The organism is Enterobacter cloacae complex sp. P29RS (assembly GCF_014893445.1).
Taxonomy (GTDB): Bacteria; Pseudomonadota; Gammaproteobacteria; order Enterobacterales; family Enterobacteriaceae; genus Enterobacter; species Enterobacter intestinihominis.
The window spans coordinates 1-57,671 of the sequence record NZ_JADBPZ010000031.1 but is presented as its reverse complement, the minus strand read 5'-3'; the positions used below and the strand labels follow the sequence as shown (position 1 = coordinate 57,671).

Here is a 57,671-nt window from a genome sequence, read left to right as displayed (position 1 = left end):
TGATGCTCTGACGCGTCATGAATGGCTGATCGCGCCGCTCTTACTCCAGGGTAGTCACTCCCCGGATGCGCGCATCTTGCAGGCGGTTGCCGTAGATATTGACGCCCTGACGCGTACCTGCCCGCAGCTGCTTCAGCAATCTGACATTGTCGAATGGGATGATGCCCAGGGCACGCTGAAGGCGTTCCGTCGTAGCCAGATTGGCAAACTGACGCTCGGGACAAAACCGCTGGCGAAGCCGTCGGAGGAAGAGTTACACCAGGCGATGCTGAACGGCATTCGGGAAAAAGGGCTGAGCGTATTGAACTGGACGCCTGAGGCTGAACAATATCGTATACGTCTGCACTGCGCCGCGAAGTGGCTGCCGGAACAGGGGTGGCCAGCGGTGGATGATGAGACGCTGCTCGCGACGCTTGAACAGTGGTTGTTGCCGCAGATGAGCGGCGTACACTCCCTGCGCGCCCTTAAGGCGCTTGATGTTAAGGCAGCGTTACAGAATTTACTGGACTGGTCGTTACGTCAACGTCTGGATAGTGAACTGCCTGGGCATTACACTGTGCCAACCGGGAGTCGGATTGCCATTCGTTATCATGAGGATAATCCGCCAGCGCTGGCGGTTCGGATGCAGGAGATGTTTGGTGAGGCCACCACGCCGTCCATCGCTGAAGGGCGCGTGCCGTTAGTGCTTGAGCTGCTTTCGCCTGCGCATCGTCCCTTGCAGATCACCCGCGATCTGGGTGCGTTCTGGGCGGGGAGCTATCGTGAAGTGCAGAAAGAGATGAAGGGGCGATATCCCAAACACGTCTGGCCGGACGATCCGGCGAATACCGCGCCGACACGGCGCACGAAGAAATATTCGTAATGGGGGAGTGCGGCCTGAAAGGTAAAGTGCGGCCTGATGCCCTCACCCCGGCCCTCTCCCACAGGGAGAGGGAGAAAACACTAAAGACTTTCCTGTCAGGAAAGTCTTGCTGTTTATTTTGAGAGATTTCTTCTTTCACTGACCTGTGCAAGATAAGAAAATCTGGCCTTTGCGCCTGAATGTTGCGGAGAAAAAGCATGGCGGGGAATGACCGCGAGCCAATAGGACGTAAGGGAAAGCCGACGCGTCCGGCGAAAGAAAAGGTAAGCCGTCGTCGCCTCAGAGATGAGGAGTATGACGATGACTATGAAGACGATTATGAGGATGAAGAACCGATGCCGCGTAAAGGGAAAGGCAAAGGGCGTAAGCCTCGTGGTAAGCGCGGCTGGTTCTGGCTGCTGCTGAAGCTGTTTATTGTTTTTGTTGTCCTGATCGCGATTTACGGCGTTTATCTGGATCAGAAGATCCGCAGCCGTATCGACGGGAAAGTCTGGCAATTGCCTGCGGCAGTGTACGGCCGCATGGTGAACCTTGAGCCGGACATGTCCATCAGCAAGAATGAGATGGTGAAGCTGCTGCAAGCCACGCAGTATCGTCAGGTCACGAAAATGACCCGTCCGGGTGAATTTACCGTCCAGGCGAAAAGCATTGAGATGATCCGCCGTCCGTTCGACTTCCCGGACAGTAAAGAGGGGCAGGTGCGCGCGCGTCTGACCTTTGACGGCGATCGCCTGGAAACCATTGAGAACATGGATAACGATCGCCAGTTCGGTTTCTTCCGTCTCGATCCACGTCTCATCACCATGCTGTCGTCCGCAAACGGCGAACAGCGCCTGTTCGTGGCGCGTAACGGCTTCCCGGATCTGCTGGTGGATACCCTGCTGGCAACCGAAGACCGCCACTTCTACGAGCACGACGGGATTAGCCTCTACTCCATTGGTCGTGCGGTACTGGCTAACCTGACTGCGGGGCGTACGGTGCAGGGGGCGAGTACCCTGACCCAGCAGCTGGTGAAAAACCTGTTCCTCTCCAGCGAGCGCTCTTACTGGCGTAAAGCCAACGAAGCGTACATGGCCGTGCTGATGGATGCGCGCTACAGCAAGGATCGTATTCTTGAGCTGTACATGAACGAGGTGTACCTCGGTCAGAGCGGCGATAACGAGATCCGCGGCTTCCCGCTGGCGAGCCTGTACTACTTTGGCCGTCCGGTAGAAGAGCTGAGCCTTGACCAGCAGGCGCTGCTGGTGGGCATGGTAAAAGGCGCGTCGATCTACAACCCGTGGCGTAACCCGAAACTGGCGCTGGAGCGTCGTAACCTGGTGCTGCGTCTGCTGCAACAACAGCAGGTGATTGACCAGGAGCTGTACGACATGCTGAGCGCGCGTCCGCTGGGCGTTCAGCCGCGCGGTGGGGTGATCTCTCCGCAGCCTGCCTTTATGCAGATGGTACGTCAGGAGCTGCAGTCTAAGCTCGGAGATAAAGTGAAAGATCTCTCCGGGGTGAAGATCTTCACCACCTTCGACTCCGTGGCGCAGGATGCGGCAGAAAAAGCGGCGGTTGAAGGTATTCCGGTTCTGAAGAAGCAGCGTAAGCTGAGCGATCTGGAAACCGCGATGGTGGTAGTTGATCGCAACACCGGCGAAGTTCGCGCCATGGTGGGCGGCGCCGAGCCGCAGTATGCGGGCTATAACCGCGCGATGCAGGCGCGTCGTTCGATTGGTTCTCTGGCAAAACCGGCAACCTACCTGACCGCGCTGAGCCAGCCGAATCTCTATCGACTGAACACCTGGATTGCCGATGCGCCAATCTCCCTGCGCCAGCCTAACGGCCAGGTGTGGTCTCCGCAGAACGATGATAAGCAGTTCAGCGGCCAGGTGATGCTGGTGGATGCGTTAACCCGCTCGATGAACGTGCCGACTGTTAACCTCGGCATGGCGCTGGGCCTCCCCGCCATCACCGACACCTGGCAGAAGCTGGGCGTACCGAAAGATCAGCTGCACCCTGTGCCAGCGATGATCCTGGGGGCGCTTAACCTGACGCCAATCGAAGTGGCCCAGGCGTTCCAGACCATCGCCAGCGGCGGTAACCGAGCGCCGCTTTCCGCCCTGCGTTCGGTGATTGCCGAAGATGGCTCCGTGCTGTATCAGAGCTTCCCGCAGGCGGAGCGCGCTGTTCCGGCGCAGGCGGCCTATATGACGCTGTGGACCATGCAGCAGGTGGTCCAGCGCGGTACCGGGCGTCAGCTGGGGGCGAAGTATCCTGGTCTGCATCTGGCAGGTAAAACCGGGACTACCAACAACAACGTCGATACCTGGTTCGCCGGTATTGATGGCCGTGAAGTGGTGATCACCTGGGTGGGCCGCGATAACAACCAGCCGACCAAACTGTATGGTGCGAGCGGCGCGATGTCGATTTACCAGCGCTATCTGGCCAATCAGTCTCCGGTGCCGCTGAACCTCGTTGCCCCGGAAGATATCGTCGATATGGGCGTGGACAGCTCGGGTAACTTCATCTGTGGCGGCGGCGTGCGTTCGCTGCCGGTCTGGACGACCAACCCGGATGCGCTGTGCCAGCAAAGCCAGCCAGAAGAACCGACAGGTAACCCGTTCGATCAGTCTTCTCAGCCTCAGCAGCCGCAGCAGCAACAGCCGCAGCAGCAGGAAGAGAAGAAAGACAGCGACGGCGTCGCCGGTTGGATCAAGGATATGTTCGGCGGCAACTAGCCCTTATGACACCCCCTTCCCTGGAAGGGGGTATTTTTTCACCTCAGCAACTCATTTCCTTAACCCTGTTTTCAATCCTTATTAACGACCCGTTTTCCGTTGATTATTTCTTAAACCCTCAATTCTTGTAGGGCCGCATATCGCTTGCTATGCCGTCAGCGTTTCGCATATTATTCTGCGGTCATAATAATAATTCTCGTTTACGTTATCATTCACCTTTTTCATCAGAGATCCATCATGGCGCTTTCCAATACTGCTCAGCCAATTAACACGTCGCTGCGTAAAATCGCAGCCGTCGTAGCCACAGCGGTTGCCGGCATGTCTGCTTATGCACAGGCCGCTGAAACCCCCAAGAAAGAAGAAACCATCACCGTGACTGCCGCACCGGCTGCACAGGAAAGTGCCTGGGGTCCTGCTGCGACTATCGCCGCTCGCCATTCTGCGACTGGAACCAAAACAGACACGCCAATTCAAAAGGTTCCACAGTCTATTTCTGTGGTAACTTCCGAAGAGATGGCGTTGCATCAGCCACGTTCCGTTAAAGAAGCTCTGAGCTATACCCCGGGCGTTGCGGTAGGCACCCGTGGTGCTTCTAATACTTACGACTACCTGGTTATTCGCGGTTTCGCGGCCGATGGTCAGAGCCAGAACAACTACCTCGACGGTATGAAGATGCAGGGCAACTTCTATAACGACGCGGTGATTGATCCTTATATGCTGGAGCGCGCTGAAATCATGCGCGGTCCGGTTTCCGTTCTGTACGGAAAAAGCAGCCCTGGTGGCCTGCTGAACATGGTGAGTAAGCGTCCAACAACAGAGCCGCTGAAAGAGATCCAGTTTAAAGCTGGTACTGACAGCCTGTTCCAGACCGGCTTTGACTTCAGCGATGCCATCGACGATGACGGCGTTTACTCCTACCGCCTGACGGGGGTTGCGCGTTCTAACAACGCACAGCAGGAAAATAAAGGCGAGCAGCGTTATGCCATCGCGCCATCTTTCTCCTGGCGTCCGGATGATAAAACGACTTTCACTTTCCTTTCCTACTTCCAGAACGAGCCTGAAACAGGCTATTACGGCTGGCTGCCAAAAGAGGGAACGGTCGATCCGCTGCCAAACGGTGATCGTCTGTCGACGGACTTCAACGAAGGTGCGAAGAACAATACCTATTCCCGTAACCAGAAAATGGTTGGGTATAGCTTCGACCACAAATTTAACGACACCTTTACCGTGCGTCAGAACCTGCGTTTTGCCGAGAATAAAACCTCGCAAAACAGCGTTTACGGCTACGGTGTATGTACCGATCCGGCAAATAGCGGCAGCAAACAGTGTGCTGCGTTAGCTCCTGCCGATAAAGGTCATTATCTGGCACGTAAATATGTTGTTGATAATGAAAAACTGCAAAACTTCACCGTTGATACTCAGTTGCAGAGCAAATTTGCGACCGGGCAGGTAGACCATATCCTGCTGACTGGTGTTGACTTTATGCGTATGCGCAATGATATCAACTCCTGGTTTGGCTATGACGACTCGGTACCGTTGCTGGATCTCTACAATCCGGTAAGCAGCGATTTCGATTTTGGCTCAAAAGATCCTGCAACCTCCGGTGCATATCAGATCCTCAACCGTCAGAAACAGACCGGTTTGTATGTTCAGGATCAGGCGCAGTGGGATAAAGTACTGGTTACTCTAGGCGGCCGTTACGACTGGGCCGATCAGGAGTCCTACAACCGTGTATTGAATACCACCTCCAAACGTGATGATACCCAGTTTACCTGGCGTGGCGGCGTTAACTATCTGTTCGATAACGGCGTAACCCCTTACTTCAGCTACAGCGAATCCTTTGAACCGGCTTCACAGACCGATGCTCAGGGTAAACTGTTCTCACCGTCTAAAGGCAAGCAGTACGAAGCGGGCGTGAAATACGTGCCGAACGATCGTCCGATCGTGATCACCGGTGCAGTGTATCAGCTGACCAAAACCAACAACCTGATGGCTGACCCGGCGGGCTCATTCTTCTCCGTTGAAGGCGGTGAGATCCGCGCCCGTGGCGTAGAGCTGGAAGCGAAAGCGGCGCTCTCTGCAAGCGTTAACGTTGTAGGTTCTTATACCTATACCGATGCTGAATACACCACCGACACTAACTACAAAGGCAACACACCGGCGCAGGTGCCAAAACATATGGCATCCGTGTGGGGTGATTACACGATGTTTGATGGCCCGCTGTCTGGCCTGACGCTGGGTACTGGTGTGCGTTACACCAGCTCCAGCAAAGGTGACCCGGCGAATAGCTTCACTGTTGGAAGCTATACGCTGGTTGATGCACTGGTCAGATACGATCTGGCGCGTGTAGGCATGGCCGGCTCAAACGTCGCGCTTCACGTGAACAACCTGTTCGATCGTGAGTACGTTGCAAGCTGCTTCAACACCTACGGTTGCTTCTGGGGTGCTGAACGCCAGGTTGTTGCCACGGCGACCTTCCGCTTCTAACCTCTTTATGGGCACGGTTCGCCGTGCCCTTTTTATTTAAGTTGGCTGACATGCAGGATACTAAAACGCAATCCGACTCCACCTTCACGCTCAACAATCTCTCCTTTCGCGTACCCGGGCGCACCTTGCTGCATCCGCTCTCTTTGACGTTTCCCGCAGGTAAAGTGACCGGTTTAATCGGGCACAATGGTTCCGGTAAATCGACGCTGCTGAAGATGCTGGGCCGTCATCAGCCGCCGTCCGAGGGCGACATTCTGCTGGATGACCAGCCGCTGGCGAGCTGGAGCAGTAAGGCCTTTGCCCGCAAGGTGGCCTATCTGCCGCAGCAGTTGCCGCAGGCGGAGGGGATGACGGTGCGCGAGCTGGTGGCGATTGGACGTTATCCGTGGCACGGTGCGCTCGGGCGTTTTGGCGTTGCTGACAGAGAGAAAGTGGAAGAGGCGATCGCGCTGGTTGGGTTAAAACCGCTGGCGCACCGTCTGGTGGATAGCCTGTCCGGTGGCGAGCGTCAGCGCGCATGGATCGCGATGCTGGTAGCGCAGGACAGCCGCTGCCTGCTGCTCGACGAACCCACTTCAGCGCTGGATATTGCTCATCAGGTTGACGTCCTGGCGCTGGTGCATCGCTTAAGCCAGCAGCGCGGCCTGACGGTGATTGCCGTTCTGCATGATATCAACATGGCGGCACGCTACTGCGACTATCTGGTAGCGCTGCGCGGCGGTGAAATGATCGCTCAGGGTACGCCTGCCGAACTGATGCGCAGCGAAACGCTGGAACATATCTACGGTATTCCTATGGGCATTCTGCCTCACCCGGCCGGGGCTGCACCCGTGAGCTTTGTCTACTGATGCTGGATCCAACATTAATTAGCCGCCGTCGCCTGCTGACGGCCATGGCACTCTCACCGCTGCTGTTAAAGATGGGCCCGGCCCGCGCTGCCGCAGTCGATCCGCACCGCATCGTGGCGCTGGAGTGGTTGCCCGTCGAACTGATGATGGCGCTGGGCGTGACGCCTTACGGCGTGGCCGATATTCCCAACTACACCCTGTGGGTGAATGAGCCAAAACTGCCGGACTCCGTCATCGACATCGGTCTGCGTACGGAGCCGAACCTTGAGCTTCTCACCCAGATGAAACCGTCTTATTTATTCTGGTCTGCGGGGTATGGCCCGTCGGAAGAGATCATGGCGAAGATTGCGCCCGGACGGGGCTTTTCCTTTAGCGACGGTAAAAAGCCGCTGACCATGGCAAAAAATTCCATCCACGAGATGGCGCAGTTCCTCAACCGTGAGGCTGAGGCGAAAAAACATCTCAATGAATTTGATGCGCTGATTGATTCCCTTAAGCCGCGCTTTGCCCACCGTGGCGATCGGCCTTTGCTGATGGTGACCCTGCTGGATGCCCGCCATATGCTGGTCTTTGGAAATAACTGTCTGTTCCAGGAAGTACTCGACAGCTTTGGCATTCGCAATGCCTGGGAAGGCGAGATGACGTTCTGGGGCAGTACCGCCGTGGGGATTGACCGTCTGGCGGCGTTTCGTGATGTGGACGTGCTGTGCTTTGACCACGGCAATGAGCGCGAAATGCAAACCCTGATGGCGACTCCGCTCTGGCAGGCAATGCCGTTTGTCCGCGAGCAGCGCTTCCTGCGCGCGCCAGCGGTATGGTTCTACGGCGCGACGCTGTCGGCCATGCATTTTGCCCGCGTGCTGGACAATGCACTGGGAGGCAAAGCATGAGCACGCGTATGGCCCGTTTCCCGATGTTACTGTTAGCGCTCATTTTTCTGGCTGCCCTGGCATTAACCGGCTTTAACCTGACCACGGCGTTACCGCGCGATCAGTGGGCAGCCGCGTTTGCCGCACCGGATATCGACAATATTCAGCAAATGCTGTTCCACTACAGCCTGCTGCCGCGTCTGGCTATCTCCCTGCTGGTCGGGGCGGGACTGGGACTGGTGGGCGTACTGTTTCAGCAGGTGCTACGTAACCCGCTGGCGGAGCCAACCACGCTGGGCGTGGCGACGGGGGCTCAGCTGGGGATCACCATCACCACGCTCTGGACCCTGCCGGGAGTGTTAACCTCGCAGTTTGCCGCGCTGGCAGGCGCATGTGTGGTCGGTGCGCTGGTCTTTGGCGTAGCCTGGGGAAAACGTCTCTCGCCGGTCACGCTGATCCTCGCGGGGCTGGTCGTCAGCCTCTACTGTGGGGCGATCAACCAGCTGCTGGTGCTGTTTCACCACGATCAGCTGCAAAGCATGTTTATGTGGAGTACCGGCACGCTCACCCAGACCGACTGGAGTATCGTCCAGCGCCTGTGGCCGCAGCTGTTTGGCGGCGTGGTGCTGACGCTGCTGCTGCTGCGTCCGCTCACGTTGATGGGCCTCGATGACGGCGTGGCGCGCAATCTCGGGCTGGCGCTGTCGCTGGCCCGTCTGGCGGCCCTGACCCTGGCGATTGTGCTGAGCGCGTTACTGGTTAACGCCGTCGGCATCATCGGTTTTATCGGCCTGTTTGCGCCATTGCTGGCAAAAATGCTCGGCGCGCGCCGTCTGCTGGCGCGTCTGATGCTGGCGCCGCTGATTGGTGCGCTGATACTCTGGCTTTCCGATCAGCTCATTCTCTGGCTGGCGCGCGTCTGGATGGAAGTTTCCACGGGCTCGGTGACGGCCCTGATCGGCGCGCCGCTGCTGCTGTGGCTGCTGCCGCGCCTGCGCAGCATTAGCGCTCCGGCGATGGATGCCGGCGATAAAGTGCATGCCGAGCGTCAGTCGGTGGTGTGGTTCAGCCTTGCCGGGCTGGCAGTGCTGGTTATCGCCTCGTTTGCCGCACTCTCGCTGGGACGCGACGCCACGGGCTGGCACTGGGCAACGGGGGATTTGCTGCATGAACTCATGCAGTGGCGCTGGCCGCGGATTTTCTCCGCGCTGATTGCGGGCGTCATGCTGGCGGTGGCGGGCTGTATTATCCAGCGTCTCACCGGCAACCCGATGGCAAGCCCGGAAGTTTTAGGGATCAGCTCCGGGGCCGCGTTTGGCGTAGTGTTGATGTTGTTCCTCGTACCGGGAAATGCGTTCGGCTGGCTGATGCCTGCCGGGAGTATCGGTGCGGCAGTCACGCTGATGATTATCCTGATCGCCTCCGGGCGAGGTGGTTTCTCACCTCACCGCATGCTGCTGGCCGGGATGGCGCTCAGCACCGCGTTTACTATGCTGCTGATGATGTTGCAGGCGAGCGGCGATCCGCGCATGGCGCAGATCCTGACATGGATTTCCGGTTCAACATACAACGCCACCGGCAGTCAGGTGGTGCATACCGGGATTGTGATGATCGTGCTGCTGGCGATTGTGCCGCTGTGCCGCCGCTGGATGACCATTCTGCCGCTGGGTGGGGATACCGCCCGCGCGGTCGGGGTGGCGCTGACGCCAACGCGCATTGCGCTGTTGCTGCTGGCCGCGTGCCTGACGGCGACGGCCACCATGACTATCGGCCCGCTCAGTTTTGTCGGATTAATGGCGCCGCATATCGCCCGTATGATGGGTTTCCGCAGGACTTTGCCGCATATCGTGATCTCTGCGCTGACGGGCGGGGCGATCCTGGTCTTTGCTGACTGGTGCGGAAGGATGGTGCTGTTCCCGTATCAGATCCCGGCGGGCCTCCTGTCGACCTTTATCGGCGCGCCTTACTTTATTTATCTGTTGAGAAAGCAGAGTCGGTAATAAAAGTAAACGGCAATCCTTAGATTGCCGTTTTAGTGTTTGCTCCCTCTCCCTGTGGGCTGAGGGTTGGGGTGAGGGCATCAAGCCGCACATTTTACAGCTTCGCAAATACCTTACGCGCTGCGTCGATGGTGTTATTGATATCTTCTTCGCTGTGCGCCACGGACATAAAGCCCGCTTCAAACGCTGACGGGGCAAGATACACGCCTTCTCCCAGCATCAGGTGGAAGAAGCGTTTGAAGCGTTCCACGTCGCATTTCACCACGTCCTGATAGCAGGTCACGGTTTTCGCATCGGTGAAGAAAATCCCGAACATCCCGCCCACGTGGTTCACCACCAGTGGAATACCCGCATCTTCTGCGGCTTCCAGCAAACCGTTTGCCAGTTGCGTCGTCCGGTCCGTCAAGGTTTCGTGGATACCCGGCTGCGCCACTTCGGTCAGACAGGCAAAGCCCGCCGCCATCGCAATCGGGTTACCGGAGAGCGTACCCGCCTGGTAAACCGGACCGGTTGGCGCCAGCGCGTCCATGACGTCCTTACGTCCACCGAACGCGCCGACAGGCATGCCGCCGCCAATGATTTTGCCGAGGCAGGTCAGATCCGGCTCCACGCCATAATAAGACTGGGCACCCGCCAGCGCCACGCGGAAGCCGGTCATCACTTCGTCGATGATCAGCAGCGCGCCGAACTCATCGCACAGGGCGCGCAGGCCCGGCAGGAAGTCAGGCTGCGGTGGGATACAGTTCATGTTGCCCGCAACTGGCTCAACGATGATGCAGGCGATCTCCTGCGGATACTGCTCGAACGCGGCGCGAACGGTGTTCAGATCGTTATAGGTGCAGGTCAACGTGTGTTTCGCGAAATCAGCCGGCACCCCCGGAGAGTTTGGCTGGCCGAGGGTCAGCGCGCCGGAACCGGCTTTCACCAGCAGACAGTCTGCATGGCCGTGATAACAACCTTCGAACTTGATGATCTTGTCACGGCCGGTAAAACCGCGCGCCAGACGGATAGCGCTCATGGTCGCTTCGGTACCGGAGTTCACCATACGCACCATGTCCATCGTTGGCACCAGCTCGGTGACCAGTTCTGCCATTTTGACTTCCATCTCGGTTGGCGCGCCGAAGCTCAGGCCGCGCTGAGCGGCTTCAATCACCGCATTGCGGATCGCCGGGTGGTTGTGGCCCAGTACCATCGGGCCCCAGGAGCCGACGTAATCGACATAGGCTTTACCATCCACATCATACAGATATGCGCCATCCGCCCGTTCGATAAACAGCGGGGTGCCACCCACGCCGGTAAAGGCGCGCACGGGTGAGTTCACGCCGCCTGGGATTAGCTCGCGGGCTGCGCTGTAGAGGTTTTCAGACTTGCTCATGGCGTCGTTCCTGGTTCGTAGAAATGAGTTAAGGCAACTATTCTAAGTGATTCGGAAGAGGTTATAAAATTTTTGCCCCATAGAAGGCTTAACAATTGTTAAGTATTTTTCAGGGGACGAGGGGATTGTCTCTGGTAGAATCCCTGCGGCCTTTTGTATGACGAAACAGAACAGGTAATGAACGAGAACACGCCTTCTTTTGAACAACAACAGTTTACGCGCGCGAAGCACCGGGTCAGTATCCGGCGGCTGCTCAACCGTGACAAAACCCCGTTAGCCATTCTGGTGGCAGCCGCCGTTGTGGGCACGCTGGCCGGGCTGGTAGGCGTCGCGTTTGAGAAAGCCGTCAATGCGGTGCTCAACTGGCGTATAGGTACCGTCGCCAGCTTCGCGGATCGTGAATGGCTGGTCTGGGTGTGGGCCTTTGGCCTTTCGGCCCTGTTTGCCATGGTGGGCTATTTTCTGGTGCGTAAATTCGCACCTGAAGCAGGCGGCTCGGGGATCCCTGAAATTGAGGGGGCGCTGGAAGAGCTACGCCCGGTTCGCTGGTGGCGCGTGCTTCCTGTGAAATTTATCGGCGGGATGGGAACGCTCGGAGCGGGCATGGTGCTCGGTCGGGAAGGACCAACGGTACAGCTGGGCGGTAACGTCGGGCGCATGGTCGGCGATCTGTTCCGTATGCGCAGCGCCGAAGCGCGCCATACGCTGCTGGCGACGGGGGCGGCGGCCGGGCTGTCTGCCGCGTTTAACGCGCCGCTGGCGGGTATCCTGTTTATCATTGAAGAGATGCGCGCCCAGTTCCGCTACAACCTGATCTCCATTAAAGCGGTGTTTACCGGCGTGATTATGTCGAGCATTGTCTTTCGCGTCTTTAACGGCGAAGGGGCGGTGATTGAAGTTGGCAAGCTAACCAATGCGCCGGTCAATACTTTGTGGCTGTATCTGATTCTTGGGATGATTTTTGGCGTCGTTGGCCCGCTTTTTAACGCCCTGATTTTACGGGCTCAGGATATGTTTCAGCGCATCCATGGCGGAAATACCACGAAATGGGTGCTGGTGGGGGGCCTGCTTGGTGGCGTGTGCGGGATCCTCGGTTTTATCGAACCGAATGCGGCGGGCGGCGGTTTCGGTCTGATTCCCATTGCCGCGGCGGGGAATTTCAGCGTAGGCCTGCTGCTGTTTATGTTTATTTCACGCGTCATCACCACGGTATTGTGCTTCTCCTCTGGTGCCCCGGGCGGCATTTTCGCCCCGATGCTGGCGCTGGGGACGCTGCTGGGTACGGCGTTCGGGATGGCGGCGGCGGCAGGCTTCCCGGCCTACCATCTGGATGCGGGGGCGTTTGCGGTTGCGGGAATGGGGGCGCTGCTGGCGGCCTCCCTGCGTGCGCCGCTGACCGGGATCGTGCTGGTGCTGGAAATGACCGACAATTACCAGCTCATTTTGCCAATGATCATTACCTGCCTCGGCGCGACACTATTAGCCCAATTCCTGGGTGGAAAACCGCTATACTCCACCATTCTTGCCCGTACCCTGGCGAAACAGGAAGCTGAACAGGCCCTGAAGCAGAATACTTGAATGAATTACCAGGGTATTAGATAATGACAAAAAGAATTGGGTGATTTTTACCCAATAGCAGTCGCAGTATTCATGGGAGCATAAGATGAGTGATGACGTAGCGTTGCCGCTGGAATTTACCGAAGCAGCAGCGAAAAAAGTGAAAACCCTGATTGCCGACGAGGACAATCCGGATCTGAAACTGCGTGTTTATATTACCGGCGGCGGCTGTAGTGGCTTCCAGTATGGTTTTACCTTTGACGACCAGGTTAACGATGGTGATATGACTATCGAGAAACAGGGCGTCGCGCTGGTGGTTGATCCGATGAGCCTGCAATATCTGGTGGGCGGTTCAGTGGACTACACTGAAGGTCTGGAAGGTTCGCGCTTTGTGGTGACTAACCCGAATGCGACCAGCACCTGCGGGTGTGGTTCTTCATTCAGTATTTAACCTGAATGCAAATTGTAGGCCCGGTAAGCGAAGCGCCACCGGGCTTATAAACGATACCTATCTTGAATTTTCATCCAGTGCAAACGTCGGCAGCTTCAGGTGCCAGCGTATCGCCGCTAAACGGATCACCAGCGTTACCACCATCCCCAGCATCGCCGCGTTTTCCAGCGGGACAGCAAAGGTATAATACGCCGTGGCGTGAACAATCCCCCCGATGATACAGGCCGTCGCGTAGATTTCCGTTCGCAGGATCATCGGGACTTCTCGCGCCAGAATGTCGCGAATAATCCCTCCGCCCACGCCGGTCAACACGCCCATACAGATCGCCACCAGCGGGCCAGTCCCGGCAATAAAGGCTTTATTCACGCCTATTCCCACAAAGACCGCCAGACCGACGGCATCCAGCACTGGCAATATCCATTTTGGTAGTCTGCGAGGCTGACGAACCAGCACGATGGTTAACAGGCAGGTGACCATCGCCACCACCAGATCCGTTGGATCTTTTACCCAGAATACCGGGCCGTTTGCCAGCGCCATATCGCGAATCGTTCCGCCGCCTACCGCCGTAACGACGCCGAGCACCAGTACGCCAAAAGGATCCATGCGTAGTTTTCCGGCAAGCAAAACGCCGGAGATAGCAAAAACGGCTGTGCCAAGAATATCCAGCCAATACACGAGCATCGTTAAATCCTCGAATAGGGTATTTATCTGTTTGAGTGACTCTCTGCCAGTTCGGCGCAGAGTTGTTTTGCGGCGAGGATAATACGCGGGCTGGCGCGTTCAAACCAGTCGCTGTTGAGTGCGATGACCGGAATTTTAAGCTGCCGATGCCAGAATTGTTCTATTTTAGGAATCTCGCTCGCATTTCCGACCACCACAATGGCCTGCGGTTGTCGCGCCAGAACCTGCTCACGACTGACCTGCGGCCAGGGGACCCGGCTTTCGGCAAAGATATTTTCACCTCCACAGATCTCAAGCACCTGGTTCTGGATCGAACCTTTCCCGGTAGTGAACAGCGGCTGGCTGCCAAATTGCAGAAAAACGCGTTGTTTCGGTTGCGTGCCGTATCGGGTTTTTAGCGCAGCATAGTCGTTGAGCATCTGCTGTGCAGCGTGCTCGGCGCGTTGGGGGGTAGGGCTGAAGGGCGCGAGGTCCCGGAGGGTTTGCGCCACCTGTTCGATGCTCACCGCATCTACCCATTTTACCGTTATTCCCAGCGAAGAGAGCTGGTTCACCTGTCGTTCGGCATTACCACCGCGCCAGGCAAGAACCAGATCGGGCTTCAGCGCCACGATGCGTTCCAGGTTCATTCCCTGCCAGGTGGCAACCTGTTCGATTTGGGCGGCCTGCGGTGGATAATCGGAAAAGCTGCTCACCGCAACGGGCGTAATCCCGGCGGCAAACGCCAGTTCCGTATTGGCAGGGGAGAGTGTGATCACCCGCGGCGCGGCGATGAGCCAGGCCGGGGCGAGCAGAAGCAGGGCGACCAGCGCCCTGAATGACACCTTACCCACGCGCCAGTTTCTGCACCAGGGTTTCCACCATCACGGTGGACTGTTTGGCCGCAACGGCCAGGAACTCGTCGAAGCTGATGTGGGACTGCTGGTCCGCCACGTCAGAGATCGCGCGAACGACCACGAACGGCACGCTGAAGTTATGGCACACGTGCGCAATGGCCGTGGCTTCCATCTCAACGGCCACAGCCTGCGGGAAGTTATGACGGATTTTCGCCAGACCAACAGAGCCGTTGATAAAGGCATCGCCGCTGACGATCAGGCCACGCACCGCATTGAGGTTCAGCTCGTTAATGCAGCTTTCAGCGGCGGCAATCAGCTTATCATCCGCTTTAAACCCGGCCGGGCAGCCCGGAAGCTGACCATATTCGTAGCCGAATGCGGTGACATCTGCATCGTGGTAACGCGCTTCGTCGGAAACCACGATATCGCCCACTTTCAGCGTCGGCGCCAGACCGCCCGCCGAACCTGTATTAATGATAACGTCAGGCTTGCAGCGCTCAAGCAGCAGGGTCGCGCCCAGTGCCGCTGCAACTTTACCGATGCCTGATTTCAGCAGAGCCACGTCAACGCCGTTCAGCTGGCCGGTGTAGATCTCACAGCCACCAAGGGAGAGGGTCTGACGGTTCTCAATTTTGTCACGCAGTAGCGTAACTTCTTCTTCCATTGCACCAATAATGCCGATTTTCATAGATTTACTCGCGATGTGCCTTGTTAAGATGCATAGTCTATCATGCGGTTAAGGGGAAACGCATTCTCACGCGGGGGAGCACATGGCACCAATCGATTTTCGCACCAAAATTAACTGGCACCGACGTTTCCGTTCGCCACAGGGCGATAAGAGCGAACATGAGATCCTGCGCATTTTTGAAAGCGATCGCGGACGCATCATCAATTCGCCCGCCATCCGCCGGTTACAGCAAAAAACCCAGGTGTTCCCGCTGGAGCGTAACGCCGCGGTGCGTACGCGGTTAACGCACTCCATGGAAGTGCAGCAGGTGGGGCGCTACATTGCAAAAGAGATCCTCAGCCGTCTTAAAGAGCAACGTCTGCTGGAAACCTACGGGCTGGATGAACTGACCGGGCCGTTCGAAAGCATCGTTGAGATGGCCTGCCTGATGCACGATATCGGCAATCCTCCCTTTGGTCATTTCGGCGAGGCCGCCATCAATGACTGGTTTAAACAGCGGCTTTTTCCCTCTGACGCCATAAGCCAGCCGCTCAGCGATGACCGCTGTGTGGTACGCGATTTACGCCTGCGTGAGGGCGAAGATAGCCTGAACGATCTGCGCCGCAAGGTGCGTCAGGATCTGTGTCATTTCGAAGGTAACGCGCAGGGGATCCGTCTGGTGCACTCCCTGATGCGCATGAATCTGACCTGGGCGCAGGTGGGCTGTATTCTTAAATACACGCGTCCCGCGTGGTGGATGGGGGAAACGCCTGCCACCCATAGCTACCTGATGAAAAAACCGGGCTATTACCTGTCGGAAGAAGCGTACATTGAACGGTTGCGTAAAGAACTTTCGCTAACGCCGAATGGCCGTTTTCCATTGACGTGGATTATGGAAGCGGCTGATGACATTTCTTATTGCGTGGCCGATCTGGAAGACGCAGTGGAAAAAAGAATATTCAGCGTCGAGGAGCTGTATCAGCATCTTCACGATGCCTGGGGAGAGCATGAAAAAGGTTCTCTGTTTGCACAGGTCGTCGAGAATGCCTGGGATAAATCGCGTTCAAATTCGCTGAGCCGCAGTACCGAAGATCAGTTCTTTATGTATTTGCGGGTCAATACGCTGAATAAACTGGTGCCGTATGCGGCCGCCCGTTTCATTGATAATTTGCCGATGATATTTAGCGGGGAATTTAATCACGCCCTGCTGGAAGATGAGAGCAGTTTTAGTCAGCTGCTTGAATTATATAAAAACGTGGCTGTTCGCCATGTTTTCAGCCACCCGGATGTCGAACAGCTGGAGCTGCAAGGATACCGGGTTATCAGCGGTTTGCTGGAAATTTATGGCCCGCTGCTCCAGCTGACGGTCGATGAGTTTTGCGAGCTGGTCGAAAATGAACGTGTTCGCCGCCTGCCGATTGAATCTCGTCTCTATCAGAAGCTTTCAACCCGTCACCGGCTGGCATACATTGAGGCCGTCAGTAAAATAGATCGTCATTCTTCCCAATGGCCAGTCATGGAATATTATTATCGCTGTCGTCTTATCCAGGACTATATCAGCGGGATGACAGATTTGTATGCCTGGGATGAATACCGCAAGCTTATGGCCGTTGAATAAGCCATGAGTTTTGTAAAGACGACCAATAAATTTTTACTTTTTCCATAACTTAATCCCGGAACTAAGCGGTATAAAACGAATCTGAGTTACACAGCAATTTTGCGTTATCTGGTAAATCGAGATTGAGAAACATGAAAAAAACCACATTAGCAATGAGTGCACTGGCTCTGAGTTTAGGTTTAGCGTTGTCCCCTCTGGCGACGGCGGCCGAGACAGCTTCCTCGGCAGCGACTGCGCAGCAGATGCCAAGCCTGGCCCCGATGCTCGAAAAAGTGATGCCATCGGTGGTGAGTATTAACGTTGAGGGCAGCACAACCGTCAATACGCCGCGTATGCCGCGTAATTTCCAGCAGTTCTTCGGCGACAATTCGCCATTCTGCCAGGACGGTTCGCCATTCCAGAGCTCCCCGTTCTGTCAGGGCGGCGGCGCAGGGGATGACGGTCAGGGCGGCGGCCAGCAGCAGAAATTCATGGCACTCGGCTCGGGCGTTATTATTGATGCAGCGAAAGGCTACGTGGTGACCAATAACCACGTGGTAGATAATGCTAACACCATTAAGGTTCAGATGAGCGATGGCCGTAAATTCGATGCCAAAGTGGTCGGTAAAGACCCGCGCTCCGATATCGCACTGATTCAAATTCAGGATCCGAAGAACCTGACGGCGATTAAGCTTGCCGACTCTGACGCGCTGCGCGTGGGTGACTACACTGTCGCCATCGGTAACCCGTTTGGTCTGGGCGAAACCGTGACCTCGGGTATCGTCTCCGCGCTGGGACGTAGCGGCCTGAATGCGGAAAACTATGAAAACTTCATCCAGACGGATGCGGCCATTAACCGCGGTAACTCCGGCGGTGCGCTGGTTAACCTGAACGGTGAACTGATCGGTATCAACACCGCTATCCTGGCACCGGACGGTGGCAACATCGGTATCGGCTTTGCTATCCCGAGCAACATGGTGAAAAACCTGACTGCGCAGATGGTGCAATATGGACAGGTGAAACGCGGTGAGCTGGGTATCATGGGGACCGAGCTGAACTCCGAGCTGGCGAAAGCGATGAAAGTGGACGCTCAGCGCGGCGCATTCGTGAGCCAGGTCATGCCGAACTCTTCAGCGGCGAAAGCCGGCATTAAAGCGGGTGACGTGATCACCTCTCTGAACGGTAAACCGATCAGCAGCTTTGCCGCCCTGCGTGCGGAAGTGGGTTCTATGCCAATCGGCAGTAAAGTGACCCTCGGCCTGCTGCGTGAAGGTAAGCCAGTTAACGTGAGCCTGGAACTGCAACAGAGCAGTCAGAATCAGGTGGATTCCAGCACCATCTTCAGCGGTATTGAAGGTGCTGAGATGAGCAACAAAGGGGCAGATAAAGGCGTGGTGGTGAACAACGTGAAAGCGAACTCACCTGCTGCCCGTATCGGCCTGAAAAAAGGTGATGTGATCATGGGCGCTAACCAGCAGCCGGTGAAAAACATCGCTGAACTGCGCAAAATTCTCGACAGCAAGCCGTCCGTGCTGGCACTGAATATTCAGCGTGGTGATACCTCTATTTATCTCCTGATGCAGTAATCTTCTTAAGCCCCTGTTCGCAGGGGCTTTCTCTTTTCTGTGACCTTTCCCACAACTCCATACATCTCTCTCTGCCTTTGGGCATCTGCACAATGCAGCCTTAGCTGAACTTCCCTATGCTTGAGCTCTGCTCACGGGAGGGTTATATGGCTGGCTGGCATCTTGATACCAAAATGGCGCAGGATATCGTGGCGCGCACCATGCGAATCATCGATACCAATATCAACGTAATGGACGCCCGAGGGCGCATTATCGGCAGCGGCGATCGTGAGCGTATTGGTGAATTGCACGAAGGGGCGTTGCTGGTGCTCTCTCAGGGGCGCGTGGTCGACATTGATGACGCCGTGGCGAAACATCTGCACGGGGTCCGTCAGGGGATCAACCTGCCGCTGCGTCTGGAAGGAGAGATTGTTGGCGTTATCGGTCTGACCGGCGATCCTGAATCGCTGCGTAAATACGGCGAGCTGGTCTGCATGACGGCGGAGATGATGCTGGAGCAGTCGCGTCTGATGCACCTGCTCGCCCAGGACAGCCGCCTGCGTGAAGAGCTGGTGATGAATTTGATCCAGGCGGAGGAGCACACGCCTGCCCTGAGCGAGTGGGCGCAGCGTCTGGGTATCGACCTGAATCAGCCGCGCGTGGTCGCCGTTATTGAGGTGGATAGCGGCCAGCTTGGTGTGGACAGCGCCATGGTGGAGCTACAGCAGCTGCAAAATATGCTGGCGACGCCGGAGCGTAACAACCTGGTGGCAATCGTCTCTTTGACGGAAATGGTGGTGCTCAAGCCTGCGCTTAATCAGTTTGGCCGCTGGGACGCGGAAGATCATCGTCGCCGCGTTGAGCTGCTCATCGAGCGCATGAAGGAGAACGGACAGCTCCGTTTTCGCGTCGCGCTGGGAAATTACTTTACCGGGCCGGGAAGTATCGCCCGTTCATGGCGAACGGCGCGCACTACCATGATGGTGGGTAAACAGCGCATGCCGGAGAGCCGCAGTTATTTCTATCAGGATCTGATGCTGCCGGTCCTGCTCGACAGTTTGCGCGGTGGCTGGCAGGCCAACGAGCTGGCGCGCCCGCTTGTGCGTCTGAAAGCGATGGACAACAACGGGCTGCTGCGCCGCACGTTGCAGGCGTGGTTCCGGCATAACGTGCAGCCGCTGGCCACGTCAAAAGCGCTGTTTATTCACCGTAATACGCTGGAGTATAGGTTAAACCGGATCTCGGAACTGACGGGGCTGGATTTAGGGAATTTTGACGACCGGCTACTGCTGTATGTGGCGTTGCAGCTGGATGAACAAAGATGATGCTGTTTGCCGGGTGGCGGCTTCGCCTTACCCGGCCTACATGCGTTCGTAGGCCCGGTAAGCGAAGCGCCACCGGGCAATAAAACGGCTCATTTGTTACGCGTCAATTTCTCAAGATCAGCTTCAATTTCGCTGATCTTATGGGTAACAACACTTTCCAGGTGACGCAGGTCGTCAAGGATCTTACGTTTCAGATCGACTTCGCTGCGATCGCGCTGGCAGATTTGATCGAGTTCGTCGATAACGTAGCGCAGGTTAGGGCTGATTTCCTGTACTTCTTTATATCCCTGACCGATACCGTCAGCGACAACGGTCTTACGCTGGCGTGGGTATTTAAATTTCACGCTTTTGGCGAAGAACTCTCCTTTGTCCTTATGAAAATAGATTTTCAAAATATCGTTATTGGCTTCCTGGCGGAGACTATAACGATCAATTTCATCAGGATTGGTAATGCCCAGACTTTTCAGATTATCGTACATAGCGGTACCCTTGATCTCAACATAACCTATGAATAATTAACGAAAAAATCTATTTTCGCCACCTTCGGATATAAAAAAAGCGGGGTTGCCCCCGCTTTTTGTTATACCCGATTAATCGATGGTGCGCAGCAGTTCATTGATGCCCACTTTACCGCGCGTTTTCGCATCCACTTTTTTCACGATGACCGCGCAGTACAGGCTGTATTTGCCATCTTTAGACGGCAGGTTGCCGGAAACCACAACGGAACCGGCTGGAACGCGGCCGTAGTGAATTTCACCGGTTTCGCGATCGTAAATACGGGTGCTCTGGCCAATGTACACGCCCATGGAGATCACAGAACCTTCTTCGACGATCACGCCTTCAACCACTTCGGAACGTGCGCCGATGAAGCAGTTGTCTTCGATGATGGTTGGGTTAGCCTGAAGTGGCTCCAGAACGCCACCAATGCCGACGCCGCCGGACAGGTGAACATTTTTACCGATCTGCGCGCAGGAGCCGACGGTAGCCCAGGTGTCCACCATGGTGCCTTCGTCAACGTAGGCGCCGATGTTCACGTAGGATGGCATCAGCACGGTGTTGCGTGCGATGTATGCACCCTGACGAACGGCTGCCGGTGGTACTACGCGGAAGCCCTCTTTCTGGAAGCGCGCTTCGTCGTAATCCGCAAATTTCATTGGCACTTTATCGAAGTAGCGGCTTTCTGCTCCGTCGATAACCTGGTTATCGTTGATACGGAAAGAGAGCAGCACAGCTTTCTTCAGCCATTGATGAGTAACCCACTGACCGTCGATTTTTTCTGCCACGCGCAGCGCGCCGGAATCCAGCAGGGAAATAACCTGGTTTACCGCTTCACGGGTCACGGTATCCACATTTGCCGGAGTGATGTCGGCGCGACGCTCAAAAGCGGACTCAATAACGTTCTGTAACTGCTGCATTGTTTACTCTTTCCATTTCACTAAAAAACACGTCACCCTTTATCGTTTGGATTGAGGGCTGCTGTCAACCGTTGTTGCACTTCAAGTTGCAGGTCATTATTAAGGGCACGCCGGTCGGCCGTCGCGATTATAAATAAATCTTCTACTCGTTCGCCAATGGTTGTAATTCGGGCGCCGTGAAGCGAAATTCCCAGATCGGCAAATACCTGGCCGACGCGGGCGAGCAGCCCTGGCTGGTCGAGCGCAATCAGCTCAAGGAACGATTTACGGTCGGTATGGGTCGGCAGGAAATTGACCTCGGTATCGACGGTAAAGTGGCGCAGTTTTGCTGGCTGACGTCGCGGCTGCGGAGGTTGCCAGCTGCGCTGCGTAATCGCCTGCTCGAGGCCAAAGCGTATCCCCTCATGCCTGTCCGACGACAGCGGGCTGCCATCCGGCTCCAGTACAATAAAGGTGTCCATCGCCATGCCGTCGCGGGTGGTAAAAATCTGCGCGTCGTGAACGCTCAGGTTACGCCTGTCCAGTTCGGCGCAGACCGCCGCAAACAAATAAGGCCGGTCCGGGCTCCAGATAAAGATCTCCGTTCCGCCACGCGTGGCCTGCGGGCTGAGCAGAATCATTGGTTTCGTCAGGTCGTGCTTCAGCAGATGCCGGGCGTGCCATGCAAGCTGGTTTGGGCTGTGGCGCACAAAGTAGTTGGCGCGACAGCGCGCCCAAATCTGATGTAGTGCCTCTTCGTTAATGTTATCCATGCGCAACAGGGCAAGCGCCTGCAACTGGTGGTGGCGCACGCGCTCGCGCATATCCGGGGTGTTCTGCATCCCGCGACGCAGCTGTTTTTCGGTGGCGAAGTACAGTTCGCGCAGCAGGCTCTGCTTCCAGCTGTTCCACAGGGTTTCGTTGGTAGCGCAGATATCGGCTACCGTCAGGCAGACCAGGTAGCGCAGGCGGTTCTCCGTTTGCACTTCCTCGGCGAACTGCTTGATCACTTCCGGATCCTGAATATCACGACGCTGAGCGGTAACCGACATCAGCAGATGATGGCGAACCAGCCAGGCAATAAGCTGCGTCTCACGTGAGTTCAGGCCGTGCAGCTCGGCAAATTTCAGCACGTCCTGGGCACCGAGTACGGAGTGGTCGCCGCCGCGACCTTTGGCGATATCATGGAACAGGGCGGCGATCAGGATCAGTTCCGGGTGAGAGAGGCGCGGCCACAAATCAACGCACAGCGGATGGCGGGATCGCGTCTCTTCTCTGGCAAAACTTTCCAGCTTCAGCATGACGCGGATCGTGTGCTCATCCACCGTATAGGCGTGAAACAGGTCGAACTGCATCTGCCCGACAATATGCGACCACTGTGGCATATAGGCCCACAATACGCTGTGTCGGTGCATCGGCAGCAGACCGCGGCTGACGGCGCCCGGATGACGAAGCATGCTCAGGAATAGCGAGCGCGCCTCCGGGATGTAACACAGCGGCTGCTTCAGATGACGCCGCGCGTGGCGTAAATGGCGAAGGGTGGTGGAGTAGATCCCGGTGATCGTGCTGTTGCGCACCATGGTATAGAACATTCGCAGGATCGCTTCCGGTTCGCGGATGAACAGCGTTTCGTCGCGAAGATCGATCAGCGTGCCGCGCAGCTGAAATTCGTCATCAATCGGACGCGGTTTTTCGTCTGCCGTCAGCGCGAGGATCGCCTCATCGAACAGCTGTAAAAGCATCTGGTTCAGCTCAGAGACGCGGCGAGTGACGCGGAAGAAATCCTTCATCATTTGCTCGACCGGCTCGTTGCCCTCGCCCTGGTAATTCAGGCGCTGCGCCACGCTAAGCTGCCGGTCAAACAGCAGGCGGTTATCGTAGCGGGTGACCTCCAGGTGCAGCGCAAAACGGATGCGCCAGAGCAGATGCAGGCACTCGTTGAGTTCGTTACGTTCGGCTTCGGTCAGAAAACCAAAACCGACCATTTCGTCCAGCGAGGTGGCCCCAAAATGGCGACGGGCGACCCATTGCAGCGTGTGGATATCGCGCAGGCCACCGGGGCTGCTTTTAATATCCGGTTCGAGATTATAGCTGGTGCCGTGATAGCGCTGGTGGCGCTGGTTTTGTTCTTCGACTTTCGCGGCGAAGAATTTTTCTGAAGGCCAGAAGCCGTCGCTAAAGATGTGCTTTTGCAGTTCGAGGAACAGCGCCACGTCGCCAATCAGCAGGCGGGTTTCAATTAAATTGGTGGCGACGGTCAGGTCAGATAACCCTTCCAGCAGACACTCTTCCAGCGTGCGCACGCTGTGACCCACTTCCAGCTTCACGTCCCAGAGCAGGGTCAACAGCTCACCGATTTTCTGCGCCCGATCGTCCGGCAGTTTTTTACGGCTTAAGATTAGCAGGTCGATATCAGAGAGCGGATGCAGTTCACCCCGGCCATATCCGCCGACAGCAACCAGCGCGACGTCGCTCACCTGCCCGAAACCGTAGTCGATCCACAGACGTTGCAGGAGCTGGTCGATAAATTCGGTGCGCGCTTCAATGAGCTGTTCGGCTGAGACGCCAGCATCAAATGCGCTACCCAGCCAGCGATGGAAAACCGCCATATGGGATTTGATATGTGCGCAGGTCAGCTCATGCGGTGGCCAGACGCCCGGGTTATCAGGCTGGTCGGGGAGGGTGGGAAGTGCTGTGTTAGCATACTGTTCGGGTAAGAGATTACTCATCGTGCGCCACCCATAAGAAAAAGCTATCGCCATTAAAAAAGCCGGCATTCGCCGGCTTCTTATCACTCAATGTTCGTCAGTATCGCGGGGATGGTGTCATCCTTGCGCAACGTCATAATTTCGCAGCCGTTGTCTGTAACCACAATAGTATGCTCATACTGGGCAGACAAGCTTCTGTCTTTGGTTTTTACCGTCCAGCCATCTTTCATGGTACGGATGCGGTAATCGCCCGCGTTGACCATTGGCTCAATAGTAAAGGTCATGCCCTTTTGCAGCACTACGCCACCGTCGTCTGCATCATAGTGCAGAACTTGCGGTTCTTCATGGAACACACGACCAATACCGTGACCGCAATATTCACGCACCACGGAGAAACCTTCCGCTTCCACAAACTTCTGGATTGCGGCGCCAATGGTGCGCAGGCGGATGCCTGGCTTCACCATTTTCAGCGCCAGGTAGAGGCTGTCCTGGGTGACTTTACACAGGCGCTCGCCCAGAATCGTTGGCTTGCCAACGATGAACATCTTAGAGGTGTCACCGTGGTAGTCGTCTTTAATGACGGTCACGTCGATGTTGACGATATCGCCATCTTTCAGCAGCTTCTCGTCATCCGGAATGCCGTGGCAAACCACTTCATTAATAGAGATGCAGACGGATTTTGGAAAACCGTGATAGCCAAGGCAGGCGGAGACCGCGTGCTGCTCGTTGACGATATAGTCGTTACAGATGCGATCCAGTTCGCCAGTGCTGACGCCCGGTTTCACAAACGGTTCGATCATTTCAAGCACGTCAGCGGCCAGACGACCGGCGACGCGCATCTTTTCAATTTCTTCAGGTGTCTTAATAGAGATAGCCATGTAATCTGTCCATCGGTGTCGATTTTTTCGACAATACTAGTGTAAGTGTTGTCAATGGTATCAGTCAGGCGCACCCCGTGCCAAATTGAGAATCATTAACAGCACACTCCGCCAACAATTATTGGTTTCTGGCCGTGTTTTGTGATATAAAGCGCGCCGGACTTCCGATCCATCTCAGATACACAGGCTGGACGGGAGCGACAAATCTCACTTTGTGTAACAACACACACGTATCGGCACATATTCCGGGGTGCCCTTCGGGGTCGGTAATATGGGATACGTGGAGGCATAACCCCAACTTTCAATATAGAGGTTTTAAACATGGCAACTGTTTCCATGCGCGACATGCTCAAGGCTGGTGTTCACTTCGGTCACCAGACCCGTTACTGGAACCCGAAAATGAAGCCTTTCATCTTCGGCGCACGTAACAAAGTTCACATCATCAACCTTGAGAAGACTGTACCAATGTTCAACGAAGCCCTGGCTGAGCTGAGCAAGATCTCTTCCCGTAAAGGTAAGATTCTGTTCGTTGGTACTAAGCGCGCTGCAAGCGAAGCTGTGAAAGATGCTGCTAACAGCTGCGACCAGTTCTTCGTGAACCATCGCTGGTTGGGCGGCATGCTGACCAACTGGAAAACTGTTCGTCAGTCCATCAAGCGCCTGAAAGATCTGGAAACCCAGTCTCAGGACGGTACTTTCGATAAGCTGACTAAAAAAGAAGCGCTGATGCGCACTCGTGAACTGGACAAGCTGGAAAACAGCCTGGGCGGTATCAAAGATATGGGCGGCCTGCCAGACGCGCTGTTCGTAATCGATGCAGACCACGAGCACATCGCAATCAAAGAAGCTAACAACCTGGGTATCCCGGTATTCGCTATCGTTGATACCAACTCCGATCCGGACGGTGTTGACTTCGTTATCCCGGGTAACGACGACGCAATCCGTGCTGTTAGCCTGTACCTGAGCGCTGTAGCTGCTACCGTTCGTGAAGGCCGTTCCCAGGATCTGGCTTCTCAGGCGGAAGAAAGCTTCGTAGAAGCTGAATAATAAGGTTTTACCCCTTATTAGTACCGTGTATGAATAGGGGCCCATTATCGGCCCCTTTTTTCAATTTATACTGTTTGGCTCCCGGCCGGGCAGTTCACATCTCCCGAGGATTTAAGAATGGCTGAAATTACCGCATCCCTGGTAAAAGAGCTGCGTGAGCGTACTGGCGCAGGCATGATGGATTGCAAAAAAGCTCTGACCGAAGCGAACGGCGACATCGAGCTGGCAATCGAAAACATGCGTAAATCCGGTGCGATCAAAGCAGCTAAGAAAGCAGGCAACGTTGCTGCTGACGGCGTGATCATCACCAAAATCGACGGCAACTACGGCATCATTCTGGAAGTTAACTGCCAGACTGACTTCGTTGCTAAAGATGCTGGTTTCCAGGCATTTGCTAACAAAGTTCTGGACGCAGCGGTTGCAGGCAAAATCACTGACGTTGAAGTGCTGAAAGCACAGTTCGAAGAAGAGCGTGTTGCGCTGGTTGCTAAAATCGGTGAGAACATCAACATCCGTCGCGTTTCTTCCCTGGAAGGCGATGTTCTGGGCTCTTACCAGCACGGCGCGCGTATCGGTGTTCTGGTTGCGGCTAAAGGCGCTGACGAAGAGCTGGTTAAACAGCTGGCAATGCACATCGCTGCAAGCAAACCAGAATTCGTTAAGCCAGAAGACGTGTCTGCTGAAGTGGTAGAGAAAGAGTACCAGGTTCAGCTGGACATCGCGATGCAGTCTGGTAAGCCAAAAGAAATCGCAGAGAAAATGGTTGAAGGCCGCATGAAGAAATTCACCGGCGAAGTTTCTCTGACTGGCCAGCCTTTCGTAATGGATCCAAGCAAGTCTGTTGCTCAGCTGCTGAAAGAGCACAACGCTGACGTGACTGGCTTCATCCGCTTCGAAGTGGGTGAAGGCATCGAGAAAGTTGAGACTGACTTCGCAGCAGAAGTTGCTGCCATGTCCAAGCAGTCTTAATGATTGAAAAGGAGCCGCCTGAGGGCGGCTTCTTTTTGTCACCCGTCTCACGAAATCAGACAGGCTCCAGTATCGCTGTGCTGATTTGCGACATATCATGTCGCCAGAATTAACCCCATCTTAATCGTTGACAGTCTCAGGAAAGAAACATGGCTACCAATGCAAAACCCGTGTACAAACGCATTCTGCTTAAGCTGAGTGGCGAAGCGCTGCAAGGATCGGAAGGCTTCGGTATTGACGCAAGCATCCTTGATCGCATGGCACAGGAAATCAAAGAACTGGTCGAACTGGGTATTCAGGTTGGCGTGGTCATTGGCGGTGGCAACCTTTTCCGTGGTGCTGGTCTGGCGAAAGCGGGGATGAACCGCGTAGTGGGCGACCACATGGGGATGCTGGCAACCGTGATGAATGGCCTGGCGATGCGTGATGCGCTTCATCGCGCCTATGTGAACGCTCGCCTGATGTCCGCTATTCCTTTGAATGGCGTATGCGATAACTACAGCTGGGCAGAGGCTATCAGCCTGCTGCGCAACAACCGCGTGGTGATCCTCTCCGCCGGTACGGGTAACCCGTTCTTTACCACCGATTCCGCAGCCTGCCTGCGCGGTATCGAAATCGAAGCCGATGTGGTGCTGAAAGCGACCAAAGTAGATGGCGTGTTTACTGCCGACCCGGCAAAAGATCCTTCCGCGACCATGTACGATCAGCTGAGCTACAGCGAAGTGCTGGATAAAGAGCTGAAAGTGATGGATCTTGCCGCCTTTACGCTTGCTCGCGACCATAAACTGCCGATCCGTGTTTTCAACATGAACAAGCCTGGCGCGCTGCGTCGCGTCGTGATGGGCGAAAAAGAAGGCACTTTGATCACGGAATAATTTCCGTCGGCGATAAATACAGGTAAGATTCCGCTTTACTTTGTAGTGGTATCTTACCTGGACGCGCCTTTGGCGCTGTCATGAATTAAACGCGACTATACTTAGCACACCTGTAGCGCTGTGCTGGCGGATAGTCTGCCTGAGACAAGTTTTCAAGGATTCGTATCGTGATTAACGACATCAGAAAAGATGCTGAAGTACGCATGGACAAATGCGTAGAAGCGTTCAAAAACCAAATCAGCAAAATCCGTACTGGCCGTGCTTCCCCAAGCCTGCTGGATGGCATCATCGTAGAATACTACGGTACGCCTACGCCACTGCGTCAGCTGGCGAGCGTGACGGTAGAAGATACCCGTACCCTGAAAATCAACGTGTTCGATCGCTCAATGAGCCCGGCCGTTGAAAAAGCGATCATGGCATCTGACCTGGGTCTGAACCCAAGCTCAGCGGGCGCGGATATTCGCGTTCCACTGCCTCCGCTGACGGAAGAGCGTCGTAAAGACCTGATCAAAGTCGTACGTGGTGAAGCAGAGCAGGGTCGCGTTTCCGTGCGTAACGTGCGTCGCGATGCGAACGATAAAGTGAAAGCCCTGCTGAAAGAAAAAGAGATCAGCGAAGATGACGATCGTCGTTCTCAGGACGACATTCAGAAAATGACCGACGCGGCGATCAAGAAAATTGATGCGGCGCTGGCAGAAAAAGAAGCGGAACTGATGCAGTTCTGATTTTCGCTATACACTGATAAACGCCGTTCAGAAGGACATTGAGTCTTGCTGGCGGCGTTTTGCTTTTATCTGGTCTAACTTTTGGGCATCTCATGAAGCATCTCACTCTCCTCGGCTCGACCGGCTCTATCGGTTGCAGCACTCTCGACGTCGTACGTCATAATCCCGACAGCTACACCGTGACCGCACTTGTGGCCGGAAAGAACGTGCAGCGAATGGTCGAACAGTGCATGGAGTTTACCCCTCGTTTTGCGGTGATGGATGATGAAGAGAGCGCCCGCCAGGTGAAAGCGCTGTTGCAGGAGAAGGGCTGTCGTACCGAAGTGCTCAGCGGGCAACAGGCGGCTTGCGATATGGCCTCGCTTGATGAAGTTGATCAGGTAATGGCGGCAATCGTCGGGGCGGCGGGTCTTCTGCCGACGCTTGCCGCTATTGATGCGGGAAAAGATGTTCTGCTTGCAAATAAAGAGTCGCTGGTCACCTGCGGACGCCTTTTTATGGAGGCGGTAAAACAGCGTGGGGCGCGTCTTTTGCCGGTCGATAGCGAGCACAACGCGATTTTTCAGAGTTTACCCCAACCTTTTCAACAAAACCTGGGGTACGCTGACCTGGAGCAGAATGGCGTTGTGTCGATTCTGCTTACCGGGTCTGGTGGCCCGTTCCGTGAAACGCCACTGTCTGAATTGAGCGCAATGACGCCGGATCAGGCGTGTCGTCATCCGAATTGGTCAATGGGGCGTAAGATCTCCGTCGATTCGGCCACCATGATGAACAAAGGTCTGGAATACATTGAAGCTCGCTGGCTGTTCAATGCGTCGGCGAAACAGATGGAAGTGCTGATCCACCCGCAGTCGGTGATTCACTCTATGGTGCGCTATCAGGACGGCAGCGTGCTGGCCCAGTTGGGCGAGCCGGATATGCGTACGCCTATTGCTCATACGATGGCGTGGCCAAACCGCGTAAAATCGGGCGTTAAGCCTCTCGATTTTTGCAAGCTGAGTTCACTGACGTTTAGCGAGCCTGATTACGACCGTTATCCCTGCCTGAAACTGGCGATGACGGCCTTCGATCAGGGGCAGGCGGCGACAACGGCGCTTAATGCAGCCAATGAAGTGACCGTTGAAGCATTCCTGAATCAGCAGATCCGCTTTATTGATATCGCCGCGTTGAATTTATCCGTGCTGGAGATGATGGATTTGCGTGAGCCGCAGAGTGTGGAAGAGGTGCTGGCCGTGGATGAACAGGCACGTATTGTTGCGCGTAAACAGGTGACACGTCTCGCAAGCTGGTGATAAAGCAAGCACTAGTCGTCGTGCTATTTGTTAGCGTTGGGCTTCAGTGATATAGTCTGCGCCACCTGATCGCAGGTATTTGGCTTTAAGTGGTCAGGTAAGCCGTGGTATGACACGGCTTTTTTATGTATAGGCTTCAGTATTCCTGTGTACCGTTAAATCCTTTCAGGGACTAAAAACGCGTTATGTTGTCTGCGAATCAACCAATAAGCGAAAACTTGCCAGCACATGGCTGTCGCCATGTTGCAATCATCATGGATGGCAATGGCCGCTGGGCGAAAAGACAAGGGAAGATACGAGCCTTTGGGCATAAAGCCGGGGCGAAATCTGTTCGCCGCGCCGTTTCTTTTGCCGCCAATAACGGCATTGATGCGTTAACGCTCTATGCTTTTAGCAGTGAAAACTGGAATCGACCTGCGCAAGAAGTGACTGCGTTGATGGAACTGTTCGTGTGGGCGCTCGATAGTGAAGTAAAAAGCCTGCACCGCCACAACGTCCGCTTGCGTATTATTGGCGAAACCAGTCGTTTTAACTCACGTTTGCAGGAACGGATTCGCAAAGCTGAAGCGCTGACGGAAAATAATACCGGCCTGACGCTCAATATCGCGGCGAATTACGGTGGACGCTGGGATATTATCCAGGGGGTTCGGCATTTGGCTGAGCAGGTTCAGGAAGGTCTGTTAAGACCCGACCAGATTGATGAAGAGGCGCTGAGTCAGCAAATCTGCATGAATGAACTGGCTCCCGTGGATTTGGTTATAAGGACAGGGGGGGAGCATCGCATAAGTAACTTTTTGCTGTGGCAAATTGCCTACGCTGAACTTTACTTTACGGATGTTCTTTGGCCAGATTTTGATGAACAAGACTTTGAAGGTGCGCTGCATGCCTTTGCCAATCGAGAGCGTCGTTTCGGCGGCACCGAGCCTGGTGGCGATAACGCCTGATGGGGGTAGCTTTTGCTGAAGTATCGCCTGATTTCCGCTTTTGTATTAATACCCGTCGTTATCGCAGCGCTGTTTTTACTGCCTCCGGTGGGATTCGCTATTGTTACGTTGGTGGTGTGTATGCTCGCCGCGTGGGAATGGGGGCAGCTTAGCGGCTTTACCTCGCGCACTCAGCGGGTATGGCTGGCGGTACTCTGTGGTTTTTTACTGGCCCTGATGCTGTATACCTTGCCTGAATATCATCACGATGTTCACCAGCCGCTGGTTGCCGGATCCTTATGGATATCGCTGGCCTGGTGGATTGCTGCGCTTGTTTTAGTGCTTTTCTACCCGGGCTCTGCGGCGATCTGGCGTAACTCTAAAGTGTTGCGCCTTATTTTTGGTCTGCTCACGATTGTTCCGTTCTTCTGGGGTATGGTTGCGCTGCGCGCCTGGCACTATGACGAAAACCACTACAGCGGCGCAATATGGCTGCTTTATGTGATGATTCTCGTCTGGGGGGCTGACTCCGGAGCCTATATGTTTGGTAAACTGTTTGGCAAACATAAACTGGCGCCAAAGGTTTCTCCGGGCAAAACCTGGCAAGGCTTCATCGGCGGCCTGTTTACGGCAGCGATTATCTCCTGGGGCTATGGCGTCTGGGCGAATCTTGAGGTTGCCCCCTCCACGCTGCTGGTATGTTCGATTTTCGCGGCGCTGGCATCGGTACTGGGTGATTTAACCGAGAGCATGTTTAAGCGTGAAGCAGGGATTAAGGACAGTGGTCACCTGATTCCAGGACATGGCGGAATACTGGATCGCATTGACAGCCTTACCGCGGCTGTTCCCGTATTTGCTTGCCTGCTTTTACTGGTGTTTGGGACGATATAACGGAAGGTTTTATGCTGAGCATTCTCTGGAATCTGGCGGCGTTCATTGTTGCATTGGGTGTACTGATTACCGTGCATGAATTTGGCCATTTCTGGGTTGCCCGGCGCTGTGGTGTGCGGGTAGAGCGATTCTCGATTGGCTTTGGCAAATCGCTCTGGAAGCGCACCGATAAGCATGGCACCGAGTTTGTCATTGCTCTGATCCCCCTGGGCGGCTATGTCAAAATGCTCGACGAACGCGTTGAGCCTGTCGCCCCGGAACTTCGACATAGCGCGTTCAACAATAAAACTGTTGGCCAACGTGCTGCCATCATCGCTGCCGGACCGGTAGCCAATTTCATCTTCGCTATCTTCGCCTACTGGCTGGTGTTTATTATCGGCGTGCCTGGCGTACGCCCGGTTGTGGGTGAAATCACCACGGGTTCCATTGCGGCAACGGCGCAAATTACACCGGGAATGGAACTTAAAGCGATTGATGGTATCGAAACCCCTGATTGGGATGCCGTGAGGTTACAACTGGTTGCGAAAATCGGTGATGAGCAGACAACCGTCAGCGTATCGCCTTTTGGTTCCGACCAGCGGCAGGAAAAAGTGCTGGATTTACGCCACTGGCGCTTTGAGCCAGACAAAGAGGATCCAGTCGCTACATTGGGGATTCGCCCACGCAGCGCGCAGATCGAGCCGGTGTTAGCCGAAGTGCAGTCTAATTCGGCAGCGAGTAAAGCAGGTTTACAAGCGGGTGACAGGATCGTTAAAGTCGATGGTCAGCCATTAACACAATGGATGTCCTTTGTTACTCTGGTGCGCGATAATCCAGGCAAGCCGCTCGCGCTGGAAGTGGAAAGGCAGGGGAGTTCGCTCTCACTGACCCTCACCCCGGATACCAAATCGGGCGGCGGTAAGGCGGAAGGGTTTGCCGGCGTTGTGCCGAAAGTGATCCCACTGCCAGATGAGTACAAGACAATACGCCAGTATGGGCCGTTTAGCGCCATCGTTGAGGCCACGGATAAAACATGGCAGCTGATGAAGCTTACGGTCAACATGTTGGGGAAATTGATAACCGGTGATGTGAAACTGAACAACCTCAGTGGGCCAATTTCGATTGCTCAGGGGGCTGGGATGTCAGCGGAGTTCGGGGTGATTTACTATCTCATGTTCCTTGCGCTGATTAGCGTGAACCTGGGGATAATCAACCTGTTCCCGCTTCCCGTATTAGATGGGGGCCATCTGCTGTTTTTAGCGATTGAAAAGCTAAAAGGCGGACCGGTATCCGAGCGAGTTCAAGACTTTAGTTATCGCATTGGCTCGATTTTGCTGGTGCTGTTAATGGGGCTTGCACTTTTCAATGATTTCTCTCGGTTGTAAGAGAGTTAGTTAGGAAGAACGCATAATAACGATGGCGATGAAAAAGTTGCTCATAGCGTCGCTGCTGTTTAGCAGCGCGACCGTATACGGTGCTGACGGGTTCGTAGTGAAAGATATTCATTTCGAAGGCCTTCAGCGTGTCGCCGTTGGTGCGGCCCTCCTCAGTATGCCTGTGCGCCCCGGCGATACGGTTAATGATGAAGATATCAGTAACACCATCCGTGCTCTGTTTGCCACTGGCAACTTTGAGGATGTCCGCGTCCTGCGCGATGGTGATACGCTGGTGGTTCAGGTAAAAGAACGTCCAACGATTGCCAGCATCACTTTCTCCGGCAACAAGTCGGTGAAAGATGACATGCTCAAGCAGAACCTTGAGGCATCGGGTGTTCGTGTGGGGGAATCTCTGGACCGCACAACCCTTGCAGACATTGAAAAAGGTCTGGAAGATTTCTATTACAGCGTCGGTAAATACAGCGCGAGCGTTAAAGCGGTTGTTACACCGCTGCCACGTAACCGTGTTGACCTGAAACTGGTCTTCCAGGAAGGTGTTTCTGCGAAGATCCAGCAGATCAACATCGTGGGTAACCACGCGTTCAGCACCGACGAATTGATCTCCAACTTCCAGCTGCGTGACGAAGTGCCGTGGTGGAACGTGGTAGGCGATCGTAAATACCAGAAACAGAAACTGGCGGGTGACCTTGAAACCCTGCGCAGCTACTATCTGGATCGCGGTTACGCCCGTTTCAACATCGATTCAACTCAGGTGAGTCTGACTCCGGACAAGAAAGGTATCTACATTACCGTTAACATCACAGAAGGCGATAAATACACGCTTTCAGGTGTTGAAGTCAGCGGCAACCTGGCAGGACATTCTGCTGAAATTGAATCTCTGACCAAAATCCAGCCGGGCGATCTGTATAGCGGATCTAAAGTCACCAAAATGGAAGACAGCATTAAGAAGCTGCTCGGCCGCTATGGTTATGCGTATCCGCGTGTGCAAACGCAGCCGGAAATTAACGACGCGGATAAGACTGTTAAGCTTCACGTTAACGTTGATGCGGGCAACCGTTTCTACGTGCGTAAAATCCGCTTCGAAGGTAACGATACCTCTAAAGACTCCGTTCTGCGCCGTGAAATGCGCCAGATGGAAGGGGCATGGCTGGGAAGCGATCTGGTCGACCAGGGTAAAGAGCGTCTGAACCGTCTGGGCTACTTCGAAACGGTCGATACCGATACTCAGCGTGTACCAGGTCGTCCGGATCAGGTGGATGTTGTTTATAAAGTTAAAGAACGTAATACCGGTAGTTTCAACTTCGGTATTGGTTACGGTACTGAAAGTGGCGTGAGCTTCCAGGTCGGCGTTCAGCAGGATAACTGGCTGGGTACGGGTTACTCTGTCGGTATCAACGGGACGAAAAACGACTACCAGACCTACTCTGAGTTCTCCGTTACCAACCCATACTTCACCGTGGACGGTGTAAGCCTGGGTGGTCGTATCTTCTATAACGACTTTAAAGCGGACGACGCGGACCTCTCCTCGTATACCAACAAGAGTTACGGTCTGGATGGTACGCTCGGCTTCCCGGTTAACGAATACAACACCCTGCGTGCAGGTTTAGGGTACGTGCATAACGACCTGTCTAACATGCAACCGCAGGTGGCGATGTGGCGTTACCTGGACTCCATCGGTCAGTCTGCAAGTACGTCCAGCGATGACAACGGTTTCGCCGCGGATGACTTCACCTTCAACTACGGTTGGACCTACAACCGTCTTGACCGTGGCTACTTCCCGACGGAAGGTTCACGCGTTAACCTGAACGGTAAGGTGACGATCCCTGGCTCGGATAACGAGTTCTACAAGGTCACGCTGGATACGGCGTCCTACTTCCCAATTGATGACGACCACAAGTGGGTCGTACTGGGTCGTACCCGCTGGGGCTATGGTGACGGTATCGGAAGCAAAGAGCTGCCGTTCTATGAGAACTTCTACGCCGGTGGTTCAAGCACCGTTCGTGGCTTCCAGTCCAATAACATTGGTCCGAAAGCGGTTTACTACGGCGGTAATGACGAAGATAACTGCGCAAGCCGCGATTCAAAACAAGTCTGTAGCTCTGATGATGCGGTAGGCGGTAACGCCATGGCCGTGGCGAGCCTCGAGTTCATCACGCCGACGCCGTTTATCAGTGATAAGTACGCGAACTCTGTCCGTACCTCCTTCTTTATGGATGCAGGTACGGTGTGGGATACCAACTGGGAGAATACCGCCCAGATGCGTGCAGCGGGCGTTCCGGACTACAGCGATCCGGGCAACATTCGCATGTCCGCAGGTATCGCATTACAATGGATGTCACCGCTGGGGCCGTTGGTCTTCTCCTACGCCCAGCCGTTCAAGAAATACGATGGAGACAAAGCGGAGCAGTTCCAGTTTAACATTGGTAAAACCTGGTAATAATCCGCTGCAATGGAATGCGTTGGCAGTGTAGCGCTGACAACCGGCGATCGGTAAAACGGTCGCCTTGCCACGCAAAGAACGGCACCCCTCGGGTGCCAATGGGATGGTAAGGAGTTAATTGTGAAAAAGTGGTTATTAGCTGCAGGTCTCGGTTTAGCGATGGCAACTTCTGCTCAGGCAGCGGACAAAATTGCAATCGTCAACATGGGTAATTTGTTCCAGCAGGTTGCACAGAAAACGGGCGTTTCTGCAACGCTGGAAAACGAATTCAAAGGCCGTGCGAGCGAACTGCAACGTATGGAAGGTGATCTTCAGTCCAAGATGCAGCGTTTACAGCGTGATGGTTCTACCATGAAAGCGAGCGAGCGCAGCAAACTGGAAAAAGATGTCATGTCTCAGCGCCAGACCTTCTCTCAGAAAGCGCAGGCTTTCGAGCAGGATCGTCAGCGTCGTTCTAACGAAGAGCGTGGCAAGCTGGTGACGCGTATTCAGTCTGCCGTTAAAGCAGTAGCAGCCGATCAGAGCATCGATCTGGTTGTTGATGCGAACGCCGTTGCATTCAACAGCAGCGATGTTAAAGACATCACCGCTGATGTTCTGAAACAGGTTAAATAAGTAATGCCTTCAATTCGACTGGCTGATTTAGCTCAGCAGTTGGATGCAGAATTACACGGTGATGGCGATATCGTCATCACCGCTGTTGCGTCCATGCAATCTGCTAAAGCAGGCACTATTACCTTCATGGTAAGCCCTAAGTACCGTGAACACCTGGCTCAGTGCCAGGCGTCTGCCGTTGTTCTGACGCAGGACGATCTTCCGTTTGCCACTAACGCTGCACTGGTAGTGAAAAATCCCTACCTGACCTATGCACGCATGGCCCAAATTCTTGATACCACGCCGCAGCCGGCGCAGAACATTGCAGCCAGCGCTGCGATTGATCCAACGGCTCAGCTGGGTAACAACGTGGCAGTCGGCGCAAACGCCGTTATCGAATCCGGCGTTGTGCTGGGTGATAACGTGGTGATTGGGCCAGGCTGCTTTGTTGGAAAAAATACGAAAATTGGCGCAGGGACTCGTCTGTGGGCCAATGTTTCTGTCTACCATGAGGTTGAGATTGGCGAGAATTGCCTCGTACAGTCCAGCACGGTGATTGGTTCTGACGGATTCGGTTACGCCAACGATCGGGGTAACTGGGTTAAGATCCCGCAGCTGGGTCGCGTGATTATCGGCGATCGCGTTGAGATCGGCGCTTGCACAACCATTGACCGTGGTGCACTTGACGACACCATTATTGGTAACGGTGTTATCATAGACAACCAGTGCCAGATTGCACATAACGTTGTGATTGGCGACAATACCGCAGTTGCGGGTGGTGTTATCATGGCAGGCAGCCTGAAAATAGGCCGTTACTGCATGATAGGCGGTGCCAGCGTGATCAATGGCCATATGGAAATATGCGACAAAGTCACGGTGACGGGGATGGGTATGGTGATGCGTCCCATCACTGAGCCCGGCGTTTATTCCTCCGGTATCCCGCTGCAACCGAACAAGGTATGGCGTAAAACAGCTGCACTGGTGATGAATATTGATGATATGAGCAAGCGACTCAAAGCGATTGAGCGCAAAATCGATCAACAAGACTAAGCGTTCATCCGTTTAACGCTAAATTTCCCGGCCTGTCGGCTTTGTTTATAAACCGGCAGGCCGTGTTATTATTGCTACTTAGTACATTTGACAGGAAGAGTATTTTGACTACTGACACTCATACTCTGCATATTGAAGAGATTTTAGAACTTCTGCCGCACCGCTACCCGTTTTTACTGGTAGACCGTGTGCTGGATTTTGAAGAAGGTCGTTTTCTGCGCGCAGTGAAAAATGTCTCCGTTAACGAGCCATTCTTCCAGGGGCACTTCCCTGGTAAACCTATCTTCCCGGGTGTGTTGATCCTGGAAGCGATGGCACAGGCTACCGGTATTCTGGCGTTTAAAAGCGTAGGTAAACTGGAGCCGGGTGAACTCTATTACTTCGCGGGTATCGATGAAGCGCGCTTCAAGCGTCCGGTCGTGCCTGGTGATCAAATGATCATGGAAGTCACTTTTGAAAAAACGCGTCGCGGCCTGACTCGCTTCAAAGGCGTAGCTATGGTTGACGGCAAAGTTGTTTGCGAAGCGACAATGATGTGTGCGCGTAGCCGGGAGGCCTGATACGTGATTGATAAATCCGCCTTTATTCATCCTACCGCCATTGTGGAAACGGGTGCCATCATTGGCGCAAACGTCCACATTGGCCCGTTTTGTATTGTTGGACCCCATGTCGAAATTGGTGAGGGTACAGTACTGAAATCTCACGTTGTCGTGAATGGTCATACCACCATTGGCTGCAACAATGAGATCTATCAGTTCGCCTCCATCGGCGAAGTTAACCAGGATCTTAAGTATGCTGGCGAACCGACCCGCGTGGAAATCGGCGATCGTAACCGCATTCGCGAAAGCGTCACCATTCATCGTGGTACAACGCAAGGCGGTGGATTGACGAAGGTGGGCAGCGACAACCTGTTTATGGTTAATGCGCATATTGCGCACGACTGTACCGTGGGTAGCCGCTGTATTCTCGCCAACAACGCAACGCTGGCGGGGCACGTATCGGTCGATGATTTCGCAATTATTGGCGGCATGACCGCAGTCCATCAGTTCTGCATCATCGGTGCACACGTGATGGTCGGCGGGTGCTCCGGTGTGGCGCAGGACGTCCCACCGTTTGTGATTGCGCAGGGCAACCATGCCACGCCGTTTGGCGTGAACATTGAAGGCCTTAAGCGTCGTGGCTTTAGCCGCGAAGCGATTACCGCGATCCGCAACGCGTACAAATTGCTGTACCGTAGCGGTAAAACGCTGGAAGAGGCGAAGCCGGAAATTGCCGAGCTGGCGAATAAGCATCCTGAAGTGAAAACGTTCATGGAATTCTTTGAACGTTCAACCCGTGGTCTGATTCGTTAATGGTCGACAGTCGTCCGCTTACTATCGCCCTGGTCGCCGGAGAAACCTCCGGCGATATTCTTGGTGCAGGTCTTATCCGCGCGCTTAAAGCCCGTGTACCCAATGCCCGCTTTGTGGGCGTGGCTGGGCCGCTGATGCAGGCCGAAGGCTGTGAAGCCTGGTATGAAATGGAAGAGCTGGCTGTGATGGGCATCGTCGAGGTGCTGGGCCGCCTGCGTCGCCTGCTGCATATTCGCGCCGATCTTACCCGCCGCTTTACCGACCTCAAGCCCGATGTCTTTGTCGGCATTGATGCACCTGATTTCAATATTACCCTTGAAGGGAACCTGAAAAAGCAGGGGATCAAAACTATCCATTACGTCAGCCCGTCCGTGTGGGCGTGGCGACAGAAACGCGTTTTCAAAATCGGACGGTCCACCAATCTGGTGCTGGCTTTTCTGCCTTTCGAAAAAGCGTTTTACGACAGGTTTAATGTCCCGTGCCGTTTTATCGGTCATACCATGGCGGATGCCATGCCGCTGGACCCTGATAAAAATGCGGCGCGTGACGAACTGGGCATCCCGCATGATGTGCACTGTCTGGCGCTGCTGCCAGGGAGCCGGGGTGCGGAAGTTGAAATGCTAAGTGCCGATTTCCTGAAAACGGCGCAAATTCTCCGCAAGACGTACCCAGACCTTGAAGTGGTCGTGCCGCTGGTGAATGCCAAACGCCGCGAGCAGTTTGAGCGTATCAAAGCCGAGGTTGCCCCGGATCTTCACGTCCGCCTGCTGGACGGGAAAGGGCGGCAAGCCATGTATGCGAGCGATGCCGCACTGCTGGCTTCCGGCACGGCTGCGCTGGAGTGTATGCTGGCAAAATGCCCAATGGTGGTCGGTTATCGCATGAAACCGTTTACCTTCTGGCTGGCAAAACGTCTGGTAAAAACAGACTACGTATCCCTGCCAAACCTGCTTGCAGGTCGCGAGCTGGTGAAAGAACTCTTGCAGGATGAATGCCAGCCGCAGGCACTGGCTGATGCATTACTGCCGCTGCTGGCCAACGGTAAAACCAGCCACCAGATGCATGATACTTTCCGTGAACTGCATCAACTGATCCGCTGTAATGCTGATGAGCAGGCGGCCGATGCGGTGCTGGAGTTAGCACAATGATGGAATTTATTTATCCCCATACCCACCTCGTTGCCGGTGTGGATGAAGTCGGTCGTGGTCCGTTAGTGGGTGCCGTTGTGACCGCGGCGGTGATCCTCGATCCAGCCCGCCCGATCCCTGGCCTGAACGACTCGAAAAAACTGAGCGAAAAGCGCCGCCTGGCGCTGTTCGATGAAATTAAAGAGAAGGCGCTGGCCTGGAGTCTCGGGCGCGCAGAGCCGGATGAGATCGACGATCTGAACATTCTGCACGCCACCATGCTGGCGATGCAGCGTGCCGTTGCGGGCCTGAAAATTGTGCCTGAGTATGTGCTGATCGACGGTAACCGTTGCCCGACGCTGCCGATGCCTTCAATGGCTGTTGTTAAAGGCGATAGCCGCGTCGCAGAAATCAGTGCGGCGTCAATCATTGCCAAAGTGACGCGCGATGCCGAAATGGCCGCGCTGGACCTCACTTATCCCGCGTATGGTTTCGCCCAGCACAAGGGATATCCAACGGCTTTCCATCTGGAAAAGCTGGCTGAACATGGCGCAACTGAACATCATCGGCGCAGCTTTGGCCCGGTGAAACGCGCGCTGGGACTGGTGTCCTGAATCAAGACGCAAGCAATTAAGTAACGCGGGATCTGAAGATGGCTGAACCACGTTTCGTACACCTGCGGGTGCATAGCGACTACTCCATGATCGATGGGCTGGCAAAGACCGGGCCGCTGGTAAAGAAGGCGGCCTCGCTTGGCATGCCTGCGCTGGCGATCACCGATTTTACCAACCTGTGTGGCCTGGTGAAGTTCTACGGAACGGCGCATGGCGCAGGATTAAAGCCCATCGTCGGCGCGGATTTCCACGTGCAGAGCGACCTGCTCGGCGATGAGATGACGCAAATTTCCGTGTTAGCCATGAATAACACGGGCTATCAGAACCTCACTCTGCTGATCTCAAAAGCCTACCAGCGCGGCTACGGCGCGCTGGGTCCATGGATTGACCGCGACTGGCTGGCGGAGCTGAACGAAGGTCTGCTGCTGATCTCCGGTGGCCGTATGGGTGATGTCGGCAAATGTCTGCTGCGCGGGAACAACGTGCTGGTGGATCAGTGCGTCTCGTTCTACGAAGAGTATTTCCCGGATCGCTATTACCTGGAGCTAATCCGTACCGGGCGTGCGGATGAAGAGAGCTATCTGCATGCGGCCGTCGCCCTGGCGGAAGCGCGTGGCCTGCCTGTAGTGGCCACCAACGATGTGCGCTTCCTTGAGCCGGGCGATTTTGACGCGCATGAAATTCGCGTCGCTATCCACGACGGCTTCACCCTCGACGATCCGAAACGTCCTCGCAACTACTCATCGCAGCAGTACATGCGCAGCGAAGAGGAAATGTGTGAGCTCTTCTCCGACATCCCGGAAGCGCTGGAAAACAGCGTAGAGATTGCCAAGCGCTGCAACGTCACCGTGCGTCTCGGCGAATACTTCCTGCCGCAGTTCCCGACGGGCGACATGACCACGGAAGATTTCCTGGTCATGAAATCGAAAGAGGGCCTTGAAGAGCGTCTGGAATTCCTCTTCCCGGATGAAGCGGTCCGTAAAGAGAAGCGTCCTGAATATGACGAGCGTCTGGATATTGAACTCCAGGTGATCAATCAGATGGGGTTCCCTGGCTACTTCCTGATCGTAATGGAGTTCATCCAGTGGTCGAAGGATAACGGCGTACCGGTTGGCCCGGGCCGTGGTTCAGGTGCCGGCTCGCTGGTGGCGTACGCATTGAAAATCACCGACCTCGATCCGCTGGAATTCGACCTGCTGTTCGAACGTTTCCTCAACCCGGAACGTGTCTCCATGCCCGACTTCGACGTCGACTTCTGCATGGAAAAACGCGACCAGGTGATTGAGCACGTGGCCGATATGTACGGTCGTGATGCGGTTTCACAGATCATTACCTTCGGTACGATGGCGGCGAAAGCGGTTATCCGCGACGTGGGCCGCGTTCTGGGCCACCCCTACGGTTTTGTCGATCGAATCTCTAAGCTGGTGCCGCCCGATCCGGGCATGACCCTGGCGAAAGCCTTTGAAGCTGAACCTCAGTTGCCGGAAATCTACGAAGCCGACGAAGAGGTGAAAGCGCTGATCGACATGGCGCGCAAGCTGGAGGGCGTCACGCGTAACGCCGGTAAGCATGCGGGGGGCGTGGTTATCGCCCCGACCAAAATCACTGACTTCGCGCCGTTGTACTGCGATGAAGCGGGCCAGCATCCGGTCACCCAGTTCGACAAGAACGACGTTGAATACGCCGGGCTGGTGAAGTTCGACTTCCTTGGTTTGCGTACGCTGACCATCATCAACTGGGCGCTGGAGATGATCAACGCCCGCCGTGAGAAGAACGGCGAGCCGCCGCTGGATATCGCGGCTATCCCGCTTGATGACAAGAAAAGTTTCGACATGCTGCAACGCTCCGAGACGACAGCCGTCTTCCAGCTTGAATCCCGCGGCATGAAAGATTTGATTAAGCGTCTGCAACCAGACTGCTTCGAAGATATGATCGCGCTGGTGGCCCTGTTCCGTCCGGGCCCGTTGCAGTCGGGGATGGTAGATAACTTTATCGACCGTAAGCACGGGCGCGAAGAGATTTCCTATCCGGATGTGCAGTGGCAGCATGAAAGCCTGAAGCCGGTACTGGAGCCAACCTACGGCATCATCCTGTATCAGGAACAGGTCATGCAGATCGCCCAGGTGCTTTCTGGTTACACCCTTGGCGGCGCAGATATGTTGCGTCGTGCGATGGGTAAGAAAAAGCCGGAAGAGATGGCCAAGCAGCGTTCCATCTTTGAAGATGGGGCGAAGAAAAACGGCGTCGATGGCGAACTGGCGATGAAAATCTTCGACCTGGTGGAGAAATTCGCCGGGTACGGATTTAACAAATCCCACTCCGCCGCTTATGCTTTGGTGTCGTATCAAACGCTGTGGCTCAAGGCCCACTATCCCGCTGAGTTTATGGCGGCGGTAATGACCGCCGATATGGACAACACCGAAAAGGTGGTTGGCCTGGTGGACGAGTGCTGGCGCATGGGGCTGAAGATCCTGCCGCCGGATATTAACTCTGGCCTGTACCATTTCCACGTCAACGATGACGGGGAAATCGTCTATGGGATCGGCGCGATCAAGGGCGTGGGTGAGGGGCCGATCGAGGCGATCATCGAAGCGCGTAACAACGGCGGCTATTTCCGCGAGCTGTTCGACCTGTGCGCCCGCACCGATACCAAAAAACTGAACCGCCGCGTGCTGGAAAAACTGATCATGTCCGGTGCGTTTGACCGGCTGGGGCCACACCGCGCCGCGCTGATGAACTCGCTCGGCGATGCGCTGAAAGCGGCCGATCAGCATGCTAAAGCGGAAGCCATTGGTCAGGCGGATATGTTCGGTGTGCTGGCGGAAGAACCAGAGCAGATCGAGCAGTCCTATTCCAACTGCCAGCCCTGGCCAGAACAGGTGGTGCTGGATGGGGAGCGTGAGACGTTAGGCCTGTACCTGACGGGACACCCGATCAACCAGTATCTGAAAGAAATTGAGCGCTATGTCGGCGGCCACAGGCTTAAAGACATGCATCCGACAGAACGTGGTAAAATCACCACGGCTGCGGGGCTCGTGATTGCTGCAAGGGTAATGGTCACCAAGCGCGGCAATCGTATCGGCATCTGTACCCTGGATGACCGTTCCGGGCGTCTGGAGGTGATGTTGTTCACCGACGCGCTGGATAAATACCAGCAATTGCTGGAAAAAGACCGCATACTTATCGTCAGCGGACAGGTCAGCTTTGATGACTTCAGCGGGGGGCTTAAAATGACCGCCCGCGAAGTGATGGACATTGACGAAGCCCGGGAAAAATATGCTCGCGGGCTTGCTATCTCGCTGACGGACAGGCAAATTGATGACCAGCTTTTAAACCGACTCCGTCAGTCTCTGGAACCCCACCGCTCGGGGACCATTCCAGTACATCTCTACTATCAGAGGGCGGATGCACGTGCGCGGTTGCGCTTTGGTGCAACGTGGCGTGTCTCTCCGAGCGATCGTTTACTGAACGATCTCCGTGGCCTCATTGGTTCGGAGCAGGTGGAACTGGAGTTTGACTAATACAGGAATACTATGAGTCTGAATTTCCTTGATTTCGAACAGCCGATTGCAGAGCTGGAAGCGAAAATCGATTCTCTGACAGCCGTAAGCCGTCAGGATGAAAAACTGGATATTAACATCGACGAAGAAGTGCATCGTCTGCGTGAAAAAAGCGTAGAACTGACGCGCAAAATCTTTGCCGATCTCGGCGCATGGCAGATCGCCCAGCTGGCGCGTCATCCACAGCGTCCGTACACCCTGGATTATGTCCGCCTGGCGTTTGACGAATTTGACGAACTGGCAGGCGACCGCGCATACGCTGACGATAAAGCTATCGTCGGCGGTATCGCGCGTCTTGATGGACGTCCGGTGATGATCATTGGTCACCAGAAAGGCCGTGAAACCAAAGAGAAGATCCGTCGTAACTTCGGTATGCCAGCACCAGAAGGCTACCGTAAGGCCCTGCGTCTGATGGAGATGGCTGAGCGTTTCAATATGCCAATCATCACCTTCATCGACACACCGGGTGCTTACCCGGGTGTTGGCGCAGAAGAGCGCGGTCAGTCTGAAGCCATCGCACGCAACCTGCGTGAGATGTCTCGCCTGAAAGTGCCGGTCATCTGTACCGTTATCGGTGAAGGTGGTTCCGGCGGTGCGCTGGCAATTGGCGTGGGCGATAAAGTGAATATGCTGCAGTACAGCACCTATTCCGTTATCTCTCCGGAAGGCTGTGCCTCCATTCTGTGGAAAAGTGCCGATAAAGCGCCGCTGGCTGCGGAAGCGATGGGCATCATTGCCCCACGTCTGAAAGAGCTGAAGCTGATCGACACCGTTATCCCTGAACCGCTGGGTGGCGCGCACCGTAAGCCGGAAGTGATGGCTGCTTCCCTGAAAGCGCAGCTGCTGGCAGATCTGGCGGATCTGGACGTGCTGAGCACAGAAGATCTGCTCAACCGTCGTTATCAGCGCCTGATGACCTACGGTTACGCGTAAGCCTCACAATTATCCTAAAAGCCGCACATTGTTGCGGCTTTTTTTATACCTGCCGTTTACCTTAACTATGCTTATCTGATGTTTTTCAAGGAGGTAAACCATGAACATCATTGCCATCATGGGGCCACACGGCGTCTTTTATAAAGACGAACCCATCAAGGAGCTTGAGCAGGCCCTTAAAGCACGCGGATATCAGCTAATCTGGCCGCAAAACAGCGCCGACCTGCTGAAATTCATCGAACACAATCCGCGCATCTGTGGCGTGATATTCGACTGGGACGAATACGACATGGAGTTGTGCAGCGAGATCAATAAGCTCAACGAATATCTTCCGCTGTACGCCTTTATCAACACTCACTCGACCATGGACGTCAGCGCCCACGATATGCGTATGGCGCTGTGGTTCTTCGAATACTCACTCGGCGTTGCCGAGGACATTGCGACCCGCATTCAGCAGTACACCGGCGAATATCTGGATAACATCACCCCGCCGTTTACGCGTGCGCTGTTCACCTATGTGAATGAAGGGAAGTACACCTTCTGTACGCCAGGCCACATGGCGGGAACGGCCTATCAAAAAAGCCCGGTGGGATGCCTGTTCTATGATTTCTTTGGCGGTAACACGCTGAAGGCGGACGTGTCGATTTCGGTCACCGAGTTAGGCTCTCTGCTGGATCATACCGGCCCGCATCTGGAAGCCGAAGAGTACATCGCCCGGACCTTTGGTGCCGAGCAGAGCTACATGGTGACCAACGGAACCTCAACGTCGAACAAGATCGTCGGCATGTACGCCTCGCCTGCCGGTAGCACGTTGCTGATTGACCGAAACTGCCATAAATCACTGGCGCATTTGCTGATGATGAGTGACGTCGTGCCGCTCTGGCTGTCTCCCACGCGTAATGCGCTGGGGATCCTCGGCGGCATTCCTCGCCGTGAGTTCGCGCATGAAGCCATTGAAAATAAGATCGCGGCGATCCCCGAGGCAAGCTGGCCTGTGCATGCGGTGATCACCAACTCCACCTATGACGGGCTGCTTTACAACACGAACTGGATCAAGCAGACGCTGGACGTGCCGTCGATTCACTTTGACTCCGCGTGGGTGCCTTACACCAATTTCCACCCGATTTACTCGGGTAAAAGTGGGATGAGCGGCGAGCGGGTGCCGGGTAAGGTGTTCTTCGAGACGCAGTCGACGCACAAAATGCTGGCCGCGTTTTCCCAGGCGTCTCTCATTCACATCAAGGGTGAGTACGACGAGGACACCTTCAACGAAGCCTTCATGATGCACACGACCACGTCGCCCAGCTACCCGCTGGTGGCGTCCATCGAAACGGCGGCGGCGATGCTGCGCGGCAATCCCGGGAAACGCCTTATTAATCGTTCGGTGGAGCGGGCGCTGCATTTCCGAAAAGAGGTTCAGCGACTTAAAGATGAAGCGGACGGCTGGTTCTTTGATATCTGGCAGCCGGAAGAGATTGATGAAGCAGAATGCTGGCCCGTCGCGCCGGGGGAGAGCTGGCACGGTTTTCGGGATGCTGATGCAGACCACATGTTCCTTGATCCGGTTAAGGTGACGATCCTGACGCCGGGCATGGATGAGCAGGGTGTGATGGGTGAGGAAGGGATCCCGGCTGCGCTGGTGGCGAAGTTCCTTGATGAGCGCGGCGTGGTGGTGGAGAAAACCGGCCCCTATAATTTGCTGTTCCTGTTCAGTATCGGGATCGATAAAACCCGCGCGATGGGCCTGCTGCGCGGGCTTATGGAGTTTAAGCGCGCGTACGATCTTAACCTGCGGGTGAAGAACATGCTGCCGGATCTCTACGCGGAAGATCCTGACTTCTACCGCAATATGCGTATTCAGGATCTGGCCCAGGGGATCCACAGGCTGATCCGCCAGCACGATCTGCCGCGCCTGATGCTGCAGGCATTTGATGTTCTGCCTGAAATGAAGCTCACGCCGCACAGGGCGTGGCAACGCCAGGTGAAAGGGGAGGTTGAAACCATTGAACTGGAGAACCTGGTCGGGCGGGTATCAGCCAACATGATCCTGCCTTATCCGCCGGGCGTACCGCTGCTGATGCCGGGCGAGATGATCACCGAGGAGAGCCGGGCGGTGCTCGATTTTCTGCTGATGCTCTGTTCGATAGGGCGCCACTATCCGGGCTTTGAGACGGATATTCACGGTGCGAAACGCGATGATAACGGTGTGTACTGGGTGAGAGTCCTAAAATAAAAGGGGCCGCTTGCCAGGGGCGGGTTGTCGGTTGTAACGTTCAGGACATCATAAAAAGGAGAAACTATGCTGGGTTTAAAAGCTGTTCATCATATTGCGATCATTGCCACCGATTACGCGAAAAGTAAGGCCTTTTACTGCGACATTCTCGGCTTTACGCTGTTGAGCGAGGCCTACCGCGAGGAGCGCGATTCCTGGAAAGGCGATCTGGCGTTAAACGGACAATATGTGATTGAACTGTTCTCTTTTCCTTTCCCGCCAGCGCGTCCTTCGCGCCCGGAAGCCTGCGGCCTGCGCCACCTGGCCTTCAGCGTCGATAACCTGGACAGCGCGGTAAAGCATCTGGAAGCCCACGGCGTGGCCTGTGAAGCAATTCGCATCGATCCCTTCACCGATAAACGTTTCACTTTTTTCAACGATCCGGACGGTCTGCCGCTGGAGCTTTATCAGCAGTAATCGCCGTCATGTGTGATAATGCCCGTTCAGTTCGGGCATTTTTTATGTGTAATTTCCTATGACCTTACCCGCTATCGCGCACGCCGTTTCACCCTACCGCCAGCTGCTGGTGGGGTTCAGCGGTGGCCTGGATTCCACCGTTTTGCTGCACCGTCTTAAGCTCTGGCGCGACCGTGAGCCTGACGTCCAGCTGCGGGCGATGCATATCCATCACGGCTTAAGCCCCCATGCCGACGACTGGGTGGCGCACTGCGAAGCGGTGTGCTCAGGGTGGGCGATCCCGCTAATCGTTGAACGCGTCACGCTTGAGGATGAAGGGCTGGGTATTGAGGCGCAGGCGCGCAAAGCCCGCTACGCCGCGTTTTCCGGCGCGTTACAGCCTGGAGAAGCGTTGGTCACCGCGCAGCATCTGGACGACCAGTGCGAGACGTTTTTACTGGCGCTCAAGCGGGGCAGCGGGCCTGCGGGTTTATCCGCCATGCCTGAGCGTGCTGGTTTTGCTGAAACAGAGCTCATCCGCCCGCTACTGGGTGAGACGCGCGCATCACTGGAAGCCTGGGCGCAGCAACATCATCTGCGCTGGATTGAAGACGAAAGCAATCAGGACGACAGTTACGACCGTAACTTCCTGCGCCTGCGCGTCTTACCGCTGCTGAGTGAGCGCTGGGCCCATTTTTCCGAAGCGGTGGCCAGAAGTGCCATGCTTTGTGCTGAACAGGAAAGCTTGCTGGATGAGTTGCTGAGCGGGGAGCTGAATACGCTGACTACCGCTGACGGTGCCCTTAACATTGCGCCGTTGAAAGTGATGAGCCCCGTGCGTCGGGCTGCTCTGATTCGTCGCTGGCTGGCTTCCCACCGTGCGGTTATGCCGTCCCGGGCGATGCTCAACCGTATCTGGGAAGAAGTTGCACAGGCGCGGGAAGATGCCGCACCGTGTATACACCTGAATGGTTATGACGTCAGGCGCTATAAAGAGCAACTCTGGTGGGTGAAATCTGTGCCGTCGCTGGCTGACGTTGTGCTCGACTGGCCGTCGCCGGAAAAAGCACTAACGCTACCGTTGAATGCCGGTGTCGTTGCGTTAAGCCATTCGGGCAATGTGCGTCTACCTGAGCCGGACGAGAACGTCGCCATACGCTTCAGGGCCAGCGGCATGCTGCATATCGTTGGGCGTAACGGCGGGCGTAAACTGAAGAAAATCTGGCAGGAACAGAACGTTCCGCCCTGGCGACGTGATACCACGCCGCTTCTGTTTTACGGCGACACGCTCATCGCGGCGGCAGGTGTGTTTATTACCCAGGAAGGGTGGGCTGAAGCGGGTGTCAATTTTGAATGGAAAGCGTAACGGGCAGCCTGGCTGCCCGTTGGTTATCAGGATTCGCTCACCACGACGGTGCCGATTTCCGGATGGCTGAAACTGGCAATTTTGTCGAGGCGTAGCTCACGCGTTGCACCTGCATCTTCCACAACCAGGTATTCCACATTTTTACGGGAAACCAGATCGCTGGCCTTTGCCTTTAGCACTTCGCCATCTTTTAGCTCCAGCGTCAGTATTAAATGATGCTGGCAGGCGAGTTCGAGGTTGTCATAGTCATCACAATTGATGGGTTGATAGATATCATTCATCGACATAATCGCTCACCAGTAAATTCGCCGCAGCATACGCTGCTTTTTCCCTGACCGATTCAGAAAGGCTCTCATCAGAGGCCACTTCATTCAGCACGTTCAATACACAGCCCAACGCATCCGGGATGTACCCCAGATCTCCGCTGGCAATTTCCGCATACCGTCTGCGAATCAACTCACAATAATTATTCACATCACCTCCTGCCAGCGTACTGACTTACTGTGAGATATCATTAAGCCTACGAAGTTAAACTCGGTTTAGCAAGGTGACTATACCATACTCATTTAAGCAATATCAGCGCCTTGATAACGGGGTGCCACCACCTCGTAACAGCCTTTTGCTGCGGTTTTCGCTACAATGTACGCCTGATTCGAAAGGAGTTCTCTCATGGCGCTGAAAGCGACAATTTATAAAGCTGTGGTCAATGTGGCGGATCTTGACCGTAACCAGTTTCTGGATGCGTCATTGACGCTGGCGCGTCACCCTTCTGAAACCCAGGAGCGCATGATGCTGCGCCTGCTGGCGTGGATTAAGTATGCCGACGAGCGTCTGCAATTTACCCGTGGTTTAAGCGCGGAAGATGAACCGGAAGCCTGGCTGCGCAACGATCATCTGGGTATCGATTTATGGATTGAGCTTGGCCTGCCGGATGAACGCCGGATCAAAAAGGCGTGCACCCAGTCAGCTGAAGTGGCGTTGTTTGCCTATAACCATCGCGCGGCGGAGATCTGGTGGCAGCAAAACAAAAATAAATGTGCGCAGTTCAAAAATCTTACCGTCTGGTATCTGGATGATGAACAACTGGCACAGCTGAGCGCGTTCGCCAGCCGGACAATGGCGCTTCAGGCAACGATTCAGGACGGCGCCATCTGGCTTTCCGATTCTCAGAATAATCTGGAAATTCATCTCACGGCCTGGCAGCCCGTATCATGATTGAGTTGTCCCGAAACGTCAGCATCCCTGATCACGAGCTGGAGATCACCGCCATCCGTGCTCAGGGCGCAGGGGGGCAGCACGTTAACAAGGCCTCAACGGCTATCCATTTGCGCTTTGACATCCGGGCCTCCAGCCTGCCAGAGTATTATAAAGAAAGCCTGCTCGCCGCCAGCCATCATCTGATCACCAGTGAAGGTGTGATTGTGATTAAAGCGCAGGAATATCGCAGCCAGGAAATGAACCGGGAAGCGGCACTTTCCAGACTGGCGGCGGTCATAAAAGAGCTGACGGCTGTACAAAAAAGTCGCCGGGCAACACGTCCAACGCGGGCATCGAAAGAACGTCGGTTGTCATCGAAGGCGCAGAAATCCACCGTAAAGTCACTGCGTGGCAAAGTCCGTCACCCGTAATGTGACGAAAGGGACACACTTTTTCATAAGGAATGTATTGTGAAAAAAGCATTATTATCAGCGCTGGCCGTGACAAGCCTGTTCGCGCTTTTTGGCTGTAACAACCGTTCAGAAACACAGGTACTACAGCCAACGCAAAACGAAGAATTGAAGCCGATGCAGCAGAGCTGGCGCGGCGTATTGCCATGTGCAGATTGTGAAGGCATCGAAACCTCTCTGTTCCTGCAAAAAGATGGCACCTGGGTGATGAACCAGCGCTATCAGGGGGCGAAAGAGCCGTCTTCTTTTGCAACATACGGAACATGGGCGCGTACGGCTGAAAAGCTGGTATTGACTGATACCACGGGCGATAAAACGTATTTCCGCGCCAAAGGCGAGGGGATGGAGATGCTCGATCGCGAAGGCAATCCGATTGAATCCCAGTTCAACTACACGCTGGCCCCGGTAAAAGCGACCCTGCCTGCAACCCCAATGGCGATGCGAGGGATGTATTTCTACATGGCGGATGCGGCAATCTTCACTGACTGTGCAACCGGGAAGAAAGTCAGCGTGGCGAACAATGCCCAGCTGGAGCGTGACTATGCCGTCGCGCGCGGTAACGACAGCAAACCAGTGTTGCTGACGGTTGAAGGGCATTTTACGCTGGAGCCAAACCCCGATAGCGGTGAGCTGGTGAAAACGCTGGTGGCAGATAAAGACGCGAAGTTTGCTGCGGGTAAAGACTGCGAAAGCAAATAAGTTATAGCCATTAAAAAACCCCGCACTGGCGGGGTTTTTTTGTTTCTTAGCCTTTGATGGCTTTCACCAGGTAATCAAGAATGTCGCCCGTCTTGATCATCTGTTTTTCGCCGTTGCGACGGTACTTGTATTCAATCTCATCGCTGTCGAGGTTACGGTCGCCGATGACGATGGTGTGTGGAATACCGATCAGTTCCATATCAGCAAACATCACGCCAGGACGCTCTTTACGGTCATCCATCAGCACGTCGATACCTTTCGCGCTCAGCTCAGCGTAGAGTTTCTCTGCCAGCTCCTGCACGCGGTAAGACTTGTGCATGTTCATTGGCAGGATCGCCACCTGGAACGGCGCGATGTTATCCGGCCAGACGATTCCGCGTTCGTCATAGTTCTGCTCGATAGCGGCCGCAACAACGCGCGTTACCCCAATGCCGTAGCAGCCCATGGTCAGAACCTGGTTACGACCATCTTCGCCCTGAACGGCAGCGTTCATTGCGCGCGAGTACTTATCGCCCAGCTGGAAGATGTGGCCTACTTCGATACCGCGTTTGATCATCAGGGTACCCTTGCCGTCCGGGCTTGGATCGCCTGCGACCACGTTACGGATGTCAGCCACTTCCGGCGTCGCCACGTCACGATCCCAGTTGATGCCGAAGTAGTGTTTACCGTCGATGTTTGCGCCCGCAGCGAAGTCGCTCATTGCCGCAACGGTGCGGTCAATGACCACAGGAACAGGCATGTTCACCGGACCCAGAGAACCAGGACCTGCATTCACCACGGCGCGGATTTCGGCCTCCGTTGCGAAGGTCAGCGGGCTGGCAACCTGCGGCAGCTTCTCGGCTTTCACTTCGTTCAGCTCGTGATCGCCACGGACCAGCAGGGCTACCAGCGGGTAAGCGCTGCCTTCAGCCGATTTCACCAGCAGGGTTTTCACGGTTTTTTCGATCGGCAGATTAAACTGTTCAACCAGCTCGGCGATGGTTTTCGCGTTTGGCGTATCAACCAGCGTCATCTCTTGCGTTGCCGCGCCGCGTGGTTCTTTTGGTGCCAGCGCTTCTGCGAACTCAATGTTGGCGGCGTAATCAGAGGAGTCAGAGAAAATTACATCGTCTTCGCCGCTCTGCGCCAGAACCTGGAATTCATGAGAGGCGCTACCGCCGATTGAACCGGTATCAGCCTGTACAGCACGGAAATCCAGCCCCATGCGGGAGAAGATTTTGCTGTAGGCCACGTACATTTTGTCGTAGGTCTCTTGCAGTGATTCCTGAGAAGTATGGAAAGAGTAGGCATCTTTCATCAGGAATTCGCGAGAGCGCATCACGCCAAAGCGTGGGCGCACTTCGTCACGGAACTTGGTCTGGATCTGGAAGAAGTTCAGCGGCAGCTGTTTGTAAGAGCTCAGCTCGTTACGGATCAGATCGGTGATCACTTCTTCATGCGTTGGGCCGAGGACGAATGGACGATCGCCACGATCGGCAATACGCAGCAGTTCAGGACCGTACTGCTCCCAGCGACCGCTCTCCTGCCACAGTTCAGAGGGCTGAACGACCGGCATTAACACCTCGATAGCACCGGCGTTGTTCATCTCTTCACGCACGATGTTTTCGACTTTTTTCAGGACGCGCACGCCGGTCGGCAGCCAGGTGTATAACCCGGAGGCCAGCTTGCGGATCATCCCGGCGCGCAGCATCAGCTGGTGGCTGATCACCTCGGCGTCGGCAGGTGTCTCCTTCAGAGTGGAGAGCAGATATTGGCTAGTACGCATGTTGTTACGGTTCCATTTCGACGATTGGAACAGGCTGAAACACCAGCCTGACACAAAAAAAGTGGTTTAGTTTACCAGTGTGGCAAAGATGCCAAAAGAGAGGAGAACAAAATTACCTGGGTTCCAGGGCAAACACTTCAAAACCTGCATCAGTTACGCGCCAGCGCACGTTAAAGTCCAGCAGCCAGACGGCGTACGTTTTTCCTGCGTCTTCCTCTTTGCGGTAGGCGGGACGAGGGTCCTGCGCCAGGACTTCGACGATAAAGTCACGCAGACGAGGATAGCGCTTTTCCAGCTGGCTGATTTGCGTCGTTATTTCAGATGTGAAGTAAACCGGCATCTCTGCCTGTGGGGCGTCCTGAGCATAGCTTGCACGGGCATCCGGCAGCGCTTCGGCGAAGGGCAGGTAAGGTTTAATATCGATGACCGGCGTACCATCAACCAGGTCAAGGCTACCTAACTCCAGGATCACCCGATCTTTCTGACAGCGTATCCCTTTCAGTTCGACCAGCGACATCCCGACTGGATTCGGTCGGAACGTTGAGCGGGTGGCAAAAACTCCCATTCTGGCATTTCCGCCCAGACGAGGAGGACGCACGGTAGGACGCCAGCCGCCTTCCATGGTCTGGTGAAACACAAACACCACCCATAAATGGCTGAATGCCTCAAGCCCGCGCACTGCATCGGCCTGATTATACGGCGCGACAAGATGCAGCTCGCCGCCGCCGTTAAGGACCAGTCCCGGCTGACGCGGCACGGCGAACTTTTCTTTATAAGGGGAGCGGATAACGCCTATCGGCTCGAACTGAAATGAACTCATTTCGCCGTGATGTTAAGCGCAGAACCGATACATACCGCCTGACGGTAGCAGCCCGGCGTACCACTGGTGACCTCGCAACTGTGCAGCAGCACCGCGTTGGCTTTCATTTTCGACGCGTTGATTTGCATACGCTTGCGGGCTGTTGGGATATTTGGAGGGGAGTCCTGATTCGTTGCCTGGCAGGATTCGCCGCTCACTTCGCCCAGTTCACGGAATGGCTTACCGACCAGCTCGTCGGCTTTAGTAATAATACGTACCGGCGCAGCGCGAGGCGCTTTCGGTTTTGCTGGCTCCGCTTTTGGCGGGGTTGCAGTGCTTTGAACGGGTTCAACAGGAGATCTGCTTAGCATAGAACAGCCGCTCAGCATCAGTGCTAAAAGACAGATCGGTAAAGCACGCATAATAGTTCCTCAGTGGATAATCAAAACGTCAGATATTGAAGCAGTTGACCGCACAAATGACAAGACGGGCAAATGCCCGTCTTGATGATATTACACTGAGGTGAGATTACCAGCCTTTAACCGCGCCGCCGTTAAACACCTTATTGGCTTCCTGGTAAACTTCTTCAGACTGATATGCCTGCAGGAATTTCTTCACGTTTTCCGCGTCCTTGTTGTCTTCGCGAGTCACGATCAGGTTGACGTACGGGGAATCTTTGTCTTCAACAAAGATGCCATCTTTCGCAGGGGTCAAACCGATCTGGCTGGCGTAAGTGGTGTTGATAACGGCCAGCGCGATCTGTGCATCGTCCAGAGAACGTGGCAGCTGAGGGGCTTCCAGCTCAACAATTTTCAGATTTTTCGGGTTTTCGGTCACGTCCAGGACGGTCGGCAACAGGCCAACACCTTCTTTCAGTTTAATCAGGCCCACTTTCTGGAGCAGAAGCAGCGAACGGCCAAGGTTGGTTGGGTCGTTAGGGACGGCAACCTGTGAACCCGGCTGGAGTTCATCCAGAGATTTAATTTTCTTGGAATAACCGGCAATCGGGTAAACGAAGGTGTTACCGACAGCAACCAGCTTGTAGCCGCGATCTTTGATCTGTTGATCCAGGTACGGTTTATGCTGGAAGGCGTTAGCGTCAATGTCGCCTTTGCTCAGCGCTTCGTTCGGCAGAACGTAATCGTTGAAGGTCACCAGCTCAACGTCCAGGCCATATTTTTCTTTCGCGATTTTCTGCGCGGCCTCAGCAACCTGCTGCTCTGCACCGACGATAACGCCTACTTTGATGTGGTTCGGATCTTTTTCGTCCTGACCGCAACCCACCAGTGCCAGCGAACCAATCAGTGCGCCTACTGCTGCAAAGGTCTTAAATTTAAACGCCATGTTATATCCTTAACTCGTCGAGTTTGTGTTGTTTGTAACGTTATTTATGCGTAACAGCCCGGACGATACGATCGCCAGAGAATTGGATTAAGTAAACCAGCACAACCAGCAATACCAGAACGGTATTCATTACGGTAGCGTTATAGCCAATATAGCCGTACTGATATCCAATCTGCCCTAAACCGCCAGCACCCACGGCGCCACCCATCGCGGAATAACCGACCAGGGTGATAAGCGTGATGGTTGCTGCATTCACCAGCCCAGGCAGCGCCTCAGGCAGCAGAACTTTGCGAACGATCTGCATTGGCGTCGCACCCATAGCGCGGGAAGCTTCAATCAGGCCTGTTGGGATTTCCAGCAGGGCGTTTTCCACCATACGGGCGATAAACGGTGCGGCGCCTACGGTTAGCGGGACAATAGCTGCCTGCAAACCAATCGACGTCCCGACAATAACGCGCGTAAACGGAATCATCCACACCAGCAGAATAATGAACGGAATAGACCGGAAAATGTTCACCAGCGCAGAGAGCGTGCGATACAGCTTCGCGTTTTCAATAATTTGACCCGGGCGCGTGACGTACAGCAGCACGCCGACCGGCAGCCCAATCACAAAACCAAAAAAGCCCGATACGAAGGTCATTGCCAGCGTTTCCCAAACGCCGCGAACCAGTAGCCACATCATCGGCTCAGACATAACCCAGCACCTCTACTTTTACGTGATGTTCTTGCAGCCAGGCAATTGCCGCCTGGGTTTCTTCCTGTGTGCCGTGCATTTCCGTCAGCATAATGCCGAACTTCACGCCACCGGCGTAGTCCATCTGCGCGCTAATAATGTTGTTATTCACGTTAAAGCGACGCGCGGTTTCGGACAGCAGCGGTGCGTCAACGGACTGGCCCGTGAACTCCATGCGCAGCATCGGGACGCTGTCAGACGTTGCGTCTGCTTTTAAACGTTCCAGATAATCTTCCGGAATATCCAGATGCAGTGTGGACTGAATGAACTGCTGAGCCAGAGGCGTTTTCGGGTGCGAGAAGACTTCGCTGACCGTGTCCTGCTCAATCAGCTCACCGTTGCTGATGACGGCGACGCAGTCACAGATACGCTTCACCACGTCCATTTCGTGCGTAATAAGGAGGATAGTCAGGCCCAGACGACGGTTAATGTCTTTCAGCAGTTCCAGGATAGAACGCGTGGTGGCCGGATCTAACGCGCTGGTGGCTTCATCACACAGCAGCACTTTTGGGTTGCTTGCCAGCGCGCGAGCGATTGCTACACGCTGCTTTTGCCCGCCGGAAAGGTTGGCCGGGTAGCTGTCATGCTTATCACCCAGGCCAACCAGATCCAGCAGTTCGGTGACGCGTCGGGTAACCTCTTCTTTTGGTGTGTTATCCAGCTCCAGCGGCAACGCCACGTTTCCAAAAACCGTGCGTGAGGCCAGCAGGTTAAAGTGCTGGAAAATCATGCCAATCTGGCGACGCGCTTTGGTGAGTTCTTTCTCTGAGAGAGCGGTAAGCTCCTGGCCGCCAACTTCTACGCTGCCCTGGGTCGGGCGCTCAAGCAGGTTAACACACCGGATCAGCGTACTTTTACCCGCACCCGATGCGCCAATGACGCCATAAATCTGACCAGCAGGCACATGCAGGCTGACGTTGTTCAGCGCCTGAATGGTTCGGTTCCCCTGCTGGAACACTTTGGTGATATTGGAAAGTTTAATCATTAGATTATTTTTATCGTATGTAAGTTAGCCGTGGCATTTTCTTCTGCCAGATACGGGGAATGACCGTAAACAAAATGGATGTTAAGGCATCCAGACGTCTAAATCAATCCACCTCTGTGCGATGAGCACTTTATTGCGCTGCGATTCATGAGATACTAGCTGAACAAGCCTTTTTCAGGAGCAAACCGGTGGCAAAATCTGTACCCGCAATTTTTCTCGATCGTGACGGCACAATTAATGTGGATCACGGTTACGTCCATGAGATTGATGAGTTCGAATTTATTGAGGGCGTAATAGATGCCATGCGCCAGCTGAAAGAGATGGGCTATGCGCTGGTGGTGGTAACTAATCAGTCCGGTATCGCCCGGGGTAAATTCACCGAAGCGCAGTTCGAGACGCTGACGGAATGGATGGACTGGTCTCTGGCCGATCGTGGCGTCGATCTTGATGGCATCTATTATTGTCCGCATCATCCACAGGGAACAGTAGAAGCGTATCGTCAGACATGTGATTGCCGTAAGCCACACCCGGGCATGTTTATCTCTGCACAGGAATTCCTGCACATTGATATGGCCGCGTCTTTTATGGTGGGCGATAAACTGGAGGATATGCAGGCAGCGGCGGCGGCGGGTGTGGGAACCAAAGTATTAGTGCGGACCGGTAAACCAGTCACCCCAGAAGCAGAAAATGCAGCTGACTGGGTGATAACTAGTCTGGCAGATCTGCCAAAAGAGATTAAAAAGCACCAAAAATAGACATTTTGGTGAAAAGGTGAGCGGTTGAAATAAAAATGCATTTTTCCGCTTGTCATTCCTCGGCGGCTCCCTATAATGCGCCTCCATCGACACGGCGGATGTGAATCACTTCACAGACAACCCGGTCGGTTGAAGAGAAAAAATCCTGAAATAACGGGTTGACTCTGAAAGAGGAAAGCGTAATATACGCCACCTCGCGACATAGCGCTGAAGCGCGTCGCAACTGCTCTTTAACAATTTATCAGACAATCTGTGTGGGCACTCAAAGTGACATGGATTCTTAATGTCCTCGGACGAAA

51 protein-coding genes (1 of these 51 running past the window's edge) are annotated in these 57,671 nt (G+C 54.8%); 35 read left to right on the top strand and 16 right to left on the bottom strand.

Going from position 1 to position 57,671, the window contains the following annotated elements:
- The 6 genes from hrpB to fhuB all read left to right on the top strand — a co-directional run.
- Positions 1–862, top strand: the 3' end of a protein-coding gene (gene hrpB, locus IM282_RS20210; protein WP_069596248.1) for an ATP-dependent helicase HrpB. 1,568 nt of this gene lie to the left of the window's left edge; the window shows 862 of its 2,430 coding nt (coding positions 1,569–2,430); its start codon lies beyond the left edge, outside the window; its stop codon occupies positions 860–862.
- Between the two features lie 197 nt (positions 863–1,059).
- Positions 1,060–3,585: a bifunctional glycosyl transferase/transpeptidase gene (gene mrcB / locus IM282_RS20205; RefSeq protein WP_023305460.1), complete on the top strand. Its 2,526-nt coding sequence runs from the start codon at positions 1,060–1,062 to the stop codon at positions 3,583–3,585.
- Between the two features lie 237 nt (positions 3,586–3,822).
- Positions 3,823–6,072: a ferrichrome porin FhuA gene (fhuA, locus tag IM282_RS20200; RefSeq protein WP_192970764.1), complete on the top strand. Its 2,250-nt coding sequence runs from the start codon at positions 3,823–3,825 to the stop codon at positions 6,070–6,072.
- A gap of 50 nt (positions 6,073–6,122) precedes the next feature.
- Complete coding sequence (fhuC, locus tag IM282_RS20195) at positions 6,123–6,920, top strand: Fe3+-hydroxamate ABC transporter ATP-binding protein FhuC (protein WP_022647093.1); 798 nt, start codon at positions 6,123–6,125, stop codon at positions 6,918–6,920.
- Entirely contained in the window at positions 6,920–7,810 is an 891-nt protein-coding gene (gene fhuD, locus IM282_RS20190) for a Fe(3+)-hydroxamate ABC transporter substrate-binding protein FhuD (protein WP_126314617.1), read from the top strand. The genes fhuC and fhuD overlap by 1 nt, the downstream gene beginning before the upstream one ends.
- Positions 7,807–9,789, top strand: a complete 1,983-nt coding sequence (fhuB, locus tag IM282_RS20185; RefSeq protein WP_192970763.1) for a Fe(3+)-hydroxamate ABC transporter permease FhuB — start codon at positions 7,807–7,809, stop codon at positions 9,787–9,789. The genes fhuD and fhuB overlap by 4 nt, the downstream gene beginning before the upstream one ends.
- A 94-nt stretch (positions 9,790–9,883) precedes the next feature.
- Here the strand turns inward: fhuB and hemL are convergent, their stop codons facing one another.
- Positions 9,884–11,164 carry a glutamate-1-semialdehyde 2,1-aminomutase gene (hemL, locus tag IM282_RS20180; protein ID WP_192970762.1) on the bottom strand — a complete coding sequence of 427 codons (1,281 nt, stop codon included), beginning with the start codon at positions 11,162–11,164 and terminating at the stop codon, positions 9,884–9,886.
- 177 nt (positions 11,165–11,341) lie between these two features.
- Here hemL and clcA point away from each other — a divergent pair, with 177 nt between their 5' ends.
- On the top strand, positions 11,342–12,742 hold the full coding sequence (gene clcA, locus IM282_RS20175) for a H(+)/Cl(-) exchange transporter ClcA (RefSeq protein WP_192970761.1): 1,401 nt from the start codon (positions 11,342–11,344) through the stop codon (positions 12,740–12,742).
- A gap of 85 nt (positions 12,743–12,827) precedes the next feature.
- On the top strand, positions 12,828–13,172 hold the full coding sequence (erpA, locus tag IM282_RS20170; RefSeq protein WP_003856230.1) for an iron-sulfur cluster insertion protein ErpA: 345 nt from the start codon (positions 12,828–12,830) through the stop codon (positions 13,170–13,172).
- Between the two features lie 57 nt (positions 13,173–13,229).
- Here the strand turns inward: erpA and IM282_RS20165 are convergent, their stop codons facing one another.
- The 3 genes from IM282_RS20165 to mtnN are packed head-to-tail and all read right to left on the bottom strand — an operon-like array spanning position 13,230 to position 15,377.
- Complete coding sequence (locus IM282_RS20165; RefSeq protein WP_003856227.1) at positions 13,230–13,853, bottom strand: TRIC cation channel family protein; 624 nt, start codon at positions 13,851–13,853, stop codon at positions 13,230–13,232.
- 23 nt (positions 13,854–13,876) lie between these two features.
- On the bottom strand, positions 13,877–14,686 hold the full coding sequence (gene btuF / locus IM282_RS20160) for a vitamin B12 ABC transporter substrate-binding protein BtuF (RefSeq protein WP_022647099.1): 810 nt from the start codon (positions 14,684–14,686) through the stop codon (positions 13,877–13,879).
- Positions 14,679–15,377, bottom strand: a complete 699-nt coding sequence (mtnN, locus tag IM282_RS20155) for a 5'-methylthioadenosine/S-adenosylhomocysteine nucleosidase (RefSeq protein ID WP_003856223.1) — start codon at positions 15,375–15,377, stop codon at positions 14,679–14,681. The genes btuF and mtnN overlap by 8 nt, the downstream gene beginning before the upstream one ends.
- An 82-nt stretch (positions 15,378–15,459) precedes the next feature.
- On the opposite strand from mtnN, the gene dgt reads away from it, so the two are divergent.
- The 3 genes from dgt (at position 15,460) to IM282_RS20140 (ending at position 19,843) form a co-directional block, all read left to right on the top strand.
- Positions 15,460–16,974, top strand: coding sequence for a dGTPase (dgt, locus tag IM282_RS20150; protein WP_023299363.1), 1,515 nt, complete (start codon positions 15,460–15,462; stop codon positions 16,972–16,974).
- 131 nt (positions 16,975–17,105) lie between these two features.
- Positions 17,106–18,539, top strand: a complete 1,434-nt coding sequence (gene degP, locus IM282_RS20145) for a serine endoprotease DegP (RefSeq protein WP_022647101.1) — start codon at positions 17,106–17,108, stop codon at positions 18,537–18,539.
- A 146-nt stretch (positions 18,540–18,685) separates the two neighbouring features.
- Positions 18,686–19,843, top strand: a complete 1,158-nt coding sequence (locus IM282_RS20140; protein ID WP_003856217.1) for a CdaR family transcriptional regulator — start codon at positions 18,686–18,688, stop codon at positions 19,841–19,843.
- Positions 19,844–19,932: 89 nt separating this feature from the next.
- Here the strand turns inward: IM282_RS20140 and IM282_RS20135 are convergent, their stop codons facing one another.
- The 4 genes from IM282_RS20135 to map form a co-directional block, all read right to left on the bottom strand.
- Positions 19,933–20,322, bottom strand: coding sequence for a DUF3461 family protein (locus tag IM282_RS20135; protein ID WP_022647102.1), 390 nt, complete (start codon positions 20,320–20,322; stop codon positions 19,933–19,935).
- 111 nt (positions 20,323–20,433) lie between these two features.
- The gene (dapD, locus tag IM282_RS20130) at positions 20,434–21,258 is read right to left on the bottom strand and encodes a 2,3,4,5-tetrahydropyridine-2,6-dicarboxylate N-succinyltransferase (RefSeq protein WP_023299365.1); all 825 of its coding nucleotides are present in this window, start codon (positions 21,256–21,258) and stop codon (positions 20,434–20,436) included.
- Between the two features lie 32 nt (positions 21,259–21,290).
- Entirely contained in the window at positions 21,291–23,966 is a 2,676-nt protein-coding gene (gene glnD / locus IM282_RS20125; protein ID WP_032676702.1) for a bifunctional uridylyltransferase/uridylyl-removing protein GlnD, read from the bottom strand.
- A gap of 62 nt (positions 23,967–24,028) precedes the next feature.
- Positions 24,029–24,823, bottom strand: a complete 795-nt coding sequence (gene map / locus IM282_RS20120) for a type I methionyl aminopeptidase (RefSeq protein WP_022647104.1) — start codon at positions 24,821–24,823, stop codon at positions 24,029–24,031.
- A 321-nt stretch (positions 24,824–25,144) separates the two neighbouring features.
- Between map and rpsB the strand changes: the two genes are divergently transcribed.
- The 20 genes from rpsB to tilS all read left to right on the top strand — a co-directional run bounded on the left by rpsB (position 25,145) and on the right by tilS (position 48,625).
- Positions 25,145–25,870 (top strand): 30S ribosomal protein S2, encoded by a 726-nt coding sequence (gene rpsB / locus IM282_RS20115; protein WP_022647105.1) that lies wholly within the window; start codon positions 25,145–25,147, stop codon positions 25,868–25,870.
- Positions 25,871–25,987: 117 nt separating this feature from the next.
- Positions 25,988–26,839, top strand: coding sequence for a translation elongation factor Ts (tsf, locus tag IM282_RS20110; RefSeq protein WP_015572722.1), 852 nt, complete (start codon positions 25,988–25,990; stop codon positions 26,837–26,839).
- 149 nt (positions 26,840–26,988) lie between these two features.
- Entirely contained in the window at positions 26,989–27,714 is a 726-nt protein-coding gene (gene pyrH / locus IM282_RS20105; protein WP_008501910.1) for a UMP kinase, read from the top strand.
- Between the two features lie 167 nt (positions 27,715–27,881).
- A complete protein-coding gene (gene frr, locus IM282_RS20100; protein WP_003856180.1) occupies positions 27,882–28,439 on the top strand; it encodes a ribosome recycling factor in 558 nt (185 codons plus the stop codon).
- 92 nt (positions 28,440–28,531) lie between these two features.
- Positions 28,532–29,731, top strand: a complete 1,200-nt coding sequence (gene ispC / locus IM282_RS20095; RefSeq protein WP_063853359.1) for a 1-deoxy-D-xylulose-5-phosphate reductoisomerase — start codon at positions 28,532–28,534, stop codon at positions 29,729–29,731.
- A 185-nt stretch (positions 29,732–29,916) separates the two neighbouring features.
- Positions 29,917–30,675: a (2E,6E)-farnesyl-diphosphate-specific ditrans,polycis-undecaprenyl-diphosphate synthase gene (gene ispU, locus IM282_RS20090; RefSeq protein WP_003856176.1), complete on the top strand. Its 759-nt coding sequence runs from the start codon at positions 29,917–29,919 to the stop codon at positions 30,673–30,675.
- A 12-nt stretch (positions 30,676–30,687) separates the two neighbouring features.
- Entirely contained in the window at positions 30,688–31,545 is an 858-nt protein-coding gene (cdsA, locus tag IM282_RS20085) for a phosphatidate cytidylyltransferase (RefSeq protein WP_003856175.1), read from the top strand.
- A gap of 11 nt (positions 31,546–31,556) precedes the next feature.
- Positions 31,557–32,909 carry a sigma E protease regulator RseP gene (gene rseP / locus IM282_RS20080; RefSeq protein ID WP_157508387.1) on the top strand — a complete coding sequence of 451 codons (1,353 nt, stop codon included), beginning with the start codon at positions 31,557–31,559 and terminating at the stop codon, positions 32,907–32,909.
- Between the two features lie 31 nt (positions 32,910–32,940).
- A complete protein-coding gene (gene bamA, locus IM282_RS20075; protein ID WP_022647109.1) occupies positions 32,941–35,358 on the top strand; it encodes an outer membrane protein assembly factor BamA in 2,418 nt (805 codons plus the stop codon).
- 123 nt (positions 35,359–35,481) lie between these two features.
- Positions 35,482–35,976, top strand: coding sequence for a molecular chaperone Skp (gene skp / locus IM282_RS20070; RefSeq protein WP_006810039.1), 495 nt, complete (start codon positions 35,482–35,484; stop codon positions 35,974–35,976).
- 3 nt (positions 35,977–35,979) lie between these two features.
- Complete coding sequence (lpxD, locus tag IM282_RS20065; RefSeq protein WP_022647110.1) at positions 35,980–37,005, top strand: UDP-3-O-(3-hydroxymyristoyl)glucosamine N-acyltransferase; 1,026 nt, start codon at positions 35,980–35,982, stop codon at positions 37,003–37,005.
- A gap of 104 nt (positions 37,006–37,109) precedes the next feature.
- Positions 37,110–37,565 carry a 3-hydroxyacyl-ACP dehydratase FabZ gene (gene fabZ / locus IM282_RS20060; protein ID WP_003856165.1) on the top strand — a complete coding sequence of 152 codons (456 nt, stop codon included), beginning with the start codon at positions 37,110–37,112 and terminating at the stop codon, positions 37,563–37,565.
- A 3-nt stretch (positions 37,566–37,568) separates the two neighbouring features.
- A complete protein-coding gene (lpxA, locus tag IM282_RS20055) occupies positions 37,569–38,357 on the top strand; it encodes an acyl-ACP--UDP-N-acetylglucosamine O-acyltransferase (RefSeq protein WP_003856164.1) in 789 nt (262 codons plus the stop codon).
- Entirely contained in the window at positions 38,357–39,505 is a 1,149-nt protein-coding gene (lpxB, locus tag IM282_RS20050) for a lipid-A-disaccharide synthase (protein WP_022647111.1), read from the top strand. Before lpxA ends, lpxB begins: the two co-directional genes overlap by 1 nt.
- Positions 39,502–40,098: a ribonuclease HII gene (gene rnhB, locus IM282_RS20045; protein WP_023305468.1), complete on the top strand. Its 597-nt coding sequence runs from the start codon at positions 39,502–39,504 to the stop codon at positions 40,096–40,098. The genes lpxB and rnhB overlap by 4 nt, the downstream gene beginning before the upstream one ends.
- A 38-nt stretch (positions 40,099–40,136) precedes the next feature.
- Positions 40,137–43,619, top strand: coding sequence for a DNA polymerase III subunit alpha (gene dnaE / locus IM282_RS20040; protein WP_023305469.1), 3,483 nt, complete (start codon positions 40,137–40,139; stop codon positions 43,617–43,619).
- Positions 43,620–43,631: 12 nt separating this feature from the next.
- Positions 43,632–44,591: an acetyl-CoA carboxylase carboxyl transferase subunit alpha gene (gene accA, locus IM282_RS20035; RefSeq protein ID WP_003856154.1), complete on the top strand. Its 960-nt coding sequence runs from the start codon at positions 43,632–43,634 to the stop codon at positions 44,589–44,591.
- 100 nt (positions 44,592–44,691) lie between these two features.
- Positions 44,692–46,824, top strand: coding sequence for a lysine decarboxylase LdcC (locus IM282_RS20030; protein WP_192970760.1), 2,133 nt, complete (start codon positions 44,692–44,694; stop codon positions 46,822–46,824).
- A 66-nt stretch (positions 46,825–46,890) separates the two neighbouring features.
- Positions 46,891–47,280 (top strand): VOC family protein, encoded by a 390-nt coding sequence (locus tag IM282_RS20025; RefSeq protein ID WP_022647115.1) that lies wholly within the window; start codon positions 46,891–46,893, stop codon positions 47,278–47,280.
- 58 nt (positions 47,281–47,338) lie between these two features.
- Positions 47,339–48,625, top strand: a complete 1,287-nt coding sequence (gene tilS, locus IM282_RS20020) for a tRNA lysidine(34) synthetase TilS (protein WP_192970759.1) — start codon at positions 47,339–47,341, stop codon at positions 48,623–48,625.
- Between the two features lie 26 nt (positions 48,626–48,651).
- Here the strand turns inward: tilS and rof are convergent, their stop codons facing one another.
- Both rof and IM282_RS20010 read right to left on the bottom strand, forming a co-directional pair.
- Positions 48,652–48,912, bottom strand: coding sequence for a Rho-binding antiterminator (gene rof, locus IM282_RS20015; RefSeq protein ID WP_023305471.1), 261 nt, complete (start codon positions 48,910–48,912; stop codon positions 48,652–48,654).
- Positions 48,899–49,099, bottom strand: coding sequence for a YaeP family protein (locus IM282_RS20010; protein WP_003856146.1), 201 nt, complete (start codon positions 49,097–49,099; stop codon positions 48,899–48,901). Before IM282_RS20010 ends, rof begins: the two co-directional genes overlap by 14 nt.
- A 195-nt stretch (positions 49,100–49,294) precedes the next feature.
- Here IM282_RS20010 and IM282_RS20005 point away from each other — a divergent pair, with 195 nt between their 5' ends.
- Genes IM282_RS20005 through nlpE form a run of 3 tightly spaced genes read left to right on the top strand, consistent with a single transcriptional unit; the run spans position 49,295 to position 50,991 of the window.
- The gene (locus IM282_RS20005) at positions 49,295–49,840 is read left to right on the top strand and encodes a YaeQ family protein (protein ID WP_048965726.1); all 546 of its coding nucleotides are present in this window, start codon (positions 49,295–49,297) and stop codon (positions 49,838–49,840) included.
- Positions 49,837–50,253, top strand: a complete 417-nt coding sequence (gene arfB / locus IM282_RS20000) for an alternative ribosome rescue aminoacyl-tRNA hydrolase ArfB (RefSeq protein ID WP_022647119.1) — start codon at positions 49,837–49,839, stop codon at positions 50,251–50,253. The genes IM282_RS20005 and arfB overlap by 4 nt, the downstream gene beginning before the upstream one ends.
- 39 nt (positions 50,254–50,292) lie before the next feature.
- On the top strand, positions 50,293–50,991 hold the full coding sequence (gene nlpE / locus IM282_RS19995) for an envelope stress response activation lipoprotein NlpE (protein ID WP_006810026.1): 699 nt from the start codon (positions 50,293–50,295) through the stop codon (positions 50,989–50,991).
- A 46-nt stretch (positions 50,992–51,037) separates the two neighbouring features.
- Here nlpE and proS read toward each other — a convergent pair whose 3' ends face one another.
- From proS to metN, 6 genes are all read right to left on the bottom strand, one after another.
- Positions 51,038–52,756 carry a proline--tRNA ligase gene (gene proS, locus IM282_RS19990; protein WP_023299374.1) on the bottom strand — a complete coding sequence of 573 codons (1,719 nt, stop codon included), beginning with the start codon at positions 52,754–52,756 and terminating at the stop codon, positions 51,038–51,040.
- A 112-nt stretch (positions 52,757–52,868) separates the two neighbouring features.
- Positions 52,869–53,576, bottom strand: coding sequence for a tRNA (N6-threonylcarbamoyladenosine(37)-N6)-methyltransferase TrmO (tsaA, locus tag IM282_RS19985; RefSeq protein ID WP_023299375.1), 708 nt, complete (start codon positions 53,574–53,576; stop codon positions 52,869–52,871).
- A complete protein-coding gene (gene rcsF / locus IM282_RS19980) occupies positions 53,573–53,977 on the bottom strand; it encodes an Rcs stress response system protein RcsF (RefSeq protein WP_003856133.1) in 405 nt (134 codons plus the stop codon). Before rcsF ends, tsaA begins: the two co-directional genes overlap by 4 nt.
- A 106-nt stretch (positions 53,978–54,083) precedes the next feature.
- Positions 54,084–54,899 carry a methionine ABC transporter substrate-binding lipoprotein MetQ gene (gene metQ / locus IM282_RS19975; protein ID WP_006810023.1) on the bottom strand — a complete coding sequence of 272 codons (816 nt, stop codon included), beginning with the start codon at positions 54,897–54,899 and terminating at the stop codon, positions 54,084–54,086.
- Between the two features lie 40 nt (positions 54,900–54,939).
- Positions 54,940–55,593: a methionine ABC transporter permease MetI gene (locus IM282_RS19970; RefSeq protein ID WP_003856130.1), complete on the bottom strand. Its 654-nt coding sequence runs from the start codon at positions 55,591–55,593 to the stop codon at positions 54,940–54,942.
- Positions 55,586–56,617 (bottom strand): methionine ABC transporter ATP-binding protein MetN, encoded by a 1,032-nt coding sequence (metN, locus tag IM282_RS19965; protein WP_192970758.1) that lies wholly within the window; start codon positions 56,615–56,617, stop codon positions 55,586–55,588. The genes IM282_RS19970 and metN overlap by 8 nt, the downstream gene beginning before the upstream one ends.
- Before the next feature lie 188 nt (positions 56,618–56,805).
- On the opposite strand from metN, the gene gmhB reads away from it, so the two are divergent.
- Positions 56,806–57,372 carry a D-glycero-beta-D-manno-heptose 1,7-bisphosphate 7-phosphatase gene (gene gmhB / locus IM282_RS19960; protein ID WP_022647122.1) on the top strand — a complete coding sequence of 189 codons (567 nt, stop codon included), beginning with the start codon at positions 56,806–56,808 and terminating at the stop codon, positions 57,370–57,372.
- Positions 57,373–57,671 lie beyond the last annotated feature (299 nt).

What these genes read in the sequence shown, in the direction of transcription:
- fhuC (WP_022647093.1), top strand. Translation starts at nt 6,123, where the DNA reads ATGCAGGATACTAAAACGCAATCCGACTCCACCTTCACGCTCAACAAT.
- mtnN (WP_003856223.1), bottom strand. Translation starts at nt 15,377, where the DNA reads ATGAAAATCGGCATTATTGGTGCAATGGAAGAAGAAGTTACGCTACTG.
- lpxD (WP_022647110.1), top strand. Translation starts at nt 35,980, where the DNA reads ATGCCTTCAATTCGACTGGCTGATTTAGCTCAGCAGTTGGATGCAGAA.
- erpA (WP_003856230.1), top strand. Translation starts at nt 12,828, where the DNA reads ATGAGTGATGACGTAGCGTTGCCGCTGGAATTTACCGAAGCAGCAGCG.
- clcA (WP_192970761.1), top strand. Translation starts at nt 11,342, where the DNA reads ATGAACGAGAACACGCCTTCTTTTGAACAACAACAGTTTACGCGCGCG.
- accA (WP_003856154.1), top strand. Translation starts at nt 43,632, where the DNA reads ATGAGTCTGAATTTCCTTGATTTCGAACAGCCGATTGCAGAGCTGGAA.
- glnD (WP_032676702.1), bottom strand. Translation starts at nt 23,966, where the DNA reads ATGAGTAATCTCTTACCCGAACAGTATGCTAACACAGCACTTCCCACC.
- pyrH (WP_008501910.1), top strand. Translation starts at nt 26,989, where the DNA reads ATGGCTACCAATGCAAAACCCGTGTACAAACGCATTCTGCTTAAGCTG.
- proS (WP_023299374.1), bottom strand. Translation starts at nt 52,756, where the DNA reads ATGCGTACTAGCCAATATCTGCTCTCCACTCTGAAGGAGACACCTGCC.
- fhuA (WP_192970764.1), top strand. Translation starts at nt 3,823, where the DNA reads ATGGCGCTTTCCAATACTGCTCAGCCAATTAACACGTCGCTGCGTAAA.
- degP (WP_022647101.1), top strand. Translation starts at nt 17,106, where the DNA reads ATGAAAAAAACCACATTAGCAATGAGTGCACTGGCTCTGAGTTTAGGT.
- fhuD (WP_126314617.1), top strand. Translation starts at nt 6,920, where the DNA reads ATGCTGGATCCAACATTAATTAGCCGCCGTCGCCTGCTGACGGCCATG.
- tsf (WP_015572722.1), top strand. Translation starts at nt 25,988, where the DNA reads ATGGCTGAAATTACCGCATCCCTGGTAAAAGAGCTGCGTGAGCGTACT.
- tsaA (WP_023299375.1), bottom strand. Translation starts at nt 53,576, where the DNA reads ATGAGTTCATTTCAGTTCGAGCCGATAGGCGTTATCCGCTCCCCTTAT.
- IM282_RS20030 (WP_192970760.1), top strand. Translation starts at nt 44,692, where the DNA reads ATGAACATCATTGCCATCATGGGGCCACACGGCGTCTTTTATAAAGAC.
- rpsB (WP_022647105.1), top strand. Translation starts at nt 25,145, where the DNA reads ATGGCAACTGTTTCCATGCGCGACATGCTCAAGGCTGGTGTTCACTTC.
- IM282_RS20025 (WP_022647115.1), top strand. Translation starts at nt 46,891, where the DNA reads ATGCTGGGTTTAAAAGCTGTTCATCATATTGCGATCATTGCCACCGAT.
- dapD (WP_023299365.1), bottom strand. Translation starts at nt 21,258, where the DNA reads ATGCAGCAGTTACAGAACGTTATTGAGTCCGCTTTTGAGCGTCGCGCC.
- map (WP_022647104.1), bottom strand. Translation starts at nt 24,823, where the DNA reads ATGGCTATCTCTATTAAGACACCTGAAGAAATTGAAAAGATGCGCGTC.
- IM282_RS20165 (WP_003856227.1), bottom strand. Translation starts at nt 13,853, where the DNA reads ATGCTCGTGTATTGGCTGGATATTCTTGGCACAGCCGTTTTTGCTATC.
- rcsF (WP_003856133.1), bottom strand. Translation starts at nt 53,977, where the DNA reads ATGCGTGCTTTACCGATCTGTCTTTTAGCACTGATGCTGAGCGGCTGT.
- dnaE (WP_023305469.1), top strand. Translation starts at nt 40,137, where the DNA reads ATGGCTGAACCACGTTTCGTACACCTGCGGGTGCATAGCGACTACTCC.
- fhuB (WP_192970763.1), top strand. Translation starts at nt 7,807, where the DNA reads ATGAGCACGCGTATGGCCCGTTTCCCGATGTTACTGTTAGCGCTCATT.
- rseP (WP_157508387.1), top strand. Translation starts at nt 31,557, where the DNA reads ATGCTGAGCATTCTCTGGAATCTGGCGGCGTTCATTGTTGCATTGGGT.
- metQ (WP_006810023.1), bottom strand. Translation starts at nt 54,899, where the DNA reads ATGGCGTTTAAATTTAAGACCTTTGCAGCAGTAGGCGCACTGATTGGT.
- rnhB (WP_023305468.1), top strand. Translation starts at nt 39,502, where the DNA reads ATGATGGAATTTATTTATCCCCATACCCACCTCGTTGCCGGTGTGGAT.
- IM282_RS20135 (WP_022647102.1), bottom strand. Translation starts at nt 20,322, where the DNA reads ATGTACGATAATCTGAAAAGTCTGGGCATTACCAATCCTGATGAAATT.
- bamA (WP_022647109.1), top strand. Translation starts at nt 32,941, where the DNA reads ATGGCGATGAAAAAGTTGCTCATAGCGTCGCTGCTGTTTAGCAGCGCG.
- rof (WP_023305471.1), bottom strand. Translation starts at nt 48,912, where the DNA reads ATGTCGATGAATGATATCTATCAACCCATCAATTGTGATGACTATGAC.
- IM282_RS20005 (WP_048965726.1), top strand. Translation starts at nt 49,295, where the DNA reads ATGGCGCTGAAAGCGACAATTTATAAAGCTGTGGTCAATGTGGCGGAT.
- IM282_RS19970 (WP_003856130.1), bottom strand. Translation starts at nt 55,593, where the DNA reads ATGTCTGAGCCGATGATGTGGCTACTGGTTCGCGGCGTTTGGGAAACG.
- dgt (WP_023299363.1), top strand. Translation starts at nt 15,460, where the DNA reads ATGGCACCAATCGATTTTCGCACCAAAATTAACTGGCACCGACGTTTC.
- mrcB (WP_023305460.1), top strand. Translation starts at nt 1,060, where the DNA reads ATGGCGGGGAATGACCGCGAGCCAATAGGACGTAAGGGAAAGCCGACG.
- hemL (WP_192970762.1), bottom strand. Translation starts at nt 11,164, where the DNA reads ATGAGCAAGTCTGAAAACCTCTACAGCGCAGCCCGCGAGCTAATCCCA.
- ispU (WP_003856176.1), top strand. Translation starts at nt 29,917, where the DNA reads ATGTTGTCTGCGAATCAACCAATAAGCGAAAACTTGCCAGCACATGGC.
- ispC (WP_063853359.1), top strand. Translation starts at nt 28,532, where the DNA reads ATGAAGCATCTCACTCTCCTCGGCTCGACCGGCTCTATCGGTTGCAGC.
- tilS (WP_192970759.1), top strand. Translation starts at nt 47,339, where the DNA reads ATGACCTTACCCGCTATCGCGCACGCCGTTTCACCCTACCGCCAGCTG.
- arfB (WP_022647119.1), top strand. Translation starts at nt 49,837, where the DNA reads ATGATTGAGTTGTCCCGAAACGTCAGCATCCCTGATCACGAGCTGGAG.
- metN (WP_192970758.1), bottom strand. Translation starts at nt 56,617, where the DNA reads ATGATTAAACTTTCCAATATCACCAAAGTGTTCCAGCAGGGGAACCGA.
- IM282_RS20140 (WP_003856217.1), top strand. Translation starts at nt 18,686, where the DNA reads ATGGCTGGCTGGCATCTTGATACCAAAATGGCGCAGGATATCGTGGCG.
- lpxB (WP_022647111.1), top strand. Translation starts at nt 38,357, where the DNA reads ATGGTCGACAGTCGTCCGCTTACTATCGCCCTGGTCGCCGGAGAAACC.